Here is a 57,671-nt window from a genome sequence, read left to right on the forward strand (position 1 = left end):
TTAATTTGGTCACCAGGTGAAAAAGTATGTCTTGCATCAACACGTGCTGCAAAATCTTGATTTCCAAGTTTCATATATATAATGGATTCAGCCCCTAACAACTCTGCAACTTCAATTTTTGTTGTGAAAGTAGTAGATTGTGAAGCTTCTAAAAATAATAGTTCATCATGAATATCTTCTGGACGAATACCTAAAACAATTTCTTTATTTACATAGCCTTGTTCGCGTAATAACTTCATTTTTCCTTCAGATACTTTAATCTTTAGTGAACTGTCTATAACGAAATCGGTTTCAGTTAATTTTCCACGGAAGAAATTCATTGCGGGTGAACCGATAAAACCACCAACGAAAATATTTTCAGGTGTTTCATATACTTCTTTTGGAGTTCCAATTTGTTGGATTTTGCCGTCTTTCATAACAACAAGACGTGAAGCCATTGTCATTGCCTCAGTTTGATCATGTGTTACATAAATTGTCGTTGTACCAAGACGGTGGTGTAATTTAGAAATTTCTGATCGCATTGCAACACGTAGTTTAGCGTCTAAGTTTGATAAGGGTTCATCCATTAAGAAGACTTTTGCGTCTCGAACAATTGCTCTACCTAATGCAACACGTTGACGTTGTCCACCTGATAAAGCTTTCGGTTTTCTATCTAAATATTGTTCAAGCCCTAATATTTGAGCTGCATGTTTCACTCGACGGTCGATTTCATCTTTCGGTATTTTTCGAAGTTTTAATCCAAATGCCATATTATCATACACACTCATATGTGGATAAAGAGCGTAGTTTTGGAAGACCATTGCGATATCTCGATCTTTTGGAGGAACATCGTTCATTAGCTTACCATCAATTGAAAATTCTCCTTTTGAAATATCTTCAAGTCCAGCTACCATTCGTAGTGTTGTAGATTTTCCACAGCCAGAAGGACCAACGAATACGATAAATTCTTTATCTTGAATGTGTAAATTAAAATCTGTTACGGCTGTTACGTTATTATCATATATTTTATAAATATTTTCTAATTTAAGTTCTGCCATGATATTTCCCCCTAGAAAGTTTATGCAAACGTTTTCTTTGAATTTATTATAAACGAATAGATTCAAAAAAGAAATAAAAACACTATAAAAAAATAAAACGTTTTCATTATCCCTATGAATATATAATAAGTTCCACATGTTTTATTAGAAAAAGAAAATAAATATTGTAAGCGCTATTTTAAATTTGGATAGAATCTGTTATCATTCAGTAATGAAAACGTTTGCGCCTTAAAAAAAGAAAAAAGAATCAATAGTATAGATGAAATGGGGTAGCATAATGGGAAAACAATGGTGGAAAGAAAGTGTAGTATATCAAATTTATCCTCGTAGTTTTATGGATAGTAATGGTGATGGTATAGGTGATCTTCGTGGTATTCTTGCGAAGCTAGACTACTTAAAAGAATTAGGTATTGATGTAATTTGGTTATCACCAGTCTATGAATCTCCAAACGATGATAATGGTTACGATATAAGTGATTATTGTAAAATTATGAACGAGTTCGGAACAATGGAAGATTGGGATGAACTATTACATGAAATGCATAAACGTAATATGAAACTTATGATGGACTTAGTTGTTAATCATACTTCAGATGAACATAATTGGTTTATTGAATCATGTAAATCGAAAGATAATAAATATAGAGACTATTATATATGGCGCCCTGGAAAAGAAGGGAAAGAGCCGAATAACTGGGGAGCAGCATTTAGTGGATCTGCATGGCAATATGATGAAATGACAGATGAATATTATTTGCATCTGTTTTCTAAAAAACAGCCAGATTTAAACTGGGATAATGAAAAGGTAAGACAAGATGTTTATGACATGATGAAGTTTTGGTTAGAAAAAGGAATTGATGGGTTCCGTATGGATGTTATTAATTTTATTTCTAAAGAAGATGGCTTACCATCTGTTGAAACGGATGAAGAAGGATATGTTTCAGGGCATAAACATTTTATGAACGGTCCGAATATTCATAAGTATTTGCATGAAATGAATGAAGACGTATTGTCTCAGTATGACATTATGACGGTTGGGGAAATGCCTGGTGTAACGACAGAAGAGGCTAAATTGTATACAGGGGAAGCTAGAAAAGAACTGCAAATGGTATTCCAATTTGAACATATGGATTTAGATTCCGGAGAAGGCGGGAAATGGGATGTAAAACCATGCTCACTCCTTACTTTGAAACAAAATTTAACAAAGTGGCAAAAAGCATTAGAACAAACAGGATGGAATAGCCTTTATTGGAATAACCATGATCAGCCTCGCGTTGTATCTCGTTTTGGTAATGATGGGGTTTATCATACTGAATCAGCAAAAATGTTAGCGACAGTACTTCATATGATGAAAGGGACACCATATATTTATCAAGGAGAAGAAATCGGAATGACAAATGTTCGATTTGAATCAATTGATGAATATCGAGATATTGAAACACTAAATATGTATAAAGAAAAAGTTATAGAGCGCGGCGAAGATATCGATAAAGTGATGCAGTCTATATATATAAAGGGCCGAGATAATGCTAGAACTCCGATGCAGTGGGATGATAGAGAACATGCTGGATTCACAACGGGTGAGCCTTGGATTGCGGTAAACCCTAACTACAAAGAGATTAATGTGAAACATGCGATCCAAGATGAAGAATCGATTTTTTATTACTATAAAAAATTGATTGAATTACGTAAAAACAATGAAATAGTTGTGTATGGAACATATGATTTAATATTAGATAATAACCCTGCTATTTTTGCTTACGTAAGAACATATGGAGACGAAAAACTTCTTGTCATTGCAAACTTTACTTCGGGTGAATGTGTATTTGAATTACCTGAGGACATTAGTTATAGTGAATTGGAGTTATTAATACACAATTACGACGTGGAAATCGGATCGATAGACAACATTACATTACGTCCGTATGAAGCAATGGTATTCAAATTGAAATAAGAAAAAGCCTTATGCCACCTGGGTATAAGGCTTTTTCGATTACCATTTTAATATGGAGAATCCATATGGAGGAAGTGTAACTTGTAATATACTTGCTTCCGCTGAAAATTCTTCGTTTGTATATATATTGACTATTTTTTTTCCTGTAATATGACTAGGGAGTGAAGCTGTAATTTCATCGTTAGTAGGATTTAAAACGAAAAAGATAGTTTCATCTTCATATGTCTTCGTATAAGAAATATAATTATGTTCATCATTTGCTTCGATGAATTTGAAAGTGCCATGTCCTCCAAATGCTTTATATTGTTTCCGTAATGAAATTAATGTTTGTATATGTGTAAATAATACATGATCTTGTTCGTTTATATCCCAAATCATACATTTACGGCAATCAGGGTCCATGCCGCCATCCATACCGATTTCATCACCGTAATAAATACAAGGAGAACCGATGAAAGAAAGGTGGAATACATAGAGTAAATTTAACTTATTTTTATCCCCATTACATGTTGTTAAAATTCTTGGTGTGTCATGACTGTCTAATAAATGAAATGCAGCTTCATTTACATTCATAGAGTAGGAATGTAGAGATTCTGTAATTTGTTTCATGAATTCACTTGCTTTAATGGAACCGTTAGCAAAGTAAGAAAGTAGAGCGTTTGTAACAGGATAACTCATTACAGCATCAAATTGATCCCCTTGTAGCCATGGGAGTGCATCGTGCCAAATTTCTCCTAAAATATATACTTCAGGATTTACTGTTTTTATTTCACTTCGGAATTCTCTCCAAAAACTGTGATCGACCTCATTTGCTACATCAAGGCGCCAACCATCTATATGAAATTCTCTTACCCAATAACGACCTACTTCAAGTAAGTATTCTTTTACATCTGGGTGTGCAGTATTTAATTTAGGCATATATGGTGTAAATGCGAAAGTATCATAGTTAGGAAGTGGATCGGTTATAATTGGAAACTCATGAATATGGAACCAATCTTTATAGGCGGAATTCTCGCCTTGGTCCAGCACGTCTTGAAATTTATCAAAGAAGTATCCGCTATGATTAAAAACAGCGTCGAGCATTACTTTTATACCACGTTTATGACACGCCTGAACGAGTTCTTTGAACGTTTCTTTCGTCCCGAATTGTGGATCGATTTTCATGTAATCAATTGTGTCATATTTATGATTCGAATGAGCTTTGAAAATAGGAGTGAAATAAATGCCAGAGATTCCAAGCTTCACAAGGTAATCAAGATTTTGAAGAATACCAGCAAAATCACCTCCGAAAAAATTAGTAGCAGTTGGCTCTGCACTGCTCCAAGGAAGGGTGTTTGCTGGATTTAATGTACTATCCCCGTTAGCGAATCGTTCCGGGAAAATTTGATACCATACTGTGTCTTTAATCCAGGATGGTGCCCTGAAAACGTCTTTTACATGAATAAATGGAAAACAGAAAAAGTTACCAACATCATCATTTGGAATGTTAGAAAAAAATCCTCGCTCTGTATAAATAAGAGTTTCTACATCATTTATTAATTCAAATCCATAACGTAAGCGTTTAAACTTTGGTTCGATCGAAATTGACCAATAATCAAAGAGCTCAGTAGAACCAGTTTTTTTCATCGGTGTGCTTGCTGTGATCCATTTCCCGTCTTGCCATTCGTAAGGATCACCGTAGATAAGTGTGGCGGTGTGAACATCATCTCTTTTTGTACGCATCCGGATGTGAATCGTTTTTTCATCGTAAGCGTATGCATAATTATCTTTCGGCCTATGATAGATCGCTTCTTTAAACATATAGAAAATCCCCCTTTAATATCTCTATACATATTGTTCCCTTAAACGTAATAATAAAGATTATGTTGCAAACGATTGCCTTTCTCATAACTTTAATATTGCTTATAAGAGTAGTATTCATTTCATATAAAGTCAATGTGTAAAGAGTAGAATAAGATTATTTTGAAAATTAATATTTGCAAAATGAATAAAAGGATGTATAATGATAGACAAATAGCGCAAACGTTTTCATAGATTATGATATTGTTTGCGCTTCTATTAAACTATCTAATGCAAACGTTTTCAATTAAAGGGTACATAGACAATTTAGGGAGGTTTTTGGGATGAAGAAAGCATTATCACTATTAACGATTTCAGCATTGTCAATCGGTATGTTATCTGCATGTGGACCGAAAGATTCAGGGAAAAAGGAAGTAAGTAAAGAGAAGAAAGATTATGATCTTCTCGTTTGGGAGGATGAGAAAAAAGGTGTGGGTCTAGAGCCGGCAGTGAAAAGTTTTGAAAAGAAATATAATGTAAAAGTAAAAGTTGAAGAGGTTCAGATGACGAAACAAATAGAAAAACTTCGTCTCGACGGTCCAGCTGGCACAGGGCCAGATGTTGTAACATTGCCACATGATCATATTGGTAATGCGGTAACAGAAGGGCTACTTTCAGAAGTGAAAGTGGATGATACAGTAAAAAGTAAATTTACAGATTTATCAATAGAAGCACAAACGTATAACGGAAAATTATACGGTTTACCAAAAGCAATTGAAACACCAATCTTTATTTATAATAAAAAATTGATGCAAAAAGCACCTGAAACGATGGATGAGCTGTTTAACTTCTCAAAAGACTTTACGAAGGATGGCAAGTACGGATTTTTAGCACTAGGAGATAACTTCTACTTCGCTAATGCATTTATGGCAGGTATGGGCGGCTATGTATTTGGTGAGAAAGACGGAAAACCAAATGCAAATGATATCGGATTAAATAATAGCGGTGCAGTACAAGGTGCTGAGTATATTCAAAAATGGTACAAAGAAAAGTTATTCCCGAAAGGTATTATCGGTGAATCTGGTGGTTCAGCTGCAGATGGATTATTTAATGAAGGAAAAGCAGCATCTATTATGAATGGTCCATGGGCATTCCAAGCGATGGAAAAGGCTGGAATTGATTATGGTGTTGCTCCAATGCCAAAATTACCAAATGGTCAACCGATGAAAACGTTCGTTGGTGTAAAAGGATGGCATGTAACAAGCTTCTCTAAACAAAATGATTTAGCTACAAAATTCACTGATTGGGTTACAAATGAAGAAAATGCGAAAATTCGATTTGAGAAAACGAAAGAAATTCCGCCAGTAAAATCAGTAATGGAAGATCCAATCATTAAAGATAACGAAGCTGCAAAAGCAGTTGCAACGCAATCGGGAAATGGAATTCCAATGCCGAATATTCCAGAAATGCAGGAAGTTTGGAAACCAGCTGGGGATGCGCTTCAATTAGTTGTATCAGATAAAGAAGTACCAAAATCCGCACTTGATAATGCAGTGAAACAAATTAAAGGTAATATTGAGGCAAATCATAGTAAGAAAAAATAAGGTGAAATTCGTGCTTCTAATATAAGAGGCACGAATTCTCTCCCTTCCAAGTAGGAAGAAAAAAGGGGGAAGGAACATGCAAACATCTATGGAACCAGAGAGAGAGTTAAACGGTTCAAAGCATAGGAAAATGGCGACCATGTTATCAATCATTCCAGGTATTGGTCAACTATATAATAAACAATTTGTAAAAGGTCTTATTTTTCTAGTATTAACAGGTTCATTTATTGTAGCATTTGCTGATTTGTTAAATATAGGATTATGGGGAATTGTAACGCTTGGTACAGAAGTTCCACGTGACCATTCGGTCTTTCTATTAGTAGAAGGGATTTTGGCACTAATCGTCGTTGTGTTTGGTCTAGGGATATATGCATTTAACTTATATGATGCATATCAAAATGGGAAAAAACGTGATATAGGAACGCCATTAAACTCTGTAAAAGAGCAATATCGTAACTTATTAGATCAAGGTTTTCCATATTTAATGGTTTCACCAGGTTTTCTATTGCTTATCTTTGTTGTTGTTTTCCCAATCATTTTCGTAATTTTAATTGGATTTACGAATTATGATTTATACCACTCTCCTCCAGCTAAATTAGTAGATTGGGTGGGCTTTAAAAACTTTATTGATATTTTCACATTACCAATGTGGAGAGATACATTTTTGAGTGTATTTTCTTGGACTGTCATTTGGACGTTTGTTGCAACAACGTTACAAGTTGCACTTGGTATTTTTTTAGCGATTATCGTAAATCAGCCTGGTATTAAAGGGAAGGCAATTATTCGAACAATCTTTATTTTACCGTGGGCTGTTCCAGCATTCGTATCTATTCTTGTATTTGCTGGTATGTTTAATGAAACATTTGGAGCAATTAATAACCAAGTATTAGCTTTATTCGGGATTGAAAAGATTGCTTGGATGACAGACCCGTTTTGGGCGAAGATGGCTTTAATTATGATTCAAACGTGGCTCGGTTTCCCGTTCGTCTTTGCAATGACAACAGGTATATTGCAATCGATTCCAGGAGAATTATATGAAGCGGCTACAGTAGATGGAGCAACAGCTTGGCAACAGTTCCGCAAAATTACATTGCCACTTGTTTTATATGCAACAGCGCCAATATTAATTACGCAATATACGTTTAACTTTAATAATTTTAGTATTATTTATCTATTTAATAGCGGGGGACCTGCTGTGTCTGGACAAAATGCGGGTGGAACGGATATTTTAATTTCATGGATCTATAAGTTAACGATGACTTCGGCTCAGTACGGAAAAGCAGCAGCTCTTACAATGATTTTATCGTTAATTGTTATTACAGTTGCGTTATGGCAATTTAAGAGAACAAAATCATTCCAAGAAGAGGATATGATGTAAATGAATATTAAACGACAAAAGATGTTACGTCTTTCATTAAGTTATTTAGTTATCTTCATAATGTGTGCGATTATTTTCTATCCATTATTATGGATAATTGGCTCATCGTTTAATCCAGGGGATAGTTTATCTGGGTCAAGTATTATTCCGGAAAATGCCACGTTAGATCATTATCGCAAGCTACTTGATCTCGATTCAAGTAACTACTTACTTTGGTATAAAAATACTTTAAAAGTTAGCGTAATGACGATGATTTTCTCTGTGCTAGCCATTAGCTTTACTGCTTATGCATTTTCGAGATATCGTTTTGTTGGAAGAAAGAATGGTTTATTAACATTTTTAATTCTGCAAATGATTCCGAACTTTGCAGCGTTAATCGCACTATATATATTAGCTCAGTTAACAGGATTACTTGATACACATCTTGCATTAATTTTAATTTATGTGGGCGGAGCAATTCCGATGAATACATGGCTAATGAAAGGGTATTTTGATACGATTCCGAAAGAGTTGGATGAATCAGCTCGAATGGATGGAGCAGGGCATTTCCGTATTTTCTGGCAAATCATTATGCCGCTTGCAAAACCAATCGTAGCGGTTGTAGCTTTATTCACTTTCATCGGTCCATTTACAGATTTCATTTTAGCGAGTATTATTTTGCGCACACCGGAAAATTATACTTTAGCAGTTGGACTATATGAAATGGTAGCGAAAAAATTTGGTAATGAATTTACGACATTTGCAGCTGGCTCAGTATTAATTGCAATTCCGATTTCTATTTTATTCTTATCGCTGCAAAAATATTTTGTTTCCGGTTTAACGGCTGGAGGTACGAAAGGATGAAAATGGGACATTACGTCCCATTTCTCTTTTCATCTCCCTATAAAAAATTTGTAGGGAGATGAAAAGAGATTTGACATCACATGCGAAAAGATGTGAAATAAATAGTATATTATAGTATAGGAAAATAAAGCTATATCCCTTACAATACATGGAGAGGGAGAAGATAATAATTTTTGCAAGATAGAACGAAGTGATGAAAGTTTGCGGTTTCTCCTATTACTTGCAACGGGTGCAAGATAAAATATATGAAAATGGCAGAGAAGTGAAAGGAGGGGATTTTTATGACAGTTACAATTAAAGATGTGGCGAAGAAGGCGAACGTAGCACCATCAACTGTTTCTCGTGTAATTGCTGATAATCCAAGTATAAGTGAAAAGACAAAGCGCCGTGTTCGAAAAGTAATGAGTGAATTAGGGTATCATCCAAATTTAAATGCAAGAAACCTTGCGAACCAAACGACGAAGACACTTGGTCTTGTTATGCCGAGTTCTGCAAGTAAAGCTTTTCAAAATCCATTTTTCCCAGAAGTTATAAGAGGAATTAGTTCATTTGCACATGTGGAAGGGTATGCGCTTTATATGTCGACTGGTGAAACGGAAGATGAAATTTTTAATGGTGTTGTAAAAATGGTACAAGGGCGTCAAATCGGTGGTATTATTCTTTTATATTCAAGAGAGAACGATCGGATTATTCAATACTTGCATGACCAAAACTTCCCGTTTGTTTTAATTGGAAAACCATATGATCGAAAAGATGAAATTACATATGTAGATAATGACAATTATACAGCTGCAAGAGAAGTAGCGGAATATTTGATTTCATTAGGCCATAAACAAATCGCATTCATCGGCGGTGGATCAGATTTACTTGTAACGAGAGATCGTTTGGCGGGGATGAGTGATGCTTTGAAACTAGCAGATATTCTATTGCCGAAAGAGTATATTTTACACTTTGATTTTTCAAGAGAGAGTGGTCAACAGGCTGTTGAGGAATTAATGGGACTAAAGCAACCACCGACGGCAATTATGGCAACGGATGATTTAATTGGACTTGGCGTGTTAAGTGCGCTTTCTAAAAAAGGATTTGTTGTACCGAAAGATGTTTCGATTGTAAGCTTTAACAATGCTTTATTATCAGAAATTGCTAGTCCACCACTTTCGACAGTTGATGTGAATATTTATCAATTAGGGTATGAAGCGGCAAAAGCTTTAGTTGATAAGGTGGAGCATTCTGAATCTACTTCAAAATGCATTATTATTCCGCATAAATTATTGAAGCGTCAAACTTGTGATCATTATGCAACAAAAAGCTAAGAGTTTAACTCTTAGCTTTTTTCTTTAGAAAGGCTTCTAAACGGTCACAGCCTTCTTTTAAAGTTTCGATACTGTAAGCATAGGAAAGGCGAAGGTAGCCTTCACCGTATTCGGAAAATGCGGTTCCAGGAACAACGGCTAGCCCAGCTTCTTTTACAAGATCAAGTGCAAAATCAAATGATGAAGATGTTAAATGTCCAACATATGGGAATAAATAAAATGCACCTGTTGGCTTCTCAACCGTTAAACCCATTTGAATGAGTCTATTATACACGTAATCACGGCGTTTTTTGTATTGATAGCGCATCATCTTCGGTGCATCTTTAGCAGCTGTTAAAGCTTCGATTGCAGCATATTGAGCAATTGAAGTAGCGCATGTAACATTGTATTGATGCACTTTTAAAATGTGTTTTGCTAAATAACTTGGGGCAAATAAAAGTCCGATACGCCAACCAGTCATAGAATGTGATTTTGATAAGCCGTTAATGACAATAGTCTTATCACGCATTTCTGGGAAATGAGCGATAGATGTGTGTTTGTCTTCATATACAAGTTCGCTATAAATTTCATCGGAAAGAACGAAAATATTTTTATCTTTTAAGATAGATACAATATCTTCTAATTCTTCTTTTGATAAGGTAACACCAGTTGGATTAGAAGGATACGGTAAAACAACGCATCTTGTTCGTTCTGTAATTGCATTTCGCAGAGCTTCAGCTGTTAAACGAAATCCAGTTTCACGAACATCTATAAAAATAGGAGTTGCACCGCATAGTCGAATAATCGGCTCGTAACCAGGATAAATAGGAGCAGGCAAAATTACTTCCGTTCCTGGTTCTAAAATAGTTCGGAATGTAACATCAATCGCTTCACTAGCACCGATTGTAACAATGGTTTCGTTTTCAGGTGAATAATGTAAATCATAGCGATCCTTTACAAAGTTACAAGCTGCTTCGCGTAATTCTAGTAAACCAGCGTTATGTGTATAGCTTGTATAATTTTCTGTAATGGCCCTTTTAGCTGCTTCTTTTACTAGAGAAGGTGTAGGGAAATCGGGTTGCCCAATTGTTAAAGAGATAAGATTATCATAGTTTTGAATCATATTAGAGAACTGACGGATTCCAGAAATTTGGATGTCCTTCACTCTAGGATTAATGAATTGTTCCATTGTATCTCCCTTTCTTCCGTTTGAAAATTAAGTTCATTTTATCATATTTTCAACTATTACGCTTTGTTTATAAAATTTCCCCAGCTATTTGTGAAAGATAAGAATCGTATCTTAAAATTCAGTGGAAGTAAGAAATTATGTGAGGATTCAAATGTCTATAAGAGTATAAGCTGTGTGAGTTAATTAAAGTTTCACTTAAGCATAAACACAAAAAAAGCCGCTGCAAGCGACTTTTTAATAACCGTATTCCCAATCTATTTCATCTTCGTTCCAAAGTACGGAAGATACTTTGCCAAGATGGACAACGGATTCATTTACAGCACATGTACAGTCTTGGTCCCCTGCTTTATGTTGCAATTCTTCGTATACTGATTTTTCAACGTTTTCTAGCACAACCAAATTTTCTTCTTTTAAAACAAGCGTAGTACCCGCCATATTTATCTTCCTCCTACTAAAGTAATGATCACTTATTTGTAAACATAGATAGTATGGATTATATGCTGTATTTTGCGATAGTTGTCCGTCTAGTGAAGTGTTTTTTATTTTCTTTGTAATCCGTATTCATTGTATACTGCACGAAGGAAATTTGGTACAGGGTTTACAATCATTTCGGAAATTTGTAACATTTATTATTAGTTGTTAACAAATAATTAACAAAGATGTTAAGAAAAATCAAAATTTTGAAACAAATGGACTTATAAAATGATATAATCATATCAAAATACATATAGGGGATGAGAGGCTATGGAGCTGATTCGTGATTTAATGATCCAAATTGCCATCATTATTTTACCACTATTTTTATATGAAGCGATTCGTTTAAATCGTTATCAAGGAATGCTTCCGAAGCCTAATCGCTACTTTATTATGTTTTTATCTAGCGTTACACTCGTTCTCTCCATGACATACTCTATTTGTTTTGGTACCGTTTGCGGATACAATTTTCATCCAGTCCCAATTGTTAGTGGTTTTTTATATGGTGGGATTGTTGGGCTCATCCCTGCCATTATTTATGTTGCATATGAATGGATTTTTAAGGGGCTTAGTTGGTTGCCTATGGTAGAAGTTATATTTCTTTCGATAATTCCATTATTTTTGTCAAAGAAATGGTCTCTTTTTTCAAGAGATAAGAAGCTAATATTAGCTTTTATGATTGCATCATTTTATGTTCTTGTTTCATTAGTAGTCGGGATGTTGAATGTCCTTTTAGAAACAGGTTTTACACCGTACATATCTAATCTATATAGTGGGTATATATTTGCATCACTTATTATGGTTATGACAATGGTATTTCAAGTGTATTTGACTGAGTATTTAAACGAAAATGCATTATTGCGTACAGAAATGCAAAAATCAGAAAAACTTAATATTGTAAGTGAGTTAGCTGCGAGTGTTGCACATGAAGTTCGAAACCCTCTCACTGTTGTACGAGGGTTTATTCAATTGCTAGAGAGTACGGAAGACGTAAAAAACAAAGATTATATGCGTCTCGTATTAGCTGAACTGGATCGTGCTGAACAGATTATTTCAGATTATTTAAATTTAGCAAGGCCTCAAATTGAAAAAAAAGAACATATTTGTTTATCAGCACAATTAATTGAAATGACAACTCTTATGTCATCATTTGCAGCGATGCAGGGCGTTTATTTGCAAGTTGAGATTTCTGAGAGCCTTTATACTATCGGCGATAAGACGAAATTGAAGCAAGCTATTATGAATGTTGTTAAAAACGGTATTGAAGCAATTCAAGGAAACAAAGGGTATTTAAAAGTAACAGCTATTCAAAAAGATGAATTGATAATAATAAGAGTTAAAGATAGTGGTGTTGGAATGACAAAAGAACAGTTAGTAAGGCTTGGACAACCGTATTATTCTTTAAAAGAAAAAGGAACAGGATTAGGCCTTATGGTAACATTTAGTATTTTACAAGCGCATAATGGCACATTGGAATATAAAAGTGAAAGCGGAAAAGGAACTGAAGCTATTATTATATTGCCAGCTGTACGATATAAGGAATAAAAGTTACCGATAGAAGGTAACTTTTTATTTTATCGTGCATTAGAAAAATATACAAAATTTCATTCATTTATTTTTTCTTGTTTTGTTCGAACGAATAAACTTTTAAATGATTGAAAGAAGCTTTGCTCTTTTGAGGCGGCGACTAATCTTTTTGTTTCTTGAATTTCGCGAATAACTTGCATAAGTTGTGTATCACGGTTGCTATCTTTATTGTAAATTTGATTGACAAGTTTATTCATTTTTTCTTCTTGTTTGGATTCTCGCTTATACATATGATTCATTAATAAGTCCATCTTTTCTTTTTGGAGTGCATCTGTTTGAGCGGCGTGAACAACTAAATCTTGTAACATTTTTTCTTGTGAGCCTTCTTTTACATAAACTTGTTGCATTAGTTCATCTAATTTCTCGTCTTTTAAACGATTTTGTGTAATGAGAGTAGAGTTTTGATGAATAATTGCTTCGTTTAATTGAGCAAGCATTTCAAGTTTTAGCATGAACTCCTCAAAGTTACGCCCATCTTCTTTTGGTTGCACTTCTTGTTTATCTTGAATAACAGGTACAGGTGGGGCCTCTTTTTCTTTTAAAATAATAGGTATTGTTTCTGAAATGTCCTCTTGTAATGTAGCAGCTCTTTCATGTATAGATTTCAATAGTTTTAAATCATCCAATTTATAAATACGAGCATCAGCTGTTTTTGAAATGATATAACCGTGTTCCTCTAAGAGTTGGCTATATTTTCGGACTATATGTTTTGGGATACCTGTTTTATTTGTAACATCTTTCGTTTTATAAATAGCTTCCATGATAGTTCCTCCCCAAAAAGTATCGTATATATCATTTCAACCTTTTATGAGGACTTCCTTTGAAAAAGAATGTCGGAAGGTTATTAGTTTTCTACAGCATTAGTGAAAAGATGAAGAAAAATGAATGTTTTTGGCGGAATGGAGAGGAAGAGCTAAAATAATGTCTGAAAACATACATAGAAGAAGTTTGTTATAATAACTGAGGAAAAGAAATTGGTAGGAACACGGAGGTACACATGAAGCAATTTAAAGGTATTATCATTTCAATTATTGCAATTCTTTCTCTTTTGGTAGCAGTATATGAAGTACTTGTGCCAGAGGAGACAAGTACTAAAAAAACAACTACGTATGATCAAATTCTAGAGTTCCCGAAAGAGCGATATCCAGAGACCGGGAAACATATAACGGATGCTATAAAAGAAGGACATTCGGAAATGTGTACAATTGATCGTAATGGTGCAGCGGATAGAAGGAAATTATCGTTAGCGCCATATCCGACGAAGAAAGGTTATGATCGTGATGAATGGCCGATGGCGATGTGTAAGGAAGGCGGAAAAGGAGCTCATATTGAATATATAAGTCCAGCAGATAACCGCGGTGCAGGTTCTTGGGTAGGGAATAAGCTAGACAAATATCCAGATGGTACGCGTGTGAAATTTGAAGTGAAATAGTAATTGGCATACATTTCATAGTGGAGGAGAGGGATAGTTATGGAATTAACAATTTCATATTCGCAATTAATGATAATGAACTATGATGGTCGGCAGCCTTATGTAGATTGGACTCCTGAAGATTTTGAAAGAGGCTATGCTGAGGTGGATGGAGCTATTATTTTTGAAGCAATCTCTGACTATACTTGTGAAGTGGAAGTTACTTGTGGAAATCATATTGAGAAAGAAGAAGTGGTTAGAACGATATCAGTTCCTTTCACAGTGAAGAATGAAGAAGTATATATAACAAGTATTCTTTCTAATAAATATCATATTCCTATTCCGAACGGGGAATATATGATAGTCTTGCAGGCAACTCCTCTTGAAGAGCCATCAGACGATGAATTGTATAAAGTACAATACGACTTCTATTTTGAGAGTGTAGAATAAAAAAACGTGTTATCCTTCAAAAGGATAACACGTTTTTTATTATGCGTTTGTTTTTAGGAGAGAACGAGCGTCTTTTGCTGCCTGAACCATGTGCTCTAAAGCAGGTATAACTTCCTCAGTTCTTCGTGTTTTTAAACCACAGTCTGGATTAATCCAGAAATATTTAGGGTCACATACTTGTAAAGATTGTTCTACGATTGTGAACATTTCATCTTTACTTGGGACACGTGGGCTATGAATATCATATACCCCTAGACCAATTCCTTTTTCATATGTTGTATGCTTTAATGTATTAATAAATTCTCCATGACTTCTTGATGTTTCGATAGAAATAACATCTGCGTCTAACGCTCGAATTGCATCTACAATATCTTCGAAGTTACTATAACACATATGAGTATGAATTTGTGTTTCATTTTCTACAGAAGATGTTGCTAAAAGGAATGATTGAACTGCCCATGTAATGTATGCATCCCAATCTTTTTCTTTTAACGGCATACCTTCACGAAGTGCAGGTTCATCGACTTGGATTACTCTAATTCCGGAAGATTCAAGTAATTCAATTTCATGACGAAGTGCTAATGCAATTTGATATGATACTTCTTTTCTTGAAATATCATTTCGAACGAATGACCAATTTAAAATAGTGACAGGTCCAGTTAGCATACCTTTTACTACTTTCTCTGTTAAGCTTTGTGCATATACAGTTTCTTTAATAGTCATTCCACTTATAAAGGCAACATCACCATAAATAACAGGTGGTTTTACGCAACGAGAACCGTATGATTGTACCCATCCGTTTTTAGTAAAGGAGAAACCAGCAAGTCTTTCTCCAAAATATTCCACCATGTCAGTTCTTTCGAATTCACCATGTACTAGTACATCAAGACCAATATCTTCTTGGTAACGAATCCACTTTGCAGTTTCTTTTTCAATGAATTGATTATATTGTTCATTTGTAATATCGCCGTTACGCCACTGTTTACGTGTTTGACGAACTTCAGATGTTTGCGGGAAGCTACCAATAGTTGTTGTTGGTAACAACGGTAATTGTAAAGCTACTTGCTGTAGTTCATATCGTTTTTCAAATGGAAGAGGACGTGAGAAATCATCTTCTTTAAGTGATGTACGTGCCACTTTTACATCTTCACGATTACGTGCAGCTGATGAGCGGATTGCATGATGTGCATTACGATATGTTGTTAAATCGCTACTGATGCTTTCTACACCTTTAGTAAGAGCAGAATGGATAAGGACTAGTTCTTCTAATTTTTGATTAGCAAATGCAAGTGCATCAAATAATTCACTTGTTAAGTGCGTTTCTTCCGTTTTATCAATTGGAGTATGCAATAAGCTACAAGAAGGTTGAACAATTAAACCTTTTGCTGTGATTTGATTTTGTAATGTTGTAAATAAAGAAAGTACATCATCAAGATCAGCTCTCCAAATGTTACGGCCATCTATACAACCGATAGCTAAAATTTTATCAGCTGGGAATCCGTATTTTGAAATAGCATTTACATTACCTTCTTTGCCATGAACAAAGTCTAATCCAATACCAGAAACAGGGAATGCAATAATTTCTTCATAGTTCTCTTCTACACTATCAAAATATGTTTGTAGAAGAAGATTCGCATTTGGAACCTCTTTATGAATAGCTTCGTAAAGTTCTTTCGCTTGATTAATTTCATCTTTTGTTAAAGATGCGAAGATTGGTTCGTCAACTTGAATAATTTGTGCTCCAGCTGCGTGTAATTCAGAGAATAATTGTACATAAGGTGCAACTAGCTCTTTTAAAATAGTGGCAAATTGCTCTTCGTTATAACCTTTTGCTAGTTTTAGGAATGTATAAGGGCCTAAAATAACTGGTTTTCCATCAACGCCTAACTCTTTTTTCGCTTCTTCATATAAACGAAGAGGACGATTGTCTTTTAAAGAGATTTGTAATCCTTCTTCATATTCAGGAACAATGTAATGATAGTTTGTGTTAAACCATTTTGTCATTTCAGAAGCAACGTGATCTTTAGAGCCGCGTGCCATTGCAAAATATACATCAAGGTAAGAGGTAAACTCTGAAAAACGTGACGGGATGAATCCTAACATGTAGGCCGTATCCAGAACGTGGTCATAATATGTAAAATCGCCAACTGGAATTAATTCAATTCCCTTTTCTTGCTGTACTTTGACGTGTTGAAGGCGAATTTCTTTCATTGTCGTTAAAAATTGTTCTTCATCAATTTTATTGGACCAAAAAGCTTCCAATGTTTTTTTCCACTCTCGTTGTAGTCCGATACGTGGATAACCTAAGTTACTTGTTTGAATTGCCATTTTAAATTCCTCCCTAATTGAAAGTAAGCATTTCCGTTTACTCGGAAATACCTATAACAAAAAGCATAAAGGCATAGAAAAATAAGCCTTCCTTTTTGTTCTTAACACCTCATCATCATCCGTGAGTCTATCAGTGTTGTTAAAATAGGCAGGTATCCTGACTTATGCTTCATATAATTTCTTTCACCTTCCCGCTTTCACAGTGGCACAAAAAAGAAATCTCAGCATTTACAGTGGCGGGACCGTGTTGGAGTTTCACCAAACTTCCCTTTTAAACACGAAGTGAAATATTCGTGTACCTATTTTCCTTTTGAAAGGAATTTAACAAGCGATATGATATTGAAACAAATTCTAACACAATTTTCGGAATTTTGTCCACTGTTTTAAAATAAGAAAATTCTAAAGTTTTTCATTTCTTTTTATTCGGAAAATTAAGTTTTTTGATGTTTATTTATTATTAAAATGAGGGTGTTTTGAGTTGCGAGGAATAATTATAGTGTTAAGTTTTTCTAGAAGAGGAGGCACCTCTTTTAGAAAAACTTAATCATTATCTACACCTATTTCTGAAAGACGACCTGCAGTTGCATCTTGTAAGAGTGTGTTTAGCCAACGTAATTCAACATTAATATGCTCAATGACGCTTTGTAGAATATATAGTTGAGCACGAGGAACTAGTTGTTTATTATGATCGTATATCGTTTGCATTGTATGTAAATATAGCATTGTATCATCTCTCTTTTTTTTCAAAATAGGAGCTAGAGCTTGTTCGTCGCTAAAGTGAGCGAAAGAGAGCGCTGAATAAATAGGTTTATATATTTGGTTTTTCGCTTCAAATTGTTTTAATAATAAGGTGTGGAAAAGGGCTTTTCCTTCCCCTGTTATATGGAAGATTGTTTTATCCGGTCTATTCGTGTCTCTAACAATATTGGTAACGCTAATCGCACCTTGTTTTTCTAATTGCTCGAAGGCGTAGTATAGCGATCCCTTGGCATATTTAATATAACAATCCATTTGTCTTTCTTTCATTATGTGCTGCACTTCATAGGGATGTTTATCTCCTTCGAGTAACAAGCCGAGAATGACTAACTTCATGCTCATGCTGTCTCAACTCCTGTATATAGAAACTTTATATATATTATAAACGGTATATCCTCTTTCATAAAGGGATATACCGTTTTGTTTTTCTATATTAGCTTACTTGTTTTTGTTTTTGCTTTGTTTTTGGTCCTGTTAAAAGACGTTCATTTCCCATAAGTAAAATACAAATTATACTTAGCGTAGCTGGGATAAGTGCCCAGAAAAATGTATTAGCAATAGATGTTGCAAGAGCCTCTTTAATTCCGCTCAGTACTTCAGGAGGTAGCTTTTCAGTAGCGTTTGGTGATAATAAAAAGCTTGTGTCTCCACCTTTAGGAGCCATTTTTTCTAGTTCAGGAGGGAAGACTGCTTTTAATTTATCAGTGAAAACATGATTTTGAATCGTACCGAAAATCGTGACGCCAAGGGTCATTCCAAGTGAACGGAAGAATGAGTTCGTGGATGTAGCAGAACCGCGATCTCTCATTTCTAGTTTGTGGATAGATGCCATACTTAAAACTGAGAAGGAGAATCCAACTCCAAGTCCAGCAAGCACCATAAACATTGTTACGAGTGTACGAGGTGTTTCCATAGTTAAAGTACTTAGTAAATAAATACCAAGAACGAAGAAAACTCCAGATACTGTCATGATGTTACGATAACTTGTTCGTGAAGCTAATTGTCCACCAGTTTGACTTCCGATTACAGATCCTACCATCATAGGTGTCAAAATTAATCCAGCATTTGAGGCTGAACCACCGAGAACACCTTGAACGAAGATTGGAATATAAACTGTACAGATGATAAAAGCTGCGCCATAGAAAAAGGCAACACCTTGGCTAGCTGCAAATAAAGGTTTTTTAAATAAATGGAAAGAAATAATAGGCTCGGTTGCGTTTCTTTCTACGAAGAAGAAAATAATAAGCAGAATAACAACAGTTGAAAATAAACCAATAATCACATTAGAGTCCCATGCATATTCTTTACCACCAAGTTCTAAAGCAAACATTAAGCAAACGATACTAATGACAAGCGTAATAGCACCAGCCCAGTCAATTTTTTGTTTTCGATATTCTAGAGACTCGCTATAGTATTTAGTAATGAAGAAGAAGGAAATAAGTCCTAACGGAATATTAATATAGAAGACCCAGTGCCAACTTATATAATCTGTAATGTAAGCACCTAATAAAGGTCCGAAAACACTAGATGTCCCGAAAACAGCACCAAATAGTCCGGTCATTTTTCCTCGTTTTTCAGGCGGGAATATATCATACATAATTGTAAATGCGATAGGCATAAGAGCGCCGCCACCAATTCCTTGAATGGCTCTATAAATACTTAGTTGTTCAATACTTGATGCTGTCCCGCAAAGTGCAGAACCAAATAAGAAGAGAATTAATCCGCCAATAAAAAAGCGTTTCCGTCCGTACATATCAGACAGCTTACCGAAAATAGGCATTCCGGCCATTGTTGCTACCATGTAGGCGGATGTGACCCAAACGAATTTGTCGAACCCTCCTAAGTCTCCGACAATCGTTGCCATCGCAGTTGCGACGATTGTGTTATCCATTGCTGCCATTAGAATACCAAGTAGTAAACCAGCAACAACAAATTTTGTTTTACTTGAATCGTTTTTTGATAGTTGTGCTTCCAAAAGTAGCCCTCCTTTAATAAAAATTAAACTAACTTAAGTTTTTTAGTGCAATGCATAAAAAAACTTTATGTACAGTTTTTATCGTTCCTCTTCATTTTATAAAAAATTGCACTGACATGATATAAAGGATGGAAATCATAAATTATATTATAGTCAAATTTGACTAAAAGGCAAATGTTTTCTAACGCCAAATTATTTTATCCCGCTTTAACTGCCCGTTAAACCTCCACTGATTAAAGTTTCACTTTATTATATTGACCAAAAGAGAGAGTAAGAATTTATTTTGTTATGTAGTCAAGGAAGGAAATTGTAAAAAAATATTTAATAAAGTATAACCTGTGTCAACCTATTAAAAATGGTTTTTTCTTTATATTGTCGAATAGGATAAAAGGAGAAGAAAAATTTAATATGGTTTATAACAAGCTCAATATTTTTTCTAAGTGTAGTTTATTGCGTCGAGAGGCAGAATACAGTTGTATAGATGATATATCTGGAATGAGGTGAATATATTATGAAAATATGGAAACGAATTTCGGATCAAGGAAGGTATTCTATACCGTTACAGCCGGTTTTGTGGATTGATGGTTCTAAAAAGGACACGGAAGCATCCAATGTAGCAGTCACATTGCAAATCCGTAGTATGTATAAAGAAAAATTTTCGTATGAGATGATCTATGATGTTAATGACATACTAATTATTCGACTTGAAGTTGAAAATAAAGGCGTTGAAATGATTTCGCGAGTAGTTGTAAGTCATATGATTCGTGATTATTTCGCGTATATCCCAAACTCTTTAAAAGCAGATAAGGGAATAAGTGAGTTTTTATTTCAGCTTGTAAGGTGGCGAATCGATAATTTATCACCGAGTGAAAAGGTAGAATTAATTTGTCAAATAAAAGCAAATAAAGATAAAGCTCCTCCCAATTCATTATTTCAGGCTACATATACATTTCAATATAAAGGTGTATCATATGGACCGCTACAAACAAATGAAGTGGTTGTCAGAAAATGATAAGAAGGAACCTGTGCGAAAGGTTCCTTCTTTAATGAAGATTGTGCTTCTTGAGTAATTTCTTTTGTTCCACTCCCTTTTTTCCAATATAGTTATTTTTGTATCCAAAATATAGAATGAATAGAAATGAAATAACATTTACTATAGCGTCAATTTGATCGTTTGTAATGAAGTTTATTCCGAAAGAGTTAAATAGTAATTTTAATGATAACAAAAAGCCAGCTAGTAAGCGCATAATATCTAATAGATTTTCTTTTTGAGGCATATAGGTCACTCCTTCCTAAAAACGATATATAGTATATATATGAAATAAAATAGAAAAAGTATACAAGCTTAAGTAGAAATGTACATAAAATATGTACATTTTTTATTTTATAGAAAAACATTATTGTTATAGAAACATATATTGGTATAAAAGGGGGAGAGTATGAAACATAAAGGGAAAATTAGTGGATTATTACTTGGGAACACAGTTGCGGTTACAGAATGGATTGCACTTCAGGATGTAATTGCTAAGCTAGATTCGCGATCATTTTTAACCGTCTTTATTATTTATATATTGCAAATGATACTAAGCTATTATTTTGGACATTGGTACGATAAAAGAACGAATACGCGTGTAAATATTGAAGTAGGAGGAATGAAGAATAACGATTTTGTCGTTGATTTTTTTGGAAAAGTAGCTGCTTTATCAGAAAGAGATTCTCGTAATATTACAGTGTATATTCTTTCCGTAAAAGAATGGGATGTATTAAAAGACATAGTGCAAGAAAAAAAGTTAGATGAGCTAGTCCAAAGAGTAGAACGTACAATTGTAAAGACAGTTCGAAAAGGCGATGTAGTTACGAGGTGGGATGAAAATAAATATGTTATCGTAGCTGTTGATAATGGCTATGAAAAGTCAACAATAACAAGTCGATTAATCAAAAATATTCAAAATGAAATAGCGAATGATTTATTAAGTGTCACACTATTATTTGGGGCTGCAAGTTATCCTATAGAAGGGAAAACTTTTGAAGATTTGTTTAGAAAGGCACAAAATCAATTGTATAATTATAGAAACTTGCAAAGTCATGAATGAAACTTTGATTTGAAGAAGTATGATATAAAGATTTTTTGTAACATTTTTTTGTCTTTTGTTACAAGAAAACTTTTTTTTGTAACAAAAGTCTTTAAAAATATATGAAATCAGCATATAATTGTGTGTGGATGTGTCAATGCATTTTGCACAATGTTTTCAGTTTAAAAGTGTAGAGGAAAACATGCTCTACACTTTTCCTTTTTAAGAAATTAAAAGAATCTTTGTAAGAGTTGCGAGGTCCCCTTTGCACTATGTAAAATGGACAAAGAGGTTATTTGATAGAAAGTGAGAAAGGGAATGATAGACGTGAGGGGTCAACGATCATCTTTTATCAGGTGAAATATTATAGTGTTTCTTGCAGTAGGTAAGATTAAGGTAAATACCTTTATGTTTTAAGACATTACATAATTTCAAGTGCGAAAATTGTACAAGCAGTATAAATAATTATTGATGATCTTCGTAAAAAAGATGCGAGCGTGAAATAGATAAAGAAGTTACATGTTTTTCATGGGATTTTTGGCACGATGGTCGCTTATTAATAGGAGGAAAAGATGTTGAAATATAATAAATTAGCAATTATAACTGCATTATCAATGACTTTACTAGCTGGTTGTTTCGGCCCAAAACCAGAAGAGGAGCTATATGTTGCATTTGAAAATGCTGCCAAGCAAGAAAAAACAATGTTTGAAGATGCGAAAAAATTAGAGTCATTAGAGAAAGAGGGGCAAGTATTATATAATCAAATTGTCCAAGAAGGAAAAGATAATAATCAGGCTGTTAAGGATAAGCTTGATCAAGCGGTGAAAAATACAGCTGAACGAGAAAAAGTTCTTATTAAAGAAAAAGAGGCGTTAAATAAAGCGCAAGAAGAAGTGAAGTCAGCTGATAAGCATGTGAAGAAAATTGAAGATAATAAATTAAAAGAACAGGCTGATAAAGTAAAGAGTACTTATGAGAAACGACATGATTCATTCCAAAAGATGTACGATAGCTATAATAAATCTTTAAAGCAAGAAAAAGAATTATATACAATGCTACAAGATAAAGGTACAAAATTAAAAGATATTAGCGAGAAAGTAAAGGTAGTAAACCAAGCATATAAAGATATTGAGACAGAAAAAGATAAGTTTAATGAATATACGAAATCATATAATACAGAAAAAGTTGCATTCTATAAACAAGCTAATATTAAAATTAAGGAAGATAAAAAATAAAACAGTTTGGCCTAATATTAGGCCAAACTGTTTTATTTTTTTGTATAGGTACGGCTATACCATGGAACTGGTTCGCTTAATTTTTTTTCCTGTTTTAATGCTTCAGGACCAATATAATCTTGAAGTGTTTTTTTTGCTATTGTTAAAGATAAGGTTGTTTTCGGATTTCGATAGGAGGATTCAAGGTGACCAAGATGCGGTAGGGTGCGAAAATCATCTTTCGTAGGAGGGATATGGAAAAAATAATCACCTAAACGTATAAGAACATCGGATTGTTGTTGACTAAAACGTGGATTTCTAGAAAAATGTAATCCTTCTTTGATAGCCTTTTTTTCAGTAATTAAGCGTTCTAAAGCAGTCTTTTTTAACCAATATAAGTACTTAGGGTTAGTTGCAGCTTTAGCATGACGATTCACAACGAAAATAGATTGAGCTAGTCTATTAATAGAATGTTGATTATGCAATGGAGATTGTGGTTGTGAAGGTTTCATATTGACTCTCCTTTCAATTTTTCCTTATTATAGCATAAATAAAATGGGTTTTTATTATATGCAAAAAGTAATTGTATATATTTTCAATATTAAAGCAATATTGTTACAAAAAACAACTATTTTGTATAATAGTGATAGAATATGTTTCAGAAATTTGATAATGAAAGAGTGAGAAGTTTGAAAGAAATATTAAAATTACAATATGCCATTATAGATATTGGATCTAATACAATGCGTTTAGTTATTTATGAAAAGCAAAATGGAGGTTTTTATAAAGAAATTGAAAATACGAAAGTGGTTGCTCGGTTAAGAAATTATTTAATCGATGGTGTTTTGAATGAAGAAGGTAAAGAAGTATTGTTACAAACATTATTTCAATTTCAAGAAAGTACAAAATTCCATCAGTTGCATCATGTACTTTGTGTTGCAACGGCAACAATTAGACAGGCTGAGAATCAAGAGGAGATTACAAAACTTGTTGAAGGACAAACAGACTTTACTCTTAGAGTATTATCAGAATATGAGGAAGCACGTTACGGCTATTTAGCAGTTATGAATTCTACTTCGTTTTCGGAAGGAATAACAGTAGATATTGGTGGCGGAAGTACGGAAGTTACATATATTAAAAATAGAGAGATTTTAGAGTACCATAGTTTTCCTTTTGGTGCGCTTTCTTTAAAACATCTATTTATTAAAGGTGATATTCCTACTAAAGATGAATTAGAGGAAATTCGAGAGTATTTAGAGTGTCAATTTCGAACGTTACCATGGTTAATTGATAAGAAATTGCCTCTTATTGCAATTGGTGGTAGTGCGAGAAACTTAGCGAAAATCCACCAAAATTTAACAAACTATCCTATAGCGGGAGTACATTTATACAAAATGAAAGAAGAAGATATTGAAAATGTAAAAGGTGCATTGGAAAAACAATCGTTTATCGAACTTCAGAAAATGGAAGGATTGGCAAAAGATCGAGCTGATACAATTATTCCAGCGGTTGAAGTATTTCATAAACTTGTAAATATTACAGAAGCAACGGCATTTGTATTAAGCAAAAAAGGATTAAGAGAAGGTGTTTTCTATGAAGAGTTGACGAAAGATTTAGGGATTTCATATTATCCGAATGTAGTTGAAGAAAGCTTACATTTGTTATCACACGAATATGAAATGGATATGGAATTTGTCATTCAACTTATTAAACATGGAAGATTGATTTGTAAACAACTCGAAGAAATGGGATTGATTTCTGTTTCAATAAAAGACTGGGAAGCATTCCATCAAGCAGCGAAAGTGTTTAATATTGGAAAATATATAGACGAAGAAGCGAGCCGCTTACATACATTTTACTTACTAGCGAACAAAACAATTGATGGTATGATGCATAAAGATCGAGTTAGATTAGCGCTTATAGCTTCTTATAAATCAAAAATGTTATTTAAACAACATTTGGCACTGTTTGAAGGATGGTTTGATAAAAGTGAACAAAAGAAAATTCGATTATTAGGGGCTGTATTACAATTTTCGGCTGCTTTAAATATACGACAAAGATCGCTTGTTGAAACAATATATATAACGGAAAGTAAAGAAGGTTTAACATTCAGGATTTTATGTGAAGAATCGGCATTAGCAGAAAAAGTACAAGCTGAAAAACAAAAAAAGCAGCTAGAAAGAGTATTGAAAACAAATATTCACTTATCATTCGAATCAAAACGTTAAGTTGTACGGATGTCTTTACAGAAAATTAACACTTTGGAATATTGTAATTTGATAAAATGAAAGTAACTAAATTATAGTGAAAAAGTTTCAAAGGGAAGTGTGAAGAGAATGGAATTGCTAAAGGGGAATTTAGTAAATTTAAATGATACAGCGTATTATAATAATCGTGAATTAAGCTGGCTAGCATTTAATGAACGTGTACTACAAGAAGCGCAAGATGAAAATAATCCACTATTAGAAAGACTAAAGTTTATTAGTATTTTTAGTTCGAATTTAGATGAATTTTTTATGGTGCGCGTAGCAGGTTTGAAAGATCAAGTAAGTGCGGGATTTAATCAGCCAGAAAATAAAGCAGGTTTAACACCAAAGAAACAGTTAAATAAGATTGCGATAAAATCGCATGAGTTAATGACTGTGCAGTATGAAACGTTTAAAAATTATGTATTGCCAGCGCTTGAACTAGAGGGGATTGAGCGTTTAACATTTCATGATTTGACGAAAGAGCAAAGGGAATTTATCGAGGAGTATTTTGATGAACAAATATTTCCGGTTTTAACCCCTGTATCTATTGATGCGTATCGTCCATTTCCAATGTTATTAAATAAAAGTTTGAATTTAGCTACTATTTTATATGATGAGCAACAGGCTGAGGAAGAAAATCGTACGAAGTTAGGAATTGTACAAGTGCCTTCATTACTGGAGCGTTTCATATTTTTACCGAGTGAAGGGCAAAAACATAAATTTATTTTATTAGAAGATGTAATTAGTGGTTTTACTCATAAACTATTCACAGGATATAACGTATCACCTGTTACTCGTTTCCGTATTACACGTAATGCGGATTTAACGATCCATGAAGAAGGTGCACGCGATTTATTAAAAGTAATTGAAAAAGAATTGAAAAAGCGTAAGTGGGGAGCTGCCGTTCGTTTAGAAGTTGGTAAAGAACACATTGATGAAAGAGTGTTAGCGTTATTGTATGATGTGTTAGAAGTAAAAGATGAAGATGTGTACATGATGGATGGACCGTTAGATTTAACATGTTTATTCTCCTTATATAAAAAATTAGCGCCTTTATATGAACATCTAGTATATCCGGCTCTTATTCCTCAACCTCCTCAAGATTTAGGTGATGAGGAAGATGTATTTGAAAAAGCGATAGAACATGATATTTTATTACACCATCCCTTTGAGTCGTTTCAGCCAGTCGTTGATTTTGTCCGTGATGCGGCAGATGACTCGAATGTACTTGCGATCAAACAAACATTATATCGTGTAAGTGGAGATTCTCCAATAATTCAGGCGCTGAAGGTAGCAGCTGAAAAAGGAAAACAAGTGACGGTATTGGTTGAGTTAAAGGCAAGGTTTGATGAAGAGAATAATGTTCATTGGGCTAAAGAATTGGAACAGGCCGGATGTCACGTTATTTACGGAGTAAGTCACTTGAAAACGCATAGTAAAATTACGTTAGTTGTAAGAAGAAGAAACGGAAAAATTGAAAGGTTTGTACATCTTGGAACCGGAAATTATAATGATGCAACAGCGAAGTTGTATACCGATTTTGGATATATTACATCGCGAAAAGACTTTGGTGTAGATGCAACAAATTTCTTTAATTATTTGAGTGGTTATACAAAAAAACCGCATTTTCATCATTTATCTGTTGCCCCGTTTGATATAAGAGAGCAGTTTATGGAGTTAATAGATGAGGAAATCCGTTATCATAGACAATATGGAAATGGATATATTATCGCTAAAATGAATTCGTTAACAGATAAACCATTAATAAAAAAATGTATGAAGCATCACAAGCTGGGGTAAGGGTAGAGCTCATCGTTAGAGGGACATGTTGTTTAAGACCTGGGATTCCGAATGTAAGTGAAAATATTCGTGTAGTTAGTGTTGTTGGAAGATATTTAGAACATAGTCGTATTTATTATTTCCATCATAATGGAGATGAAAAAATATATTTATCTTCAGCTGATTTGATGACGCGAAATATGGAAAAACGAGTAGAAATATCCTTCCCAATTTTAGATATTGAAATGAAAGCGAGAATAAAGGCAATTTTACAGCTGGTTTTAGCTGATAATGTGAAAACACGTGAACAAAATAAAGATGGTGACTATTATTATATAATTAATAGTAGTATAGAAGAAATTGATAGCCAAGTGAATTTATTTAAGATGGCGTATCAAAATACAGACGCTGAATAGTGTGAAAAAAGTAAAAACCTCTTATTGAATTTAAGAGGTTTTTACTTTTTTCTCTACTCATATATTCTCAAAATGGAAGGATGAGTAGAGAGAATAGTTTTTATTATAGGCGTGTGATGAGTTGGTTCGTTGAGAGAAAAACATTAGAAGAATGGTTGGTTTAAATTAATAATAGTAGGGTTGTTGACAAGGCCCTCCGTAACAAGGAAAAGGTGCTGGTGGTGGGAAAGGCGGTGGATAAGGCGGATAAAACGGTCTAGGCCCGAAAGCTAATGCTCCGCCTAGCAATCCTCCAGCAATTCCAGCTAGAAATGGAACACCGAAAAATGGAAAGAAGCGTGAGTCGCCTGCTGGGCCAAAAGGTGCTGAACGAACTGGGATCGGTTGATAATATGGATACATGAACAAACCTCCTTTACTGGACTCATTTTTATCATATGGTGGACCAAGCGTGGATGAGCGCGTACAAGGAAGGATATGTAAGGAAATAGGCGAATTGTTACGAATGTTGTAGGATGAAGAGTGTAATTTCAGGTTTTGACATAAAGCGGAATGGGACACGTGTTCTTCCAATACCTCGATTGACATAGAGAGTCAAACCTTGAATGTTATAGAAACCTTCAATATATTCTTTTGCAAGCGACGGGGTAATAATAGCACCTAAAAAAGGAATTTGTACTTGTCCGCCATGGCTATGACCAGAAAGTTGAAGATTGATTGGATATGTAGCGATTTGTGGCGCGATATCTGGTTCGTGAACGAGAACAATTGTATAAATATTTTGTTTTGCATGTTGTAAAGTTTCCGCTATTTTTGGTTTACCCAGTAGCATATCATCGAGTCCGAAAATAGAAATTTCACTATTATCCAGTAAACGAATTCGCTTTTCGCTATTTTGCAAAAGTTCAAATCCAGATTCGCGCATGATGTGATCATAGTATTCAGTTCCATATCCACCATGGTCGTGGTTACCATAAATGGAAAATTTACCGAAGGGTGCCTGTATATTCTTTAAAATGGATGCAACAAAAGAAGCCTCGGTATATGTTTGGTAATCATCAATGAGATCACCAGTAAAAAGGACAATATCTGGCTTTTCAGCATTAATCTTGGAAACGATTTGAGATAAATGTTGGAGAGAGAAATAGTATCCTAGATGTAAATCGCTAAATTGAAGGATCTTCATACCATGAAAACCTTTTGGTATGAGCGGTGATTTAAGTGTGTGTTGCGTAAAAGAAAGCAAATAGGGCTCTATATATTTAGCATAATAATAGCCGATACTTGCGGTTATAAATGAATATAGACAAGTGCGTATTCCAGATTTTAAAAAATTTCTTCTTGTAATTTTCTTCATATACAGGTTATTCAAACCTCCCTTCAGTTTTTTAAAAATATATTTTAAATACTAAAAAAGTAGTATAGATTACGAAAAAAATGAACGAAAAGAAACCTCTTTACGTTAAAATATCAGAAAAATTGAAAAATATAAAGATTTCTATCAAATAAAGTGATAAAATGAATGTGTATTCATTTTTTGGAGGGGATGTATGTGAAAGAGAAGGTAGTTATTATAACAGGTGGATCAAGTGGAATGGGAAAAGGGATGGCGATACGTTTTGCGAAAGAAGGGGCACGTGTTGTTATTACAGGGCGTACAAAAGAAAAGCTAGAAGAAGCAAAGTTAGAAATTGAACAGTTTCCAGGGCAAGTATTATCTGTACAAATGGATGTACGAAATACTGATGATATTCAAAAAATGATTGAACATATTGATGAGAAGTTTGGACGAATTGATATTTTAATAAATAATGCAGCTGGAAACTTTATTTGTCCAGCAGAGGACTTATCTGTGAATGGCTGGAATTCGGTAATTAATATTGTATTAAATGGTACATTTTATTGTAGTCAGGCTATTGGGAAATATTGGATTGAAAAAGGTATAAAAGGAAATATTATTAACATGGTGGCAACATATGCATGGGATGCAGGCCCAGGGGTTATCCATTCGGCAGCAGCTAAAGCTGGTGTATTAGCGATGACAAAAACTCTTGCTGTTGAGTGGGGACGTAAATATGGAATACGAGTTAACGCTATCGCACCAGGACCAATTGAACGTACAGGTGGTGCCGATAAATTATGGATTTCAGAAGAGATGGCTAAGCGTACATTGCAAAGTGTTCCACTTGGTAGAATGGGTACACCAGAAGAAATTGCGGGTCTAGCTTATTATTTATGTTCAGATGAAGCTGCATACATAAATGGAACTTGTATGACAATGGATGGTGGCCAGCATTTGCACCAATATCCATTTTAAAAGGAAAGAAAAATGAATGATTCATTAATTTTTCTTTGGTGAAATGTGACGAAGTTGTGACACATGAGAGAAATGTGTTTACAAAGGGGAATATATAGGTTATATTTAAGACCTCTTTTTTCTTCATAGTAGAATTGCTAATTCCCCTTAGCATTTTACCCCTCTAATCCCTTCAGGAAAACTGAAGGGATTTTTTATTATTTTTCCGTAAATATCGTGTTATAATTTTTGAAAAGTAAAGGGAGGGAAGCACGTTGATAGATGCATTAGATGTAATGAGTAACTTGGATAAAGTCCTTCCTTATTATCAAGCTATTTTTAGTGCTGATGAGCATACAGTAATTGGATATGAAGTTGTAGGACGTATTCAAACAGAAGAGGGCATACAAAGTTTAGCATCTTTCTTCCATGATGATTCTATTCCGAGTGAGTTCCAACTTGAAGCGGATAACATCATCGTAGAAAAAGCGTTAAATAGGTATTTAGAAACGGATCAAAAATTATTATTATTTATACATCGGAATGCTAATGTATTAATGAATGATGAAGATGAAAGTTTACTTCAACTTTTGCTGATGTATGAAGAACAAGGTTTGAACTTACAACGCATTGTTCTGGAAATAACAGAACATGAATGTAAAGAAGATATAGAACAATTTAATCATTTACTCATGTATTATCGTACATATGGTATTCAAATTTCGATTAATAAAGTCGGAACGGGTACAAGTAATTTAGAGCGTATTAGCGTGTTAGCACCGGATATTTTAAAAGTAGATTTAATAAATTTAAGGCAAACTGCACTTTTACAATCTTATCAAGATATTTTATATTCCTTATCTTTACTTGCTAGAAGAATTGGTGCGACATTGTTATATGAAGAAATTGATGCTTTTTATCAACTACAATATGCTTGGAAAAACGGTGGTAGATATTATCAAGGTAATTATTTGAAAGAATGTTTACCTGATTTTATTGAAACGAATGTTTTAAAAGAGCGACTTGGTAATGAATGTCATCAATTTATTCTGCATGAGAAGAAGAAGTTGCAAAAAATTTATAATTTAACAGAGATGTTACGTGATCGAATTGGTGATGTTCTGTCAAAACAAAAAAAGAATGAAGATATAAATGATTGGTTATTACAATTTAGCCAAAGCATATCACAATATAGTTTTCGGATATTTATTTGTAATGAAGATGGTTTTCAACAATCGGGTAATATTATGAAAAAAGATGGTGGATGGATCATTATGCCAGAGTATTATATGAAGAACTGGAGCTGGCGCCCGTATTTTCTAGAAAATATAATGAAAATGCGTTTTGAGAATAAGGCAAGACTTTCAGATTTATATGCTGATATCGAAACTGGTGAAATGGTACGAACATTTTCATTCCCGATTGATGATGAAAACTTTTTATTTATAGATTTATCGTACGAATATTTATATGAAGAAGATGTTTTATTTTAATGCACGAAGAGATTCGTGTATTTTTTTGTTTGTTTTTATCATAAATTGGTAATAGTGAACATGATGATGAAAATGCTGTCTATCGTTGTAAAGATTTTACGAACGAAATCATCCCTTTCTTTGCATAATCATTGTTACAATGAATACTACAAAGACAAGCTCTTTTAAAAGGAAGGTGAAAAAATGAAGAAATATGGAATATGGTTTGTTCTATTTATATGTGTTGCCTTTCTAGTTGGCTATAGTGTCACAACTGTTTTAGGAAAAGAAGAAGTGAAAGTGGATCGGAAAGAAGTGTTTACAACGATACAAAAAGGTTATGAGACGCAATTTTCAATCCGCGGGAAGCAAATACCTATGAATAAGATGATAGAGACGTTATCACCATATTTTACAAATAATTTCCTTCAAGTTTTTACAGATGAAAACAGTAGAAATGAAAAACAAAGTGGTGAATATTTACTTCCAGCAAAAGAAGCTCCGTTTTCTTTTAATTCAGAAACAAAAATGTCTTATGATGAAGAACATAAAAATTTATATGTCTATGAGCGGACAAAGAGTGGACAATATCAAATTGTGACATTGCAAAAGGATAATGGAAAATGGAAATTAGCAGGGTATCATGAAAGTCAGGAACTATTGACTGAAATAAAAAGGTTACAACAATTATGAGAATAGGAATAGGTGTCGCCTATTCCTATTCTATACCGAGTAGCTGTTGTAATTTTTCAATTTGAAAACCTGCCACAACTTCTTCGTCAATTACAACTGTTGGAGTTGAATAGGATTCATAGTCATATAAAAGACGATTGCGTGCAGCAGCGTCTTTTTTTATGTCAAATTCTTCATATACAACGTTATTATGTTTTAAAAATTCTTTTACAATGGTACAAGGCGGACAATCAGGTTGTGTATAAACCTCAATTTTTTTCATTGTAATTCCTCCCTTTTTCTGTTGTTTATTATATTCTGCCAGTATAAAAAGCGCAATAAAGAAGTAAAAAGATGATCTTTCATCTTTTTACTTCTTATTTCGACAAATTTTAGTTGAGTTTCTGGCCAAGAACCTTTATCCTAGATTGTGGAACGTTTTTTCTGTTATGACGGATAGAATGAGTATAGCTGTAAAACCTATTGGTAGGAAGATCAGAGAAAGGAGAGATTTCATGTCTCTACTCCAAGGAATTTTAACTCGACTTGTTAGTCTACAAGAACAAGCTGAAAGCGGTGAAGTAGCACAACGCTATTTTGAAGTGAACGGTGAGCGCAAATGTAGCGTGAAATTTTTCGATAAAAGTGAAATGTATGAGTTAGAAGTGTATCAACAAGGTGAAAAACCTCAAGTGTATCAATTCGATAACATCGATATGGTTGCAATTGAGATTTACGATATCATTTCTTGATACATATAAAAAAGGTACTGCCAAATGGCGGTACCTTTTTTAGTTATATTAATTAATGGGCTATATAGGTAGTAGAAGTTGTAATTTAAGTCGCGATTAAATAAAAGAGTTTTTACAAATGTATATGTATAGGAATTTTTTATTTTTCCTACAATGATAGTAAATATTAATAGGAGGTGCAAAGGATGGAACGCTTACCGATTGTTATTTGTCCTAATTGTCACAGTCATGCTGAAATTAATCACGTATTAACCGCCCAGTCTAATCAAAATGTAATATATACATGTAGGTTTTGTAATTATGCAATTCGAAATATTGAAACGAATAAAGGGTAGTAAGTTATAATTTTTGTTTTTGTCCCATACAATGAGAATACGAAAAGTCTGTCTAATTGAAAGGACGTGACTATGTGGACGGTGAGCATACATTTTATAATGTTTCAGAGAGACATTTGAATTTTGATATGGTATTTAACCGTATTTGTAGTTTCATTGAAAAGGATCCGCGAAATTTATATCGATTATCTATTGGGACAGACTCACAAGCGCATCAAAAGGATACGAGGTTTATTACAGCGATACATATTCATCGTGTTGGAAAAGGAGCATGGGGATGTTTGCATCATAAATCAGTGAAAAATAAGCCAGCAACGTTGCGAGAGAAAATATATTTAGAAACACAGTTTAGTCAAGAAATCGCCTATCTATTTACTCCCAATCATATACAAGCGATATGGGATTTATTGCACCAATACGCTCAAGATGGAGCAGGATTCATAATGGAAATTCATTTAGATATCGGGAATGATGGTTTAACAAAAGAATTTATTTTAGATATGACGATGAAAATTCAAGCAATGGGATTAACAGCAAAAATTAAACCAGATGCTTATGCGGCATTTAGTTACGCAAACAGATATACAAAATAATGTGAAATGATGTCTATATATTCGCAGTCGTTAAGTGTTTCTAACGAAAACTGAATATTACATCTGTTAAATAGACTGAAAAATTTATATAATGAGAGTGATGATGCGAGTGCAAGGAGAGGAGCATATGGAAAAGGAATTTGTTTTAACAAGAGAAGAAGAAAATTTATTGTTGGATATTCTGTTTCAGCAAAATTACGCGAGCGAAATTTTAGCGGTGGAGCTTACAGACATTGAGAATGGTTTAAAACAGACAGATGTGACGCAATATAAAAAAATCACAAGATTGTTTTACCGATTAAAAAATAAAGGGTATTAAGCACTACCGGAATGGTAGTCTTTTTTTATGTTATATGCTAAAATAGTTATGTATTTTTATTTTTATTAGAATAATGTCAGGACAAAATAATAATATGAAAACGCTATCATAAAATGTGAATAGGATCGGAGAATATTAGCAGGAAAAAGGGAAAATGGGGGATGTAACATGATTAGTATTCCGAAAGACGAGTTTCAACAAATTCTTGTGAAGGATTTAATGATTTCATCAGATAAAGTAGCACATGTACAAATAGGGAATGGTCTAGAACATGCTTTACTCGTTCTTGTGAAATCTGGATATTCGGCGATTCCTGTTTTAGACCCTATGTATAAATTACATGGGTTAATTAGTACTGCTATGATTTTAGATGGTATTTTAGGATTAGAGCGCATTGAGTTTGAAAGACTTGAGAATATGAAAGTGGAACAAGTGATGAAGGAAGAGATTCCAGTTCTTACGTTAGAAGATTCTTTTGCAAAAGCTTTAGAAATGACAATTGATCATCCTTTTATTTGCGCTGTCAATGAAGAAGGTTACTTCGAGGGTATTTTAACACGGCGGGCTATTTTAAAATTGTTGAATAAAAAAGTGAGACAGCATAATCGATAACGTAGGGAAAGTGACTTCACAGAAAAGGCGAAGTCACTTTTTTTCGTGCATATCAGTTGTGTATGTATTATATTTAAAAAGACATAAAGCATAAGAAAAGTTTGAACTAACAAACCGTTCTAATGTATAAAAGTATGCAATTAAATTAAGGATGAAATACTTATTAAAATTAGGTGTATGGAAGCTAAGGAAAGAGGGAGAAAGTTGCAAATTGATGATTTTCAAATGATGGTTGTGTTAGCTCAGGAATCAAATATGAGAAAAGCGGCGGAACGTTTATTTGTTTCCCAACCTGCGCTTAGTCAACGATTACAATCTATGGAGAAACAATGGGGAATGAAATTTTTTATTCGTTCACAAAAAGGATTAACAATTACACCTGAAGGGGAAAAAGTTGCAAATTATGCAAAAGAAATGTTACAACGGGAAGAGGGTATTAAAAGTGAACTGGCTCTTTTTAGAACCGAAACATACGGTACGTTAAAAATAGCTGTTGCATCAGTCATTGGGCAATATTGGCTTCCACCTGTTTTGAAAAAATTTGTGCATAAGTATCCTTCTGTGAAGATATCTCTGTTTACTGGCTGGAGTAGTGAAGTGCAAAAGCAATTTTATGAAGGAGACGTTCATGTTGCTATACTGAGAGGATCACAAGAATACAAAGGGCAGAAACAACAATTATTTGAAGATGAATTATATTTAGTTGATAAAGAAATAAAAGATATTTCGATGTTAAAAGAGACAAATAGACCATTTATTCAATTTAAAAGTGATTCGACCTACTATGGACAAATACAAAATTGGTGGTATGGATTATTTTCAAATCCACCTAAGCGAACGATTGTAGTTGACCAAATTGAAACGTGCAAACAGCTTGTTTTAAATGGAATAGGTTATGCTCTTTTACCTTCGACTGTTTTAAAAGAAGTGCAGGAAAATATGTATAAAACACCTGTTCAATTAACGAGAGAAACATGGTTATTGACGAGTGACTCGGCAAGGCAGTTGAAGCAAGTACAAGCATTTTTAGAAATTATAGAAGAAATTCAAATGGAAAAATAAGATTATTGTCTTGCTACTCGCTCTATCGTTTGGTAGAGTAACATTATAAATGGATTTAGGAGGCAACAAGAATGAAAATGATGGACGCTAACGAAATTATTTCGTTTATTCAAAACAGTGAAAAGAAAACTCCTGTAAAGGTATACATAAAAGGGGATTTAAAAGAGGTAACATTCCCTGAAACAGTACAAGCATTTGTAAATAAAAAATCTGGTGTATTATTCGGAGAATGGTCTGAAATTAAGACAATTCTTGATGAAAATAACAAGCACATTGTTGACTATGTAGTTGAGAATGACCGTCGTAATTCTGCAATTCCAATGCTTGATTTAAAAGGTATTAAAGCTCGTATTGAGCCAGGCGCGATTATTCGTGACCATGTAGAAATTGGTGACAACGCTGTTATCATGATGAATGCAACAATTAACATCGGTGCTGTAATTGGTGAAGGTACTATGATCGACATGAACGCAGTGCTTGGTGGACGTGCAACAGTTGGTAAGAACTGTCACGTAGGTGCAGGTGCTGTACTTGCCGGTGTTATTGAGCCACCTTCTGCAAAACCAGTTATCGTTGAAGATGATGTTGTAATTGGTGCAAATGTAGTTGTTCTAGAAGGCGTTACAGTAGGTAAAGGTGCAGTTGTAGCAGCAGGAGCTGTTGTAACAGAAGATGTGCCTCCATATACAGTTGTTGCGGGAACTCCGGCACGTGTAATTAAAGAAATTGATGAGAAGACAAAAGCAAAAACTGAAATTAAACAAGAGCTTCGTCAATTAAACCCAGAGAAATAAAAAATAAAAAGCGTAAGAGCATGGATGTGCTCTTACGCTTTTTATAGATAGAGGTGCAAAAATGACAGTAAGCAAATTTGTCCAAGTTCGTAGAGATTTACATAAAATTCCGGAGATCGGATTTAAAGAGTGGAAAACACAACAGTATATTTTAGATTATATAGGAACGCTTCCTAATGAATATTTGGAAGTGAAAACATGGAAAACAGGTGTAATTGTTAAAGTAAATGGAAAAAATCCAGAAAAAATAATAGGTTATCGTGCAGATATAGACGGTCTACCAATTACAGAGGAAACTGGATATGAATTCTCTTCTGTCCATGAAGGAATGATGCATGCATGTGGACATGATTTGCATGCAACAATCGGTTTAGGACTTCTAACAGCGGCTGTAAGCGAAAGAATAGATGATGATCTTGTGTTTATATTCCAACCAGCTGAAGAAGGTCCAGGTGGTGCACTTCCTATGTTAGAAAGCGATGAGTTAAAAGAATGGAAGCCTAATATGATTCTTGGACTTCATATTGCGCCTGAATACTCTGTGGGAACAATTGCGACAAAAGAAGGTTTATTATTTGCGAATACATCAGAGCTATACGTTGATTTAAAAGGAAAAGGTGGACATGCTGCATATCCGCATACAGCAAATGATATGATTGTTGCAGCGAGTCATCTCGTTACACAACTTCAATCAGTTATTAGTCGTAATGTGAACCCTCTTGACAGTGCGGTAATTACAATTGGGAAAATTACAGGTGGTACAGTTCAAAACATTATCGCAGAAAAGTCTCGTTTAGAAGGAACAATTCGAACGCTATCAGTGGAATCAATGAAACGTGTTAAAAGCCGAATTGAGGCAATTGTTGCGGGAATAGAAGCTTCTTTTCAATGCGAAGCTGTTATTGACTACGGAGCGATGTATCATCAAGTGTATAACCATGAGGAGCTAACGAGAGAGTTTATGCAATTTACACGTGAACAAACGACTATGGACGTAATTACGTGTACGGAGGCAATGACAGGTGAAGACTTTGGTTATATGCTTCGAGAGATGCCTGGATTTATGTTTTGGCTTGGAGTAAATTCAGAATATGGTTTACATCATGCGAAATTAAAACCAGACGAAGAGGTTATTGAGAAAGCAATTGTATTTTTAAATCAATATGTGAAGTGGAAGGGAAATAGAAAGTGAACTTACTCGCTAATTGTGCAATAGTTTAGAGTGGGGACTTCTTAGTTCAGAGACGAAAACATCTTTCGTATTCGTTAGTGTTAGACATCTTCATACAAATGAGTAAAGTTAAATTTGACGTCTTAATAATGAGCAGGGGGTTTTTAGCCACTGCTCATTATTAATTATTGCTAATAGGGAAGATAATTATTTAACTACCCTATATATGTTTACTTTTAGTATGAAAAGTGTGTAAAATCAATGTGATACATAGAAAAAAGGGTGGGGAATTACGTGCAAATTAGCAGTGCGATTTTATGTTTCGTCTTATATGCATATGTTATTATTGCGGCGGTTTATTTTGGGATAAGTTTTTACGCCTATCGTTTAGCAAATAATAGTGAATATGAAGAAACATACAAATGGGTGAAAAGATATTTGTCACCTGTACTAGAAATTATGAATGGATTTGTTCTTTTTTTATTTATTGGATTAATTGCTTTCTCGACGAGTTTAGTAGGGAATAAGACTACGTTATTTGTACTAGGTATCATTATTTTTATGCTATTAGGAATTCGGATTGGTAATACGGTGTTTTGGAACGAAAGAAAAATAGATGGTTGGACAGGGATGTTTATTCCATGTATGTTAGCTGCAATTGTGACGAATATAGAACATGAATATTATCAATTACATTTTTGGCTTATCATTGTTTTAACAATCCTCTCTGTTTTGTATATAAGTACTGTCGTGCTAACATACATCGCAAATGAAAAAGGAGATGCAAAAGGTGCGCACTTCTTTAGAGGGCGTGCATTATTATGGAGTGTGCCGACGATGGCAGTTATAGGAATTATTGCGATATTAGTAAATGGATATCAATTTACTAATTGGCAATTGTTTTTAGAAACTTGGTGGATCTTCATTGTTTCGCTTGTAGCTTTTTTAGGCGCAACACATTATTTATTCCATCAACATCATTACATATTGGCACTGTTATTCGCATTTACACAACTTTTATTTGCTTTTTTCGGACAAGAAACGCTATTGTTCGTTTTTGAAACATTTAGTTCATTTGGAAATATATTTGTATTTGGTATGTTAATTTTCGGTATCGCGTTTTATTTACAACAGTATTTTTATATGCAAAAACAAAAATAAGAAGTATATACAGGTTTTTGTAGCGAATTTAAAGTATGTTACAATAAAAGTACATAGTATTTGATGTTATTGGAGGAATTCCTGTGGGCGAAAAAGAGAAAGAATTTGCTGTTATTGGGCTTGGCCGTTTTGGTGGAAGTATTTGCCGTGAATTAGCTCAATTAGGTATGGAAGTAATGGCAATTGACTCAGATGAGGATAAAATTAATGAGTTTGCAAATATAGCTTCGCATGCTGTAATTGCAGATTCAACAGATGAGATGGTATTAAAAAGTCTTGGTATTCGTAATTTTGATCATGTAGTCGTTGCTATTGGAGATAATTTGAATTCAAGTATTTTAACAACGTTAATTTTGAAAGAATTAGGTGTGAAAAATATTACTGTAAAAGCTCAAAATGACTATCATGAAAAAGTGTTAAGTAAAATAGGGGCAGATCATATTGTGCATCCAGAACGAGATATGGGAAAAAGGATTGCTAATAATATCGCATCAAGTAATGTGTTAGATTACCTAGAGCTTTCAGATGAGCATAGTATTGTAGAGATTATCGCAAATAAAAAAATTGATGGGCACTCTTTAATTGAATTAGATATTCGTGCGAAGTTTGGTTTGAACATTGTAGCAATTAAACGTGGAAAAGAAGTTATCGTATCTCCTCGAGCTACAGAAAACGTTCAGGCGGGAGATATATTAATTGTAATTGGTCATGATGATGAAGTAGATCGTTTTAAGCATTTTTTAAGATAAGAGAAAAGGACAATGCCGAGGAGGCATTGTCCTTTTTCTTATATTTCCATAATGATTGGTAAAATCATTGGACGACGTTTCGTTTTTTCGTATAGGAATGGTGCTAATGTGTCTGTAATCTCATTTTTAATTTCAGACCATTGTGTTGTTTTTCGCTCCATTACTTTTTCTAAATGTGTTGTAATTAATGTTTGAGCATCGTTGATTAAATCGCTGCTTTCACGCATATAAACGAAACCACGCGAGATGATATCAGGTCCTGCTGCAACTTTAAATTCTTTCATATCAATGCTTACAACTACAATAACAAGTCCTTCTTCAGAAAGAATGCGACGATCACGTAATACGATATTACCGATATCTCCAATACCATTTCCATCGATATAGACAGAGCCAGATGGGATTTTCCCAGCTACGCTTGCTTCATCAGAACGTAAAGCAAGAACATCTCCATTATCCATAATGAAACAATTTTCTTCTGGAATACCACAATCATTCGCTAATTTCATATGCATACGTTGCATACGATATTCACCATGAATTGGCATGAAATATTTCGGCTTAATAAGACGTAGCATTAACTTTTGTTCTTCTTGTCCACCGTGTCCACTCGTATGAATATTTGAGAGTTTACCATGGATTACATCAGCACCAGCGCGGTACAACATGTTAATTGTACGACTTACACTAATTGTATTGCCTGGGATTGGTGAAGAAGAGAAAACAACTGTATCGCCAGGGATAATTTGAATTTGACGATGTGTACCATTGGCAATACGTGAAAGTGCTGCCATCGGTTCCCCTTGACTACCTGTACATAACATAACAACTTTATTAGCTGGTAGGCGGTTTAGCTGAGATGTGTCTATGAATGTATCCTTTGGACACCGGATATAACCAAGGTTTTGTCCGATTTCAATAGCCGCTTCCATACTTCGACCGAATACAGCTACTTTACGATTGTTTTCAACAGCAGCCTCAACAACTTGTTGTAAGCGATGGATATTCGATGCAAAGGTTGCGAATATAATACGACCGTCTACTTTGCGGAATATATCTTGAATACTATCACCAACGCGGCGCTCAGACATCGTAAAGTTTGGCACTTCACTGTTTGTACTATCAGATAAGAGACAAAGTACACCGTCTTTTCCGATTTCGGCCATTTTTGTTAAATCTGCTGGCTCACCTACTGGTGTGAAATCAAATTTGAAATCACCTGTATGAACGACTTGTCCTTGAGGTGTTTTCACAACAACTCCGTATGAATCCGGAATACTGTGAGTTGTACGGAAGAAGGAAACAGATGTCTTTTTAAATTTAATAACATCATCTTCTTGAATTTCATAAAGTTTTGCTTTACGAAGTAATCCGTGCTCTTCTAATTTGTTTTTTATTAGGGCAATTGCTAATTTTCCGCCGTAAATTGGAATGTTTACTTGACGTAATAGATAAGGAATTCCACCGATATGATCTTCGTGACCATGTGTAATGAATAACCCTTTAATTTTATCTTCGTTTCGCACAAAATAAGTGTAATCTGGTATTACATAATCGATCCCGAGGAGTTCGTCTTCTGGAAATTTAATTCCAGCATCAATTATAATAATTTCATCTTGAAATTGAACAGCATATGTATTTTTACCGATTTCACCAAGACCACCGAGGGCAAAAACGGCAGCTTGATCATTTTTTAGGAATTTCATATGACTATACGATCTCCGCTAATATTAAATCAGCGTTTTGTTTTTCATATTCAAGATGAGCACCAGTAACAGACTGAACGAACTCGATATTATATGCGAACTTATTTAATTTTTTACGAACATCCTTTTGAGACGTAGCCTCTAAATATAAAACTTTTGTATTTTCACGTACTGGGACCTCAGTTAATTTTTCTTGATAAAATACTTTAAAAATCATTGGGAAAACCTCTCCTTGTCTATGTTTTGCATTATCTGTTACTTATTATAAAGCAAACAGTCACGATTTTCATGTTTTTTCGAATGAGAATGAAGAAAAAGCCCGAAATGGGCACAATTTAAGCGATTGTCTTCTTACGGACTAAATCGTTTAAATAACGCTTGAGCTTTTTCTTCAGCTTCTTCAGCATGATTACTCCTTCCTTTCCTTATTTAAAACATGCATATTACTAATGATAACTCTGTCTCCCATACAAGAAAGAAGATTAGAAGTGAATAGTGAATCTTGTTCTTTTTAGTATAGTGTAAGTTATCTTGTAGTAACGATTAGTAGCCGTTAGTTATAGATATAGTATGAGGAAGAATAGAAAAGAAAATTCATCCGAACAAGTATCCACATTTTTTCACTAATAGTATATGCACATTTCATAAATAAGGTCAGAAAGTGAACGCTTTCTTCACAGATGTTTAATATGTTATACTTTTTTTTGAAATTTGAAAAGTGATAATCAAAATAGGAATATAGAGTGCCAGAAAGGATTTTGACAAATGAATGATAAAATTGTCTTTTTTGATATTGATGGAACATTATTAGATCATGATAAGAAAATTCCGCAATCTACAAGAGATGCAGTAAGAGATTTACAAGAAAAAGGTGTGCATGTAGCGATTGCGACAGGGCGTGCGCCATTTATGTTTGAAGATATTCGTGAGGAACTCAATATACATAATTATGTTAGTTTTAACGGGCAGTATGTTGTATTTGAGGATGAGGTATTATTTAATAATCCATTACATCCTGATGCTCTACATAAGTTTACTCAGTTTGCAAAACAAGAAGGATATCCACTTGTATATCTTGACCATCAAGAAATGAGAGCGTCAGTGGAATATCATGATTATGTAAAAGAAGGTTTTGGAAGCTTACAATTCGAGCATCCGGCATATGAACCTGATTTTTATGAGAAACGCGATATTTATCAAACGCTTCTTTTTTGTGAAGTAAACGAAGAAGAAAAGTTTATTCATCATTATCCAGATTTTCATTTTATACGCTGGCATGCATATTCAATGGATATTATCCCTAATGGTGGTTCTAAGGCAAAAGGGATTGAGAAGTTTATTGAGAAAATAGGATTTAATCGTGAACAAGTATATGCATTTGGGGACGGATTAAATGATTTAGAAATGATTGAAGCAGTAGGAACGGGCATTGTGATGGGGAATGGTCATGAGGATTTGAAAAAACTTGCTAATTATGTGACAAAAGATGTTAATGAAGACGGTATTTATCACGGATTAAAGTGGGCTGGCTTGTTATAAGTAAGTGTGGAACCCATTTCATATAATAAAAAGGCGGAAGATTAACTTCCGCCTTTTTACTATTATCGCTCGAGAGGTTTTGAATCATCGGGAGCCACAAATGGATTGTCTTTATTAATATGGTCATAGAACATAACACCGTTTAAATGGTCGATTTCATGTTGGAATACAATTGCTGGTAAACCTTTTAATCGCAGTTTTACGTCTTCACCGTTAATCGTTGTTGCCTTTACTGTAATTCTCGTGTAACGAGGGACATAACCAGGTACTTCACGGTCTACAGATAGACAGCCTTCACCATTTTGTAAATATGTACGTTCAACAGAATGACTAATGATTTTTGGGTTAAATAATGCGTAGCTATATAACGTATCGTTCGTATCAGTTACATGAACCGCAATCATTTTCTTTGAAATACCGATTTGCGGAGCTGCTAATCCGATTCCGGGGCGTAAATTATATTTTTCAGCCATTTCAGGGTCCTGGCTATTTATTACAAATTCAATCATTTCTTTAAGAGTATTTGTATCTTCCTCGCTAGCAGGTAAGGAGACCTCTTCTGCGACGTCGCGCAAAATAGGATTTCCTTCACGAATTACCTCATTCATTGTAAGCATATGTAATCTCTCCTTTCTCCTTTAGTCTACCAAAGGAGATAAAAAAAGTCATCGGCAAGTAAAGAAGAGCTACTTGGAAACAAATCTTCTACAGATAAGTTATGTAATAAAAAGAAAAGACGGCAAAGCCGTCTGTTTCTTTCCATAGTTGTTTTATTTTACATTAATTAGCGAATGCAAGCAGCACCAACGATAATTAAAAGGATAAACAACACAACGATTAAGGCGAAGCCGCTTCCAGATCCGCCACAAGAACCGCCATAACCGTAGGAAGGATATGAACAAGTTGTTGGATAGCAATATGAGTATCCGTACATGAGATGACCTCCTTTATCATTTCCCGCTAATACTGCGGTTACTATAATGTATGGAGGAATGATCAGAAATGTATAGGTATTTACCTATAAAAGGAAGAAGTGTTTGTATAATTTTCTTGAGAAGAGAGAAAAACTAAGGAGAATTAAATCGTTTACATATTATTCTAAGAGAAAAAATAAGTTAAAAAGGGAATAATATAACAGCAGGTTATTGCTTACTAATACAGATGTGAAAAATAAAAACACGTTTGTGTAGAGGAAACCGGCATATTATTTATAAAAAAACGTATTCAAAGTAATTGACATCGTAATTAGAATAGTTGTAAACTAAAAAACGTGATCAAGATTGTATTAATATGTTTTTGAAAAAACATTAGTACAGATTGTTAGGTACACAAAATTATTCTCAACCGACAAACAAATTTGTTGGTTTACATTGTTGCGCTTTCAGTCTAGCTAATAGATAGTGAAAGCGTTTCAGAATATGGTTCAAGAGAGGAAGAGGTGAACGGAATGGGTACTAAAACAAAAAAGACCCTATTTAATGTTGATGAGCAAATGAAAGCTATCGCAGCTCAATTTGAAACATTACAAATTTTAAATGAAAAAGGCGAAGTTGTGAATGAAGCAGCTATGCCTGAATTATCTGATGATCAATTAAAAGAATTAATGCGCCGTATGGTGTATACTCGCGTACTAGATCAACGTTCTATTTCTTTAAACCGTCAAGGACGTTTAGGTTTCTACGCACCAACTGCTGGACAAGAGGCTTCTCAATTAGCAAGTCATTTCGCACTTGAAGCAGAAGATTTCATCTTACCAGGATATCGTGACGTTCCACAATTAGTGTGGCACGGTCTACCATTATACCAAGCATTCTTATTCTCTCGTGGACATTTCATGGGTAACCAAATGCCTGAGAATGTAAATGCACTTGCTCCACAAATCATTATCGGTGCGCAAATCATCCAAACTGCTGGTGTTGCGTTAGGTATGAAATTACGTGGTAAAAAATCTGTTGCAATTACTTACACTGGTGACGGTGGTGCTTCACAAGGTGACTTCTACGAAGGTATGAACTTTGCGGGTGCATTCAAAGCTCCAGCAATCTTCGTTGTACAAAACAACCGTTATGCAATCTCTACTCCAGTAGAAAAGCAATCTGCAGCTAAAACTGTAGCACAAAAAGCAGTAGCAGCAGGTATTTACGGAATTCAAGTAGACGGTATGGATCCATTAGCTGTATATGCAGCAACTGCTTTCGCTCGTGAGCGCGCAGTAAATGGCGAAGGTCCTACTTTAATCGAGACTTTAACATTCCGTTATGGTCCACATACAATGGCTGGTGATGACCCAACTCGTTACCGTACAAAAGATATCGAAAACGAATGGGAACAAAAAGATCCAATCGTACGCTTCCGTGCATTCTTAGAAAACAAAGGCCTATGGTCTCAAGAAGTTGAAGAGAAAGTTATCGAAGAAGCAAAAGAAGATATCAAACAAGCAATTGCTAAGGCTGACCAAGCTCCAAAACAAAAAGTTACTGATTTAATGGAAATCATGTACGAAAAAATGCCTTACAACTTAGCTGAACAATATGAAATTTACAAAGAAAAGGAGTCGAAGTAAGCCATGGCTCAAATGACAATGATTCAAGCAATCACTGATGCTTTACGCGTTGAAATGAAAAATGATCCTAACGTACTTGTGTTTGGTGAAGACGTTGGTGTAAACGGCGGAGTATTCCGTGCTACTGAAGGTTTACAAGCTGAATTCGGTGAAGATCGTGTAATGGATACTCCACTTGCAGAGTCTGGTATTGGTGGACTTGCAGTTGGACTTGCACTTGAAGGCTTCCGTCCAGTTCCAGAAATCCAATTCTTCGGTTTCATTTATGAAGTAATGGATTCAGTTTCTGGTCAATTAGCTCGTATGCGTTACCGTTCTGGTGGACGTTGGACTGCTCCAGTAACAATTCGTTCTCCATTCGGTGGTGGTGTTCATACTCCTGAACTACATGCTGATAGCTTAGAAGGATTAGTGGCACAACAACCTGGTCTAAAAGTTGTTATTCCATCTACTCCATACGATGCAAAAGGTCTTTTAATCTCTGCGATTCGTGACAACGATCCAGTTATCTACTTAGAGCATATGAAATTGTACCGTTCATTCCGTCAAGATGTACCAGAAGGTGATTACACAATTGATTTAGGCAAAGCTGACATCAAACGTGAAGGTACAGATGTATCTGTTATCGCTTATGGTGCTATGGTTCATGCTGCATTAAAAGCTGCTGAAGAACTTGAAAAAGAAGGTATCTCTTTAGAGGTTGTTGACTTACGTACAGTTCAACCATTAGATATCGAAACAATCATCGCTTCTGTTGAAAAAACAGGCCGCGTAGTTGTAGTTCAAGAAGCTCAAAAACAAGCTGGTATTGCAGCTAACGTTGTAGCGGAAATTAACGACCGTGCAATCTTAAACTTAGAAGCTCCAGTTGTACGTGTTGCAGCTGCTGATACAGTATTCCCATTCTCTCAAGCTGAGAGCGTATGGTTACCAAACCATAAAGATATTGTTGAAGCTGTTAACAAAGTAATGAACTTCTAATTTTTAGTTTTTCATGTGCAAAAGAAATCAGCACATGCTGGTTTCTTTTGTACATATTCCATAATAATGAAATGAATCAGGGGGCTGAATTCCGTGGCATTTGAATTTAAACTACCAGATATCGGTGAAGGTATCCACGAAGGTGAAATCGTAAAATGGTTTATTAAACCAGGCGATGAAGTAAATGAAGACGATGTACTTCTTGAAGTACAAAATGATAAAGCAGTAGTAGAAATCCCTTCTCCTGTTAAAGGTAAAGTACTTGAAGTACTTGTAGAAGAAGGAACAGTTGCAATTGTAGGAGATACATTAATTAAATTTGATGCTCCTGGATACGAAAACCTTAAATTTAAAGGTGACGATCATGATGAAGCTCCAAAAGCTGAAGAAGCAGCAGTAGTAGAAGCTCCAGCAGCGGAAACTACTCCAGCAGCAACTGCAGAAGTAGTAAATGAGCGTGTAATCGCTATGCCATCTGTTCGTAAATATGCTCGTGAAAAAGGTGTAGATATTCATAAAGTAGCTGGTTCTGGTAAGAACGGCCGTGTTGTGAAAACTGACATCGATGCATTTGCAAATGGTGGACAAACTGTAGCAGCAACTGAGGCTCCAGCAGCAGTAGAAGCTACTCCAGCAGCAGCAGCGAAAGAAGAAGCACCAAAAGCACAACCAATCCCAGCTGGTGAATATCCAGAAACTCGTGAGAAAATGAGTGGTATCCGTAAAGCGATTGCGAAAGCAATGGTTAACTCTAAACATACAGCTCCTCACGTAACATTAATGGATGAAGTAGATGTAACAGAACTTGTTGCTCACCGTAAGAAGTTCAAAGCTGTTGCAGCTGACAAAGGTATTAAATTAACTTACCTTCCATACGTTGTAAAAGCTTTAACATCTGCATTACGTGAATTCCCAATGTTGAATACTGCTTTAGACGATGCTTCTCAAGAAATCGTTCATAAACATTACTTCAACATCGGTATCGCAGCTGATACAGACAAAGGTCTATTAGTACCAGTTGTTAAAGATACAGATCGTAAATCTATCTTTACTATCTCTAACGAGATCAATGAACTTGCTGGTAAAGCACGTGATGGTCGTTTAGCTCCAACTGAAATGAAAGGTGCTTCTTGCACAATTACAAACATTGGTTCTGCAGGTGGACAATGGTTCACTCCAGTTATCAATCACCCAGAAGTAGCAATCCTTGGTATCGGCCGTATCGCTGAGAAACCAGTTGTGAAAAACGGTGAAATCGTTGCAGCTCCAGTATTAGCATTATCTCTAAGCTTTGACCATCGTTTAATTGACGGCGCAACTGCTCAAAAAGCATTAAACCAAATTAAACGTCTATTGAATGACCCACAATTATTAGTAATGGAGGCGTAATAACAATGGTAGTAGGAGATTTCCCAATTGAATTAGATACAGTCGTTGTTGGTGCAGGTCCTGGTGGATACGTTGCGGCAATTCGTGCAGCACAATTAGGTCAAAAGGTAGCGATTATTGAAAAATCTAACCTTGGTGGCGTATGCTTAAACGTTGGATGTATTCCTTCAAAAGCGTTAATCAATGCAGGTCATCGTTATGAGAATGCAATGCATTCTGATGACATGGGTATCACTGCAGAGAACGTAAAAGTTGACTTTACAAAAGTTCAAGAATGGAAAAACGGCGTAGTTAAGAAATTAACTGGCGGTGTTGAAGGCCTTCTTAAAGGTAACAAAGTTGAAATCATTCGCGGTGAAGCTTACTTCGTAGATGCTAACACATTACGTGTAATGACTGAAGATGCAGCACAAACTTATACGTTTAAAAATGCTGTTCTTGCAACTGGTTCTACACCAATCGAAATTCCAGGATTCAAATACTCTAAACGTGTTATCAACTCTACAGGCGCTTTAAGCTTACCTGAAATTCCTAAAAAACTTGTTGTAATCGGCGGCGGTTACATCGGTATGGAATTAGGTACTGCATATGCTAACTTCGGTACAGAAGTTACTGTAGTAGAAGCTGGCGACGAAATCTTAGCTGGTTTCGAAAAAGCTATGAGCTCTGTTGTTAAACGTGCTCTACAGAAAAAAGGTAACGTAAATATCCATACAAAAGCTATGGCTAAAGGCGTTGAAGAAACAGAAACTGGCGTAAAAGTTAGCTTTGAAGTTAACGGTGAAATCCAAACTGTAGAAGCAGATTACGTATTAGTAACTGTAGGTCGTCGTCCAAACACTCAAGAAATCGGTCTTGAGCAAGTTGGAATTAAAATGACTGACCGTGGCATTATCGAAATTGATGAGCAATGCCGTACAAATATTTCAAACATCTATGCAATCGGTGATATCGTTCCTGGACCACCATTAGCTCACAAAGCTTCTTACGAAGGTAAAGTAGCTGTTGAAGTAATTAGTGGCCATGCATCAGCAATCGATTACATCGGAATTCCTGCAGTATGCTTCACTGATCCAGAATTAGCATCTGTTGGTTACACTAAGAAACAAGCTGAAGAAGCAGGAATGACAGTAGCTGTATCTAAGTTCCCATTCGCTGCAAACGGTCGTGCGTTATCATTAAACAGCACTGACGGTTTCTTACAACTTGTAACGCGTAAAGAAGATGGTCTTCTTGTAGGTGCACAAGTTGCAGGTGCAGGTGCTTCTGATATTATCTCTGAGATTGGTTTAGCTATCGAAGCTGGAATGACAGCTGAAGATATCGCTCAAACAATCCATGCTCACCCAACATTAGGTGAGATCACAATGGAAGCAGCTGAAGTTGCTCTTGGAATGCCAATTCACATTGTAAAATAATTTAAGTAATGTAAATACCCCATCTCTTATTTAAAGAGATGGGGTATTTTTATTTTCATAAAATGACTTGCAAGGTCTTTATATGTACTTGTCGAATGAATATATAATACTTTAAATGAACCGTTAGCATATATGCCGTTATATAATATGTAATTGATTCAAACTTAATCCCATATATTAATAAAATAGAGCATGTCAAAGGAGAAGGTTCCATGAGAATATTACATGTTATATTTTATCATTTTCTATTATGGAGTGGTTTTTCCATTGTATTAACATTATCGAATGGTGATAAGTTTCATTATAAAGTAATTCTCTTTTTCGTATTTCTTTATTTGGCATATGTGATTGCATGTTTTGTATTACACGTAAGAAAGCAGGCATTATTCCTTACGTGTTCAAATTGCATACTTTTTTTAATCATATTCTCTATTTTTTAAATTAACGTTTATAGAAATACATTGTTCTTCCATTAAATAGTTGTAACTCTCCTTCTAATTTCTTCGCTAGAAAACGGCTAAATTCATTTGCTTTTCCTTTATCACCAAATGTTGCTGTAGTAGGCAAAGAAACCTGAATAAAAGATTGTTCCTTTTCTATTCCAATCCCAACATAAATAGAATCATATCGATCGTGACTCGATTGGAGTTTTAATGTTGTTGCTGATGTATCTAATATTTCATAAGGAAAAGCTGTATTTGTATAAGCATAATTAATTTGATCACCAGTCTTGGAAGTAACGGTTTTATAGTTATGAAAAAGGTGTTTAACATCTTCTATTGAAACAGATTGTTGATTGGATTTAGGTACAAGTGTGATAAAGGCGTGTTGCATACAAATTCCCCCTTAGCTTAGTAGAATAATATCATTCTACATCCTACTGAATTTTTTGACAATTAAAAGGAGTATTCCTTTTTTGTTTAATATATTAATGAGTAGGAAGTGTTATTTAGAAAGGTGGAAACTCATGTTTGAAAAATTGTATGATGAGCATGAAAGTGTGAAGGTACGATTTTTAGGATTTATGACGCATGATACACGTTATGATTTTGGAGTTATTTATACAAATATGTTTTTTGGAAAGCCACTTATTGTTTGTATGCAAACAGGGAGATCTACTTTGCTTGGGAGAGATGATGTAGAAAATGTTCCATATATACAGGAAACTTTTAAGTTAGGATCGGAAGAGGAGGCGGAGGAGTTAGCTCAGTTTTTTAAATTTCTTGTTCCGTCTACTTCTTTGCATGCGGAGTATGAAGAATAATTAACAAGAAACAGTCGTACGTATGAGATATGGCTGTTTTTTTGTGTTAATATCGCATACTAATTTAATTTTAAAATATTTAATGTGTTATACTAAAAACCTATTGACGTAAAAAGTATAACATATTAAAATAAAGACAGAAAGTTAAGCGGTTACAAAAGTTTTTGGGATTATAAACTTAGGGGGAAATGAAAAATGGGAACAATCGTATGTCAAGATTGTGAAGGTACAATTGCACACTTCGAGGATGAGAAAGTAACGGTACTTTACGGGAAATGTGGATCTTGCGGATGTGATCACACAGAACATACAAAAGCCCAATAATTGATAGGAAATTGACAGCTAAAAGTTTTTAGGACCATAAACTTAGGGGGAAATGAAAAATGGGAACAATCGTATGCCAAGTTTGTGAAGGAACAATCGGACATTTTGAAGATGAGAAAACGACAGTACTTTATGGGAAATGTGGTTCCAATTGTGACTGTGCTAGTAGAGAAAATGCGAAAGCTTAATCATATATAAGTAGATTATTCTTTAAACTCAGGGGGAAATGAAAATGGGAACAATCGTATGCCAAGTTTGTGAAGGAACAATCGCACATTTTGAAGATGAAAAATCAACAGTACTTTATGGGAAATGTGGATCTCATTGCGAATGTGACCATACAGAACATACAAAAGCTTAATAATTAAGAAAAAACGCCTACACATGTAGGCGTTTTTTTAATAGATTGTAGTTGTATGCCCGACTGTTGCAACAATTGCATCATCTCTAATAGGAATAAATCCTATTGATGTTTGTGGCGTGTTAGGAGGGGCATATTGACTCATCATACGGCTATCAATACGAGTAATAAAATCGGTTAAATAAGCTGAAATAAAAGCATAAGGGATCCTTCGTTCATTTAATGAATAAATAATTTCCTCTTTCGTTTTTACGCCTACGCCATGTCCGTAAAAAAAGAAGTTTCCTAGATAGATTGCATTTTCTCCTTGCCACTCAATCGTAGCTGGATTAACTTGTGGGTTTTTAAAGTAAACGAGGTCACCTGGAACGATATCGCCACTCGTTTTTGTTATGAGCTTTAAGTCGCGATCGTAGTCCCATGTATAAAGTAAGAGGTTTGCGAATAGACGGTTGAAAGTTTTTTCCTCATATAATGATAGTAATGCTTTGTAAAAAATGATAATCATTGCGGTGGCACATTCAGTTCCATATAGTTTTCCGTTTTTAAAAATATCTTGGATGGCAATGGAAGGGGCTATGTTTGGAAGGAGTTGAAATCCGCCAAGTGATGTTCTTTCCCAAAACTGAGGATTGCAAAAAGATTGTTGAAACGTACGAAACTGAAATCCACTTTGAAAAAGTTCTAGCGCGGAAGTAATAATATTAACTCGTAAATTAAGATCAAAGCTGAGTTCATCGGCTGTTCGGAAGGAATAAACTTCTTGATTTCCCGCCATTATGGATAAAATCTGTTGTTTTTCAGCTGCAAATGGCTCATATTCATTTGTGATATAAGGGTGTACAATAGAACGGCCTATCACAATCATAATGGTATCCCCACCTATACGTTACAGATTTCGCGATACGGGAAAGCCTATATTGGACTTTAGACATAGGATGAAAGTATCGCTTTTTCATAGAAAAACATTTATCCCGCTATTTGCGGGCAGTAAGAATTCCACCTCAACATTCGGCTGGAGCCCTGCTGCCCGTAAACGCCCGATTGGTGAAGGCTAATAATCAGTGGGGATGAACAAAACCCCACTGATTAAAGTTTCACTTTATATTTTGGTAGACTTTAACTACAGACAAGTACAAGTCTTTAAAACGCCAATGTGTTCTTTGAAAAAAGATAGCATAGGGAGTTCGATAGCCGAATTCAAGCTATCGGTAAAATGATATGTGTCGTCAAGAACAAGACGCTAAAACACCTGAACACGAATCTGTACGGTATGGTATAAGTACCGTAGCTCACGAACCTATACGGTCTGTTGTGAGAGTGGTGATGGCACACCGCAATCTTGCACGTCAGCGATACCAGAAATGGACTTCGCCTTAGGTAGCAAGAATCCCACTGATGTTAGTCAGCTTGCCCCATTAGGGTGGGAATGTCAAATTCTTTAGTATCGTATGAAAAAAAGAGAAAAAAGGTGAAAGAAAAGCCTATCAACTGATAGGCTTGTACTCTTTAATAACACGTAATGTTTGTAATGTCATATCTTCAGGACCTTGTACAGGTAACCCAGCTTCTAAATTTTTAAGAATATACTCTAAGTTATCTTGTGTAATAATTTCCCCCGGAGTAAAGATTGGAATCCCTGGCGGATAAACCATAACAAAATCAGCTATAATACGACCTGCTGCGTTTTCAAATGGAATGACTTCTGTTTCTGAATAAAAAGCATCTCTAGGAGAAAGTGCTAGCACAGGTATTTCTGGTATTTCTACTTGTACTTGAACACCTTTGTCTGCTCTATTTCTATATGTTGCTGCTAAATCTTGTAATGCTGTAATAAGTGTATCTGTTTCACTTTCTGTATCTCCAAATGTGATAAGACAAAGTATGTTATATAAATCAGAGAGTTCTACTTCAATGTTGTAATGTTCTCTAAGCCATACTTCAGCCTGATGGCCTGTAATACCTAAATCTTTTACAGATACAATTATCTTTGTAGGATCATAGTTAAAAGTAGCATCTGTTCCTAGCATTTCTTTTCCGGGACAATAAAGATGCTCAATAGCATTAATAGCATCACGAACATGCTCAGCTAATTGTATTGTTTGTTCTATGAGAGCTGTTCCTTCGGTAGCAAGACGTTTTCTAGCAACATCAAGGGATGCTAACAAAATGTAAGAAGTTGATGTAGTCGTAAGCATGCTAATAATGGATTGGACATGCTTTACGTTCACAAGACCTTCTTTTACATTAAGAATAGAGCTTTGGGTTAAAGACCCACCTAATTTGTGAACACTTGTTGCTGCCATATCTGCACCTGCTTGCATAGCTGATATTGGTAGTTCATCATGAAAATGGATATGAACACCGTGAGCCTCATCAACAAGTACAGGAATATCGTAAGAATGAGCTAATTCTACAATCTGCTCTAAATCTGCAGCAAACCCAAAATATGTTGGATTTATAACAAGTAAGCCTTTCGCATCTGAGTGCTCTTCAAGAGCCTTTTTGACAGATTGAATTGTGATCCCATGTGAAATACCGAGCTTCGGATCAATCTCAGGATGCATGAAAATTGGTTTTGCACCTGAGAAAATAATAGCTGACATTACTGATTTATGCACATTCCGTGGCACGAGGATTTTATCCCCAGGACCGCACACGCTCATCACCATTGTCATAATTGCACCACTTGTACCTTGAATAGAAAAGAACGTATGATCTGCACCGAAAGCAGCGGCTGCTAAATCCTGTGCTTCTTTAATCATACCTTTTGGATGATGTAAATCATCGAGCGGCGCAATATTAATTAAATCAATTGCTAATGCATTATGCCCAATAAATTCGCGAAATGTAGGATCCATGCCCTGTCCTTTTTTATGACCAGGAATATGGAATTGAACTGGATTTCGCTTACTGTGCTCAACTAAAGCGGTAAACAATGGTGTTTCGTATTGGGACAATCTATACACCCCTTCTTCTTCGTAATATTTATTAGAGTTTGTTTTATATGATTTCATCTCATTCTAAAAGGAAATTAAGATGACAAACTTTTAGAACTTGACTTGTTTTTCTGCCATTCGCAAAAGCCTTTTTTGGGATGGTAGTCTCACTTTATTCTCTATAAAACAAAAGCATTATATCACCAATAATTATAGATGTATAGAAAAATCGCATTTTCAAGGTGAGTATGTTTAATAGTTATATTTTAAATACTGCAAAGAGGAAGACAATTCCATTGAAATGGATAAATGGTGTATAATGCAGAGTGGCTATAGTGAAGAATAAAAGGTTGTCTTAAAGGTAGCATAATGGAAAAAGAAAGAATACTGAATGAGGTGCAAAAATGGAATATCAATATCCACTTGATTACAATTGGTCAAATGAAGAAATGGTAGCAGTTGTAAAGTTTTATGAAGCGATTGAAAAGGTATATGAAAAAGGAGTTTTGAGAGAAGATTTGATGGAATTATATCGTCGTTTTAAAGAGATTGTGCCATCGAAGGCAGCGGAGAAAAAAATTGATAAAGAATTTCAAGAAGTAAGTGGATATTCTATATATCGTACGATTCAAAGAGCAAAAGAAGTAGCGGAAAAAAAGATTGTAAAAATGTAAAAATATTTTGAAAATTAAAATGCAAAGTGCTATAATGTGATAACAACTAAAAACGGACAATATAAATTGTCCGTTTTCTACTATCGATTACAAAGTGCATATAAAGGAAGGAGTGGTTGCATCGTAGATTCAATCTTAGCAAGGAATTGTTCATTGGTCATTGCTGAAAACTCCTCTGGTGATATATGAATACCGACTAATAACTCTGCTTTTTTCACAGTAGCTAAACGTTCAATCATCTTTTGTAAGTCTTCCGTTTCAAGCGTTTTATGTAGTTTTACACCTGGTTTAGTATGGTCAATGGACCAAACGAAGTCATTTGGAATATTTGTTTTTAAATCATTTAAATGTTCTAAGAAGGCGTGAGCCGTCTCCACTTTTTGTGGACACTCATAGATTAAACCAAAGTATATGAAGGCGTGAGTACCCCATAAACCAATTTGAAAGTGTGGTAACATTTTATATCCACGTTTATTTGTTGAAAAAGCAACCCAAGTATCGTTTGGTGGATTGACTTTGCGGCGTGCATGTTTTGCTACATGGTAGAAAAAGTTTTCATCAGTTTGTTGTGATAAATATTCTGCAAATTGTTCCCCTAAAGCTTCTAGCTTAGGATGAATATTCGTTTTAATTGCGCTCATTCGTTCTTCAAGACCATCAACAGTAAAGACTTCAAAATCAGTTGATGTGAATGTTTGTAGTGTCATGATTGTTCCTCCAACTCCTATTTTGTTTTAATTTTAGCATAGCTTGTACTATTCATAAAAAAAACATCACAAAAAAATTTAAATAAAAAAATATAATTTTGTTGCATAGATGATTTATCCAACATAGTATAGTATAAAACAAAAAATCAGAAAATTGAATCAATTCTAGTCCGAGGGCAGACGAATATTGGGAGGAGGCAAAAAAATGAGACAGGTGATTAATGCGTTAAAGAGAACAGATGCTGAAAAGAGAATTCCGGTGCTACGTTTGGAGCTAGATTATGAATTAGCAACTTTATATGATGCGATGATGGATAACGACAAACAGAAAAAAGAAGAGTGCGTACAAAAATTAGAAGTGCTAAGACTTGAAATGATCCGTTTAGAAGCGTAATAATAGTATATGTATAAATAATTAGTTGGTGCGAACCTTATAAAGGGTTCGTTTTTTCTGTGAACAGTATAGATCGGAGTGTTTAAACATGCAAGAAGTATGGAAAGACATCGATACACACGCGAAACAGTGGATTCGAGAAGCCGGAGAACAATTAATGGCGTCACTGAAAAAAACACTTATTATAGAAACAAAGTCAAATGCAGCTGATCTAGTAACAAATATGGACCGAGAAACGGAGCAGTTTTTAATTGGGAAAATTAAAGAAACATTCCCACATCATAATATTTTAGGAGAAGAAGGCTATGGAGATGAGATTACCTCTTCTAATGGGGTTGTTTGGTTAATTGATCCAATTGATGGCACGATGAACTTTGTTCATCAAAAAAGAAATTTCGCAATCTCAATCGGGATTTATGAGAACGGTATCGGAAAGATTGGTCTTATTTATGATCCAGTTCATGACGAACTATATCATGCGGTAAAGGGAGAAGGGGCTTTTTGCAATGATTTAGCTATTCCCATGTTGGAAAAAGGAACGGTAGAGCATGGAGTTATAGCTTTGAATGCGATATGGCTTACTGATAATCCATTGCTTAATATGGAAAAAATGATGATGCTCGTTAAGAAGGCGAGAGGTACGAGGTCATATGGTTGTGCAGCGTTAGAAATGGTATATGTTGCCACGGGAAGATTAGATGCATATGTAACACCGCGCTTATCGCCATGGGACTTTGGCGGGGGACAGATTATTGTAGAGGAAGTTGGCGGTAAAGTGACAACGTTCTTGGGAACGCCTCTTTCTATTGTAGAGAAAAGCAGTGTGTTAGTGGCAAAACCAGGAGTATACGAAGAATTATTACCGTTTGTATCGCAATAATGAAAAAAAGTAAGAGGCATAAAGAAGCTTCTTACTTTTTAATGTTATTGCGATTTACGCATTTTTCTTTTTGTTACAAAACCGTATCCAACTGTAACAAATGTGCCGATAATGCAAATAATAATGCCGATGGGACTATTTTCAGCAATCATAATTCCGATACCAATTAAGAAGATAACACCGATAATTGCTGTTAATAAAAAGCGATATTGAATGTGTTCCATTTCTTCACCCTCCAATCTTATTTTACTTTCACAAAAGTAAGAATACAACTATATTTTCATTCTTGATTTTATTTTGATTGCCATTGTATCCCCTTCGCTCTTATAATAGAGAAGGATTAAAAAGACATTAGGAGTTGGACATGTTGAAAAAACGACAAGATTTACGAAATATAGCAATTATTGCCCACGTTGACCATGGTAAAACAACACTTGTTGACCAGTTATTACGTCAAGCGGGGACGTTCCGTGCGAATGAACATATTGAAGAACGCGCAATGGACTCAAATGATCTAGAAAGAGAACGTGGTATTACAATTTTAGCGAAGAATACTGCGATTCACTATGAAGATAAAAGAATTAACATTTTAGATACACCTGGTCACGCTGACTTCGGTGGAGAAGTAGAACGTATCATGAAAATGGTTGATGGTGTTCTACTTGTAGTTGATGCATATGAAGGTTGTATGCCACAAACACGATTTGTTTTAAAGAAAGCTCTTGAGCAAAACTTAACTCCAATCGTTGTTGTAAAC

At 34.8% G+C, this 57,671-nt stretch carries 61 protein-coding genes, 1 pseudogene and 1 riboswitch (2 of these 63 only partly in view); of the genes and pseudogenes, 40 read left to right on the forward strand and 22 right to left on the reverse strand.

Going from position 1 to position 57,671, the window contains the following annotated elements; genetic code table 11:
* Positions 1-1,037, reverse strand: the 5' portion of a protein-coding gene (locus JFU20_RS22380; protein WP_002014802.1) for an ABC transporter ATP-binding protein. It extends 64 nt beyond the left edge of the window; the window shows 1,037 of its 1,101 coding nt (coding positions 1-1,037); the start codon lies at positions 1,035-1,037; its stop codon lies off the left edge, out of view.
* A gap of 277 nt (positions 1,038-1,314) precedes the next feature.
* Here JFU20_RS22380 and JFU20_RS22385 point away from each other — a divergent pair, with 277 nt between their 5' ends.
* Positions 1,315-2,991 (forward strand): glycoside hydrolase family 13 protein, encoded by a 1,677-nt coding sequence (locus tag JFU20_RS22385; protein WP_002014803.1) that lies wholly within the window; start codon positions 1,315-1,317, stop codon positions 2,989-2,991.
* A 39-nt stretch (positions 2,992-3,030) separates the two neighbouring features.
* On the opposite strand, the gene JFU20_RS22390 is transcribed toward JFU20_RS22385, so the two are convergent.
* Positions 3,031-4,791 (reverse strand): alpha-glycosidase, encoded by a 1,761-nt coding sequence (locus tag JFU20_RS22390; protein ID WP_002014804.1) that lies wholly within the window; start codon positions 4,789-4,791, stop codon positions 3,031-3,033.
* Between the two features lie 323 nt (positions 4,792-5,114).
* Between JFU20_RS22390 and JFU20_RS22395 the strand changes: the two genes are divergently transcribed.
* From JFU20_RS22395 to malR, 4 genes are all read left to right on the forward strand, one after another.
* Positions 5,115-6,374, forward strand: coding sequence for an extracellular solute-binding protein (locus JFU20_RS22395; protein WP_002014806.1), 1,260 nt, complete (start codon positions 5,115-5,117; stop codon positions 6,372-6,374).
* A gap of 76 nt (positions 6,375-6,450) precedes the next feature.
* Positions 6,451-7,752: a maltosaccharide ABC transporter permease MalC gene (gene malC / locus JFU20_RS22400; RefSeq protein ID WP_002014807.1), complete on the forward strand. Its 1,302-nt coding sequence runs from the start codon at positions 6,451-6,453 to the stop codon at positions 7,750-7,752.
* Entirely contained in the window at positions 7,753-8,595 is an 843-nt protein-coding gene (gene malD, locus JFU20_RS22405; RefSeq protein ID WP_002145966.1) for a maltosaccharide ABC transporter permease MalD, read from the forward strand.
* Positions 8,596-8,876: 281 nt separating this feature from the next.
* On the forward strand, positions 8,877-9,908 hold the full coding sequence (malR, locus tag JFU20_RS22410; RefSeq protein ID WP_002014809.1) for a maltose operon transcriptional repressor MalR: 1,032 nt from the start codon (positions 8,877-8,879) through the stop codon (positions 9,906-9,908).
* 4 nt (positions 9,909-9,912) lie between these two features.
* Here the strand turns inward: malR and JFU20_RS22415 are convergent, their stop codons facing one another.
* Complete coding sequence (locus tag JFU20_RS22415) at positions 9,913-11,076, reverse strand: aminotransferase A (RefSeq protein WP_002066944.1); 1,164 nt, start codon at positions 11,074-11,076, stop codon at positions 9,913-9,915.
* A 234-nt stretch (positions 11,077-11,310) separates the two neighbouring features.
* Complete coding sequence (locus tag JFU20_RS22420) at positions 11,311-11,511, reverse strand: hypothetical protein (RefSeq protein ID WP_002014813.1); 201 nt, start codon at positions 11,509-11,511, stop codon at positions 11,311-11,313.
* A 309-nt stretch (positions 11,512-11,820) separates the two neighbouring features.
* Here JFU20_RS22420 and JFU20_RS22425 point away from each other — a divergent pair, with 309 nt between their 5' ends.
* Positions 11,821-13,095 carry a sensor histidine kinase gene (locus JFU20_RS22425; protein WP_002014814.1) on the forward strand — a complete coding sequence of 425 codons (1,275 nt, stop codon included), beginning with the start codon at positions 11,821-11,823 and terminating at the stop codon, positions 13,093-13,095.
* Between the two features lie 59 nt (positions 13,096-13,154).
* On the opposite strand, the gene JFU20_RS22430 is transcribed toward JFU20_RS22425, so the two are convergent.
* A complete protein-coding gene (locus JFU20_RS22430) occupies positions 13,155-13,898 on the reverse strand; it encodes a DUF3967 domain-containing protein (protein ID WP_002014816.1) in 744 nt (247 codons plus the stop codon).
* 236 nt (positions 13,899-14,134) lie between these two features.
* Here JFU20_RS22430 and nucA point away from each other — a divergent pair, with 236 nt between their 5' ends.
* Positions 14,135-14,569: a DNA-entry nuclease gene (gene nucA / locus JFU20_RS22435; RefSeq protein ID WP_002014817.1), complete on the forward strand. Its 435-nt coding sequence runs from the start codon at positions 14,135-14,137 to the stop codon at positions 14,567-14,569.
* A gap of 39 nt (positions 14,570-14,608) precedes the next feature.
* A complete protein-coding gene (gene comJ, locus JFU20_RS22440; protein WP_002014818.1) occupies positions 14,609-14,998 on the forward strand; it encodes a competence protein ComJ in 390 nt (129 codons plus the stop codon).
* A gap of 39 nt (positions 14,999-15,037) precedes the next feature.
* On the opposite strand, the gene metE is transcribed toward comJ, so the two are convergent.
* The 3 genes from metE to JFU20_RS22455 all read right to left on the reverse strand — a co-directional run bounded on the left by metE (position 15,038) and on the right by JFU20_RS22455 (position 20,057).
* Positions 15,038-17,326: a 5-methyltetrahydropteroyltriglutamate--homocysteine S-methyltransferase gene (gene metE / locus JFU20_RS22445; RefSeq protein WP_002014819.1), complete on the reverse strand. Its 2,289-nt coding sequence runs from the start codon at positions 17,324-17,326 to the stop codon at positions 15,038-15,040.
* A gap of 130 nt (positions 17,327-17,456) precedes the next feature.
* Positions 17,457-17,644, reverse strand: a riboswitch (cobalamin riboswitch).
* A gap of 222 nt (positions 17,645-17,866) precedes the next feature.
* A complete protein-coding gene (locus JFU20_RS22450; protein WP_002165135.1) occupies positions 17,867-18,424 on the reverse strand; it encodes a PadR family transcriptional regulator in 558 nt (185 codons plus the stop codon).
* 91 nt (positions 18,425-18,515) lie between these two features.
* Positions 18,516-20,057, reverse strand: coding sequence for an MDR family MFS transporter (locus tag JFU20_RS22455; RefSeq protein ID WP_002014821.1), 1,542 nt, complete (start codon positions 20,055-20,057; stop codon positions 18,516-18,518).
* Between the two features lie 511 nt (positions 20,058-20,568).
* Between JFU20_RS22455 and JFU20_RS22460 the strand changes: the two genes are divergently transcribed.
* Complete coding sequence (locus JFU20_RS22460; RefSeq protein ID WP_002014823.1) at positions 20,569-21,069, forward strand: hypothetical protein; 501 nt, start codon at positions 20,569-20,571, stop codon at positions 21,067-21,069.
* Between the two features lie 31 nt (positions 21,070-21,100).
* Here the strand turns inward: JFU20_RS22460 and JFU20_RS22465 are convergent, their stop codons facing one another.
* Entirely contained in the window at positions 21,101-21,334 is a 234-nt protein-coding gene (locus JFU20_RS22465; RefSeq protein WP_002014824.1) for a phage holin, read from the reverse strand.
* Positions 21,335-21,496: 162 nt separating this feature from the next.
* Here JFU20_RS22465 and JFU20_RS22470 point away from each other — a divergent pair, with 162 nt between their 5' ends.
* Positions 21,497-22,150 carry a diguanylate cyclase domain-containing protein gene (locus tag JFU20_RS22470; RefSeq protein ID WP_002014825.1) on the forward strand — a complete coding sequence of 218 codons (654 nt, stop codon included), beginning with the start codon at positions 21,497-21,499 and terminating at the stop codon, positions 22,148-22,150.
* Between the two features lie 551 nt (positions 22,151-22,701).
* Positions 22,702-23,364, forward strand: coding sequence for a YkyA family protein (locus JFU20_RS22475; protein WP_201038908.1), 663 nt, complete (start codon positions 22,702-22,704; stop codon positions 23,362-23,364).
* A gap of 32 nt (positions 23,365-23,396) precedes the next feature.
* On the opposite strand, the gene JFU20_RS22480 is transcribed toward JFU20_RS22475, so the two are convergent.
* Positions 23,397-23,855 carry a YkyB family protein gene (locus tag JFU20_RS22480; protein ID WP_002014827.1) on the reverse strand — a complete coding sequence of 153 codons (459 nt, stop codon included), beginning with the start codon at positions 23,853-23,855 and terminating at the stop codon, positions 23,397-23,399.
* Positions 23,856-23,996: 141 nt separating this feature from the next.
* Between JFU20_RS22480 and JFU20_RS22485 the strand changes: the two genes are divergently transcribed.
* Both JFU20_RS22485 and JFU20_RS22490 read left to right on the forward strand, forming a co-directional pair.
* Entirely contained in the window at positions 23,997-25,571 is a 1,575-nt protein-coding gene (locus tag JFU20_RS22485; protein WP_002014828.1) for a Ppx/GppA family phosphatase, read from the forward strand.
* A gap of 108 nt (positions 25,572-25,679) precedes the next feature.
* Positions 25,680-27,787: pseudogene (locus tag JFU20_RS22490) on the forward strand (polyphosphate kinase).
* Positions 27,788-27,952: 165 nt separating this feature from the next.
* Here JFU20_RS22490 and JFU20_RS22495 read toward each other — a convergent pair.
* Both JFU20_RS22495 and JFU20_RS22500 read right to left on the reverse strand, forming a co-directional pair.
* Positions 27,953-28,189: a hypothetical protein gene (locus JFU20_RS22495; protein ID WP_002014830.1), complete on the reverse strand. Its 237-nt coding sequence runs from the start codon at positions 28,187-28,189 to the stop codon at positions 27,953-27,955.
* Between the two features lie 97 nt (positions 28,190-28,286).
* Complete coding sequence (locus JFU20_RS22500; protein ID WP_002014831.1) at positions 28,287-29,144, reverse strand: metallophosphoesterase; 858 nt, start codon at positions 29,142-29,144, stop codon at positions 28,287-28,289.
* Positions 29,145-29,339: 195 nt separating this feature from the next.
* Between JFU20_RS22500 and fadH the strand changes: the two genes are divergently transcribed.
* The 3 genes from fadH (at position 29,340) to JFU20_RS22515 (ending at position 32,248) form a co-directional block, all read left to right on the forward strand.
* Positions 29,340-30,104, forward strand: a complete 765-nt coding sequence (fadH, locus tag JFU20_RS22505; protein ID WP_002128892.1) for a 2,4-dienoyl-CoA reductase — start codon at positions 29,340-29,342, stop codon at positions 30,102-30,104.
* A 254-nt stretch (positions 30,105-30,358) separates the two neighbouring features.
* Positions 30,359-31,576 carry an EAL domain-containing protein gene (locus JFU20_RS22510; protein WP_002014833.1) on the forward strand — a complete coding sequence of 406 codons (1,218 nt, stop codon included), beginning with the start codon at positions 30,359-30,361 and terminating at the stop codon, positions 31,574-31,576.
* Positions 31,577-31,759: 183 nt separating this feature from the next.
* Positions 31,760-32,248: a DUF3993 domain-containing protein gene (locus JFU20_RS22515; RefSeq protein WP_002014834.1), complete on the forward strand. Its 489-nt coding sequence runs from the start codon at positions 31,760-31,762 to the stop codon at positions 32,246-32,248.
* Between the two features lie 25 nt (positions 32,249-32,273).
* Here the strand turns inward: JFU20_RS22515 and JFU20_RS22520 are convergent, their stop codons facing one another.
* Positions 32,274-32,510 carry a glutaredoxin domain-containing protein gene (locus JFU20_RS22520; RefSeq protein WP_002014835.1) on the reverse strand — a complete coding sequence of 79 codons (237 nt, stop codon included), beginning with the start codon at positions 32,508-32,510 and terminating at the stop codon, positions 32,274-32,276.
* A gap of 232 nt (positions 32,511-32,742) precedes the next feature.
* Here JFU20_RS22520 and JFU20_RS22525 point away from each other — a divergent pair, with 232 nt between their 5' ends.
* The 10 genes from JFU20_RS22525 to JFU20_RS22570 all read left to right on the forward strand — a co-directional run bounded on the left by JFU20_RS22525 (position 32,743) and on the right by JFU20_RS22570 (position 39,775).
* Positions 32,743-32,979, forward strand: a complete 237-nt coding sequence (locus tag JFU20_RS22525) for a YkuJ family protein (protein WP_000055151.1) — start codon at positions 32,743-32,745, stop codon at positions 32,977-32,979.
* A gap of 185 nt (positions 32,980-33,164) precedes the next feature.
* Entirely contained in the window at positions 33,165-33,314 is a 150-nt protein-coding gene (locus tag JFU20_RS22530) for a hypothetical protein (RefSeq protein ID WP_002014836.1), read from the forward strand.
* A gap of 74 nt (positions 33,315-33,388) precedes the next feature.
* Positions 33,389-33,907 (forward strand): ribonuclease H-like YkuK family protein, encoded by a 519-nt coding sequence (locus tag JFU20_RS22535; protein WP_002165139.1) that lies wholly within the window; start codon positions 33,389-33,391, stop codon positions 33,905-33,907.
* A 127-nt stretch (positions 33,908-34,034) separates the two neighbouring features.
* Positions 34,035-34,226, forward strand: a complete 192-nt coding sequence (gene abbA / locus JFU20_RS22540) for an antirepressor AbbA (protein ID WP_002145987.1) — start codon at positions 34,035-34,037, stop codon at positions 34,224-34,226.
* Between the two features lie 168 nt (positions 34,227-34,394).
* A complete protein-coding gene (gene cbpB, locus JFU20_RS22545) occupies positions 34,395-34,838 on the forward strand; it encodes a cyclic-di-AMP-binding protein CbpB (protein ID WP_002014839.1) in 444 nt (147 codons plus the stop codon).
* Between the two features lie 177 nt (positions 34,839-35,015).
* Complete coding sequence (locus JFU20_RS22550) at positions 35,016-35,900, forward strand: transcriptional regulator CcpC (protein ID WP_002014840.1); 885 nt, start codon at positions 35,016-35,018, stop codon at positions 35,898-35,900.
* Between the two features lie 71 nt (positions 35,901-35,971).
* On the forward strand, positions 35,972-36,694 hold the full coding sequence (dapD, locus tag JFU20_RS22555) for a 2,3,4,5-tetrahydropyridine-2,6-dicarboxylate N-acetyltransferase (RefSeq protein WP_002014841.1): 723 nt from the start codon (positions 35,972-35,974) through the stop codon (positions 36,692-36,694).
* A gap of 61 nt (positions 36,695-36,755) precedes the next feature.
* Positions 36,756-37,886, forward strand: coding sequence for an N-acetyldiaminopimelate deacetylase (locus JFU20_RS22560; RefSeq protein ID WP_002014842.1), 1,131 nt, complete (start codon positions 36,756-36,758; stop codon positions 37,884-37,886).
* 273 nt (positions 37,887-38,159) lie between these two features.
* Positions 38,160-39,026: a hypothetical protein gene (locus JFU20_RS22565; protein ID WP_002014843.1), complete on the forward strand. Its 867-nt coding sequence runs from the start codon at positions 38,160-38,162 to the stop codon at positions 39,024-39,026.
* 83 nt (positions 39,027-39,109) lie between these two features.
* Entirely contained in the window at positions 39,110-39,775 is a 666-nt protein-coding gene (locus JFU20_RS22570) for a potassium channel family protein (protein WP_000504033.1), read from the forward strand.
* Between the two features lie 38 nt (positions 39,776-39,813).
* Here the strand turns inward: JFU20_RS22570 and rnjA are convergent, their stop codons facing one another.
* Positions 39,814-41,481, reverse strand: a complete 1,668-nt coding sequence (gene rnjA / locus JFU20_RS22575; protein WP_002014844.1) for a ribonuclease J1 — start codon at positions 41,479-41,481, stop codon at positions 39,814-39,816.
* A 4-nt stretch (positions 41,482-41,485) separates the two neighbouring features.
* Positions 41,486-41,698: a DNA-dependent RNA polymerase subunit epsilon gene (locus tag JFU20_RS22580; protein ID WP_000576436.1), complete on the reverse strand. Its 213-nt coding sequence runs from the start codon at positions 41,696-41,698 to the stop codon at positions 41,486-41,488.
* A gap of 548 nt (positions 41,699-42,246) precedes the next feature.
* Here JFU20_RS22580 and JFU20_RS22585 point away from each other — a divergent pair.
* Positions 42,247-43,020, forward strand: coding sequence for a Cof-type HAD-IIB family hydrolase (locus JFU20_RS22585; RefSeq protein WP_002014845.1), 774 nt, complete (start codon positions 42,247-42,249; stop codon positions 43,018-43,020).
* Positions 43,021-43,082: 62 nt separating this feature from the next.
* Here JFU20_RS22585 and def read toward each other — a convergent pair whose 3' ends face one another.
* Together def and JFU20_RS22595 are read right to left on the reverse strand one after the other, a co-directional pair.
* Positions 43,083-43,637 (reverse strand): peptide deformylase, encoded by a 555-nt coding sequence (def, locus tag JFU20_RS22590; protein ID WP_002014846.1) that lies wholly within the window; start codon positions 43,635-43,637, stop codon positions 43,083-43,085.
* 167 nt (positions 43,638-43,804) lie between these two features.
* On the reverse strand, positions 43,805-43,954 hold the full coding sequence (locus tag JFU20_RS22595) for a YjcZ family sporulation protein (protein ID WP_002014847.1): 150 nt from the start codon (positions 43,952-43,954) through the stop codon (positions 43,805-43,807).
* Positions 43,955-44,467: 513 nt separating this feature from the next.
* On the opposite strand from JFU20_RS22595, the gene pdhA reads away from it, so the two are divergent.
* The 5 genes from pdhA (at position 44,468) to JFU20_RS22620 (ending at position 49,811) form a co-directional block, all read left to right on the forward strand.
* Positions 44,468-45,583, forward strand: a complete 1,116-nt coding sequence (gene pdhA / locus JFU20_RS22600) for a pyruvate dehydrogenase E1 component subunit alpha (RefSeq protein ID WP_000536893.1) — start codon at positions 44,468-44,470, stop codon at positions 45,581-45,583.
* Positions 45,584-45,586: 3 nt separating this feature from the next.
* Positions 45,587-46,564, forward strand: a complete 978-nt coding sequence (pdhB, locus tag JFU20_RS22605; protein ID WP_000068162.1) for a pyruvate dehydrogenase complex E1 component subunit beta — start codon at positions 45,587-45,589, stop codon at positions 46,562-46,564.
* 93 nt (positions 46,565-46,657) lie between these two features.
* Positions 46,658-47,953: a pyruvate dehydrogenase complex dihydrolipoyllysine-residue acetyltransferase gene (gene pdhC / locus JFU20_RS22610; protein ID WP_002014848.1), complete on the forward strand. Its 1,296-nt coding sequence runs from the start codon at positions 46,658-46,660 to the stop codon at positions 47,951-47,953.
* Between the two features lie 5 nt (positions 47,954-47,958).
* Positions 47,959-49,371, forward strand: coding sequence for a dihydrolipoyl dehydrogenase (gene lpdA, locus JFU20_RS22615; protein WP_002014851.1), 1,413 nt, complete (start codon positions 47,959-47,961; stop codon positions 49,369-49,371).
* 212 nt (positions 49,372-49,583) lie between these two features.
* On the forward strand, positions 49,584-49,811 hold the full coding sequence (locus JFU20_RS22620; RefSeq protein ID WP_002088334.1) for a hypothetical protein: 228 nt from the start codon (positions 49,584-49,586) through the stop codon (positions 49,809-49,811).
* 1 nt (position 49,812) lies between these two features.
* Here the strand turns inward: JFU20_RS22620 and JFU20_RS22625 are convergent, their stop codons facing one another.
* Complete coding sequence (locus tag JFU20_RS22625) at positions 49,813-50,205, reverse strand: DUF1885 family protein (protein WP_002014853.1); 393 nt, start codon at positions 50,203-50,205, stop codon at positions 49,813-49,815.
* A 133-nt stretch (positions 50,206-50,338) separates the two neighbouring features.
* On the opposite strand from JFU20_RS22625, the gene JFU20_RS22630 reads away from it, so the two are divergent.
* From JFU20_RS22630 to JFU20_RS22645, 4 genes are all read left to right on the forward strand, one after another.
* Complete coding sequence (locus tag JFU20_RS22630; protein ID WP_000462037.1) at positions 50,339-50,635, forward strand: DUF3055 domain-containing protein; 297 nt, start codon at positions 50,339-50,341, stop codon at positions 50,633-50,635.
* Positions 50,636-50,830: 195 nt separating this feature from the next.
* On the forward strand, positions 50,831-50,959 hold the full coding sequence (locus tag JFU20_RS22635) for a GapA-binding peptide SR1P (RefSeq protein WP_000536778.1): 129 nt from the start codon (positions 50,831-50,833) through the stop codon (positions 50,957-50,959).
* Between the two features lie 59 nt (positions 50,960-51,018).
* Entirely contained in the window at positions 51,019-51,147 is a 129-nt protein-coding gene (locus JFU20_RS22640; protein ID WP_002146000.1) for a GapA-binding peptide SR1P, read from the forward strand.
* Positions 51,148-51,191: 44 nt separating this feature from the next.
* Positions 51,192-51,320 carry a GapA-binding peptide SR1P gene (locus tag JFU20_RS22645; protein ID WP_002142969.1) on the forward strand — a complete coding sequence of 43 codons (129 nt, stop codon included), beginning with the start codon at positions 51,192-51,194 and terminating at the stop codon, positions 51,318-51,320.
* Between the two features lie 37 nt (positions 51,321-51,357).
* Here JFU20_RS22645 and JFU20_RS22650 read toward each other — a convergent pair whose 3' ends face one another.
* Complete coding sequence (locus JFU20_RS22650; protein WP_002014859.1) at positions 51,358-52,188, reverse strand: protein-glutamine gamma-glutamyltransferase; 831 nt, start codon at positions 52,186-52,188, stop codon at positions 51,358-51,360.
* Between the two features lie 619 nt (positions 52,189-52,807).
* Positions 52,808-54,280, reverse strand: coding sequence for an arginine decarboxylase (gene speA / locus JFU20_RS22655; RefSeq protein WP_002128878.1), 1,473 nt, complete (start codon positions 54,278-54,280; stop codon positions 52,808-52,810).
* A gap of 383 nt (positions 54,281-54,663) precedes the next feature.
* On the opposite strand from speA, the gene JFU20_RS22660 reads away from it, so the two are divergent.
* Complete coding sequence (locus JFU20_RS22660) at positions 54,664-54,933, forward strand: UPF0223 family protein (protein WP_002014862.1); 270 nt, start codon at positions 54,664-54,666, stop codon at positions 54,931-54,933.
* A gap of 80 nt (positions 54,934-55,013) precedes the next feature.
* Here JFU20_RS22660 and JFU20_RS22665 read toward each other — a convergent pair whose 3' ends face one another.
* The gene (locus JFU20_RS22665) at positions 55,014-55,640 is read right to left on the reverse strand and encodes a YktB family protein (protein ID WP_002014864.1); all 627 of its coding nucleotides are present in this window, start codon (positions 55,638-55,640) and stop codon (positions 55,014-55,016) included.
* Positions 55,641-55,845: 205 nt separating this feature from the next.
* Here JFU20_RS22665 and JFU20_RS22670 point away from each other — a divergent pair, with 205 nt between their 5' ends.
* Positions 55,846-56,034, forward strand: coding sequence for a hypothetical protein (locus JFU20_RS22670; RefSeq protein ID WP_002121995.1), 189 nt, complete (start codon positions 55,846-55,848; stop codon positions 56,032-56,034).
* Between the two features lie 88 nt (positions 56,035-56,122).
* Positions 56,123-56,914, forward strand: a complete 792-nt coding sequence (locus JFU20_RS22675; RefSeq protein WP_002014866.1) for an inositol monophosphatase family protein — start codon at positions 56,123-56,125, stop codon at positions 56,912-56,914.
* Between the two features lie 44 nt (positions 56,915-56,958).
* On the opposite strand, the gene JFU20_RS22680 is transcribed toward JFU20_RS22675, so the two are convergent.
* Positions 56,959-57,138 carry a DUF5325 family protein gene (locus JFU20_RS22680; RefSeq protein ID WP_000400127.1) on the reverse strand — a complete coding sequence of 60 codons (180 nt, stop codon included), beginning with the start codon at positions 57,136-57,138 and terminating at the stop codon, positions 56,959-56,961.
* A 140-nt stretch (positions 57,139-57,278) separates the two neighbouring features.
* Between JFU20_RS22680 and typA the strand changes: the two genes are divergently transcribed.
* Positions 57,279-57,671, forward strand: the 5' portion of a protein-coding gene (gene typA / locus JFU20_RS22685; protein ID WP_002014867.1) for a translational GTPase TypA. The gene runs 1,452 nt beyond the window's last position; the window shows 393 of its 1,845 coding nt (coding positions 1-393); its start codon is at positions 57,279-57,281; the stop codon falls past the right edge of the window.

The organism is Bacillus sp. TH30, from assembly GCF_016650875.1.
Classification (GTDB): domain Bacteria; phylum Bacillota; class Bacilli; order Bacillales; family Bacillaceae_G; genus Bacillus_A; species Bacillus_A mycoides.

Excerpts from the sequence above, each read along its gene's own strand:
- rnjA (WP_002014844.1), bottom strand. The coding sequence starts at position 41,481 with ATGAAATTCCTAAAAAATGATCAAGCTGCCGTTTTTGCCCTCGGTGGT.
- JFU20_RS22390 (WP_002014804.1), bottom strand. The coding sequence starts at position 4,791 with ATGTTTAAAGAAGCGATCTATCATAGGCCGAAAGATAATTATGCATAC.
- cbpB (WP_002014839.1), top strand. The coding sequence starts at position 34,395 with ATGATTAGTATTCCGAAAGACGAGTTTCAACAAATTCTTGTGAAGGAT.
- JFU20_RS22470 (WP_002014825.1), top strand. The coding sequence starts at position 21,497 with ATGAAACATAAAGGGAAAATTAGTGGATTATTACTTGGGAACACAGTT.
- JFU20_RS22650 (WP_002014859.1), bottom strand. The coding sequence starts at position 52,188 with ATGATTGTGATAGGCCGTTCTATTGTACACCCTTATATCACAAATGAA.
- JFU20_RS22425 (WP_002014814.1), top strand. The coding sequence starts at position 11,821 with ATGGAGCTGATTCGTGATTTAATGATCCAAATTGCCATCATTATTTTA.
- JFU20_RS22420 (WP_002014813.1), bottom strand. The coding sequence starts at position 11,511 with ATGGCGGGTACTACGCTTGTTTTAAAAGAAGAAAATTTGGTTGTGCTA.
- JFU20_RS22500 (WP_002014831.1), bottom strand. The coding sequence starts at position 29,144 with ATGAAGAAAATTACAAGAAGAAATTTTTTAAAATCTGGAATACGCACT.
- JFU20_RS22480 (WP_002014827.1), bottom strand. The coding sequence starts at position 23,855 with ATGAAACCTTCACAACCACAATCTCCATTGCATAATCAACATTCTATT.
- lpdA (WP_002014851.1), top strand. The coding sequence starts at position 47,959 with ATGGTAGTAGGAGATTTCCCAATTGAATTAGATACAGTCGTTGTTGGT.
- JFU20_RS22675 (WP_002014866.1), top strand. The coding sequence starts at position 56,123 with ATGCAAGAAGTATGGAAAGACATCGATACACACGCGAAACAGTGGATT.
- JFU20_RS22620 (WP_002088334.1), top strand. The coding sequence starts at position 49,584 with ATGAGAATATTACATGTTATATTTTATCATTTTCTATTATGGAGTGGT.
- dapD (WP_002014841.1), top strand. The coding sequence starts at position 35,972 with ATGAAAATGATGGACGCTAACGAAATTATTTCGTTTATTCAAAACAGT.
- JFU20_RS22680 (WP_000400127.1), bottom strand. The coding sequence starts at position 57,138 with ATGGAACACATTCAATATCGCTTTTTATTAACAGCAATTATCGGTGTT.
- malR (WP_002014809.1), top strand. The coding sequence starts at position 8,877 with ATGACAGTTACAATTAAAGATGTGGCGAAGAAGGCGAACGTAGCACCA.
- metE (WP_002014819.1), bottom strand. The coding sequence starts at position 17,326 with ATGGCAATTCAAACAAGTAACTTAGGTTATCCACGTATCGGACTACAA.
- comJ (WP_002014818.1), top strand. The coding sequence starts at position 14,609 with ATGGAATTAACAATTTCATATTCGCAATTAATGATAATGAACTATGAT.
- JFU20_RS22645 (WP_002142969.1), top strand. The coding sequence starts at position 51,192 with ATGGGAACAATCGTATGCCAAGTTTGTGAAGGAACAATCGCACATTTT.
- JFU20_RS22525 (WP_000055151.1), top strand. The coding sequence starts at position 32,743 with ATGTCTCTACTCCAAGGAATTTTAACTCGACTTGTTAGTCTACAAGAA.
- JFU20_RS22465 (WP_002014824.1), bottom strand. The coding sequence starts at position 21,334 with ATGCCTCAAAAAGAAAATCTATTAGATATTATGCGCTTACTAGCTGGC.
- JFU20_RS22595 (WP_002014847.1), bottom strand. The coding sequence starts at position 43,954 with ATGTACGGATACTCATATTGCTATCCAACAACTTGTTCATATCCTTCC.
- malC (WP_002014807.1), top strand. The coding sequence starts at position 6,451 with ATGCAAACATCTATGGAACCAGAGAGAGAGTTAAACGGTTCAAAGCAT.
- JFU20_RS22475 (WP_201038908.1), top strand. The coding sequence starts at position 22,702 with ATGTTGAAATATAATAAATTAGCAATTATAACTGCATTATCAATGACT.
- JFU20_RS22385 (WP_002014803.1), top strand. The coding sequence starts at position 1,315 with ATGGGAAAACAATGGTGGAAAGAAAGTGTAGTATATCAAATTTATCCT.
- JFU20_RS22485 (WP_002014828.1), top strand. The coding sequence starts at position 23,997 with ATGTTTCAGAAATTTGATAATGAAAGAGTGAGAAGTTTGAAAGAAATA.
- JFU20_RS22635 (WP_000536778.1), top strand. The coding sequence starts at position 50,831 with ATGGGAACAATCGTATGTCAAGATTGTGAAGGTACAATTGCACACTTC.
- abbA (WP_002145987.1), top strand. The coding sequence starts at position 34,035 with ATGGAAAAGGAATTTGTTTTAACAAGAGAAGAAGAAAATTTATTGTTG.
- JFU20_RS22665 (WP_002014864.1), bottom strand. The coding sequence starts at position 55,640 with ATGACACTACAAACATTCACATCAACTGATTTTGAAGTCTTTACTGTT.
- JFU20_RS22460 (WP_002014823.1), top strand. The coding sequence starts at position 20,569 with ATGAAAATATGGAAACGAATTTCGGATCAAGGAAGGTATTCTATACCG.
- JFU20_RS22520 (WP_002014835.1), bottom strand. The coding sequence starts at position 32,510 with ATGAAAAAAATTGAGGTTTATACACAACCTGATTGTCCGCCTTGTACC.
- JFU20_RS22560 (WP_002014842.1), top strand. The coding sequence starts at position 36,756 with ATGACAGTAAGCAAATTTGTCCAAGTTCGTAGAGATTTACATAAAATT.
- JFU20_RS22415 (WP_002066944.1), bottom strand. The coding sequence starts at position 11,076 with ATGGAACAATTCATTAATCCTAGAGTGAAGGACATCCAAATTTCTGGA.
- nucA (WP_002014817.1), top strand. The coding sequence starts at position 14,135 with ATGAAGCAATTTAAAGGTATTATCATTTCAATTATTGCAATTCTTTCT.
- pdhB (WP_000068162.1), top strand. The coding sequence starts at position 45,587 with ATGGCTCAAATGACAATGATTCAAGCAATCACTGATGCTTTACGCGTT.
- JFU20_RS22660 (WP_002014862.1), top strand. The coding sequence starts at position 54,664 with ATGGAATATCAATATCCACTTGATTACAATTGGTCAAATGAAGAAATG.
- JFU20_RS22640 (WP_002146000.1), top strand. The coding sequence starts at position 51,019 with ATGGGAACAATCGTATGCCAAGTTTGTGAAGGAACAATCGGACATTTT.
- JFU20_RS22395 (WP_002014806.1), top strand. The coding sequence starts at position 5,115 with ATGAAGAAAGCATTATCACTATTAACGATTTCAGCATTGTCAATCGGT.
- JFU20_RS22550 (WP_002014840.1), top strand. The coding sequence starts at position 35,016 with ATGGAAGCTAAGGAAAGAGGGAGAAAGTTGCAAATTGATGATTTTCAA.
- JFU20_RS22530 (WP_002014836.1), top strand. The coding sequence starts at position 33,165 with ATGGAACGCTTACCGATTGTTATTTGTCCTAATTGTCACAGTCATGCT.
- JFU20_RS22630 (WP_000462037.1), top strand. The coding sequence starts at position 50,339 with ATGTTTGAAAAATTGTATGATGAGCATGAAAGTGTGAAGGTACGATTT.
- JFU20_RS22450 (WP_002165135.1), bottom strand. The coding sequence starts at position 18,424 with ATGAGCATGAAGTTAGTCATTCTCGGCTTGTTACTCGAAGGAGATAAA.
- malD (WP_002145966.1), top strand. The coding sequence starts at position 7,753 with ATGAATATTAAACGACAAAAGATGTTACGTCTTTCATTAAGTTATTTA.
- def (WP_002014846.1), bottom strand. The coding sequence starts at position 43,637 with ATGCTTACAATGAATGAGGTAATTCGTGAAGGAAATCCTATTTTGCGC.
- JFU20_RS22670 (WP_002121995.1), top strand. The coding sequence starts at position 55,846 with ATGAGACAGGTGATTAATGCGTTAAAGAGAACAGATGCTGAAAAGAGA.
- JFU20_RS22585 (WP_002014845.1), top strand. The coding sequence starts at position 42,247 with ATGAATGATAAAATTGTCTTTTTTGATATTGATGGAACATTATTAGAT.
- JFU20_RS22625 (WP_002014853.1), bottom strand. The coding sequence starts at position 50,205 with ATGCAACACGCCTTTATCACACTTGTACCTAAATCCAATCAACAATCT.
- JFU20_RS22430 (WP_002014816.1), bottom strand. The coding sequence starts at position 13,898 with ATGGAAGCTATTTATAAAACGAAAGATGTTACAAATAAAACAGGTATC.
- JFU20_RS22580 (WP_000576436.1), bottom strand. The coding sequence starts at position 41,698 with ATGATTTTTAAAGTATTTTATCAAGAAAAATTAACTGAGGTCCCAGTA.
- JFU20_RS22495 (WP_002014830.1), bottom strand. The coding sequence starts at position 28,189 with ATGTATCCATATTATCAACCGATCCCAGTTCGTTCAGCACCTTTTGGC.
- JFU20_RS22515 (WP_002014834.1), top strand. The coding sequence starts at position 31,760 with ATGAAGAAATATGGAATATGGTTTGTTCTATTTATATGTGTTGCCTTT.
- pdhA (WP_000536893.1), top strand. The coding sequence starts at position 44,468 with ATGGGTACTAAAACAAAAAAGACCCTATTTAATGTTGATGAGCAAATG.